We start from the raw sequence: 56900 nt of genomic DNA on the forward strand, positions 1-56900 counted from the left end.
ACCGATTCACTGATGGATCCGATGTCCCGAGCCATTATAGAGCCCGCCCTGCACTGGTCCGGCGTCCTGCGGCGCCACCTGGCCGCCCACCCTGACGGACAGGCCCGGCTGCTGAATGATAGCGCCGAACCTCTGGCACGCAGAACGATTCAGACCTGGTACGACCAGGAATTGAACCTGCCTGCCGGGCAGACGCCCGAGCGCCCCGCTCTGCAGCAAGCCTTGCGCCGACTGCGTCGGCGCGTTTTCCACACCCTGATGGTGCGCGATATCGCCGGGCTGGCGCCGCTGCACGAAGTCGTAGCCGCCATGTCGACCCTGGCAGACCTGGCGATCGGCCAGGCCTATGCCTGCGCCATGCACACGCTGATGGACATCCACGGTGTGCCGCGCCACCCCGCCACCGGCGAACCCCAGGACATGCTGATCCTGGGCATGGGCAAGCTGGGCGGCAAGGAATTGAACGTCTCGTCCGACATCGACCTGATCATGCTGTACGACGAGGAAGGCGAAACCGATGGCCGCCGACGCATCAGCCACCACGAATTCTACGGCAAGGTCTGCCGCCTGATGATGCCCATTCTGTCGGAACTGGATGCCGACGGCTATGTCTTTCGCACTGACCTGCGGCTGCGCCCCGACGGCGACAGCGGCCCGCTGGCCTGGAGCCTGCCCGCCCTGGAAAACTACCTGGTGTCCCAGGGCAGGGAATGGGAACGCTATGCCTGGCTGAAGGCCCGCCTGATCCCCTGTCCGCTGTTTGACGAAAGCGCCTTCACCACCCAGGCGCAGACGCTGGAATCCCTGCGCCGGCCATTTGTTTATCGCAAATATTTCGATTTCGACACGCTATCGTCCCTGCGCGGTCTGCGGGAACGTATCCGCACCGACTGGCAGCGGCGCGCCCAGGCGCGCCACGGCGTCGACACACGGCACAATATCAAGCTGGGCGAAGGCGGCATCCGGGAAATCGAATTCGTGATCCAGCTAAACCAGCTGATCCGGGCCGGTCGCCAGCCTTCGCTGCAACAGCGCAATCTGCTGGCCGCCTTGCACAAGCAGCAACGCGCCGGCATCCTGGACAGCGACCAGGCCCGTGGCCTGGAAGCCGCCTACGTCTATCTGAGACGCGTCGAGCACCTGCTGCAATACCGCGAAGACGAACAGACCCACCTGTTGCCCCATGACACCAGCGGGCTGGCTGCGCTGGCCCAGGCGCTGGGGCACCCGGACACGACCGCGTTCCAGACGACCCTGGAAGAGCATCGGGCGTATGTATCCCGCTGCTTCCAGGACGCTTTCCGCATCGCCGGCATGGGGGGCGATGCGACAGCCGAGGACACGCCCGCCGCCCCCGACGCCGGCTCCGCTGCGCTGTCGGACACACAGGCGCAAGACATGCAAGTTCGCATCGACGCCCTGCTGGACAGCCATCGCATCCAGAGCCTGCCGCGCACCAGCCGGCAACGGCTGCAGGCGCTGCTGCCCGGCCTGATGCAGGCCGCTACCCGGACGGACGATCCCCCCGCCACCCTGCAGCGCCTGCTGAATCTGGTCGAACACATCGCCCAGCGCAGCGCCTACCTGGCGCTGCTGGCCGAATACCCGGAAACCCTGGCTCGCGTGGCCCGCATCGTCAGCGCCAGCCCCTGGGCGTCCCAGTACTTAAGCCGCTATCCCCTGCTGCTCGACAGCCTGATCGAATGGCGCAGCCTGATGCAGGCCCCTGATTTTCCGGCCATCGCCGAACAATTGCGCAGCGACCTGGACGCCTGTGTGCTGCCCGACGGCCAGCCTGACGTCGAGCAGCAGATGAACCTGATGCGCGACGTGCAGCATCAGGTGACCTTCCAGCTGCTGGCCCAGGATCTCGAAAGCGTCATCAGCGTCGAGGGCCTGGCCGACCACCTGTCCGCGCTGGCCGACCTGATGCTGGCCGAGGCCATCTACCGGGTCTGGCCCCAGGTGCTGCCGCGAGAGCGCCGTGCCGACCCCGGTACGCCCCGCTTCGCCATCATTGCCTACGGCAAGCTGGGCGGCAAGGAAATCGGCTACGCATCCGACCTGGACCTGGTCTTTCTGTACGATGACCCGGATCAGGAAGCGGGCGAACGCTATGCCAAACTGGGGCGCCGGGTGGCATCATGGCTGTCCACCTTGACCTCGTCGGGCCGCCTGTACGAAATCGACCTGCGCCTGCGCCCGGACGGCGACGCCGGCCTGCTGGCGCTGCCCATCGATGCGTTCGAACATTACCAGCTGAACCAGGCCTGGCCCTGGGAACACCAGGCGTTGACGCGCGCCCGCTTCGTGGCGGGAGACGCGGCCATCGGCGCCCGTTTCGAGGACATCCGCCAGCGCATCCTGCTGCTGCCCCGCGATCCCGACGCGCTGCGGGGCGACGTGCTGTCGATGCGCGAGAAAATTTCCCAAGGGCATCCTAATCGCAGCGGGGATTTCGATCTGAAGCACGACCGGGGCGGGATGGTAGACATCGAGTTCATCACGCAGTTCCTGGTGCTCAGTCAATCGGGGGCGCATCCGGAGCTGCTGGGGAATCTGGGGAACATCGCCTTGCTGGGGCTGGCGGCGCAGGCGGGGCTGATTCCGGGGCTGCTGGCGGCGGAAGTGGCCGATGCCTATCGGGTGTTCCGGCGGCGGCAGCATGCGCTGCGGCTGCAGGGGGCGGAGAAGGCGCGGGTGCCGGCTGGTGAACTCGTGCGGGAACGCGAGGCGGTGCGGGAACTGTGGAGGGTGGTGCTGGCGACCGCCTGACGCAATACGCTGGCCGCGAGCGCAACGGCGCCCCCCCTCGTCATGGAGATGCACTCGTCACTCGGCCAGCCCCAGACGCGCCGTCTTGCATCACTTGGGCAATGCAATCCAGCAGGACCTCGAATTGCTGAATGATCTGGTGTTCTGGAACGCATGCATAGCCCAGCAACAAGCCCTGCCGCGCGGCACCCGCTTGGTGGTAGTAGCGCGACAAGGACCGCGTCAGGATCCCGCGGGAGCGGGCAAGCTCGACGAGCCGCGTATCCGGCAAGGTCTCCGGGAGGCTGACCACGAGATGCAAACCGGCATTGTCCGCCTCAGGCGTCAACCATCCGGGCCCCAGGCGCCGTTCGATGAGCGATACCAGCATCCGACGGCGCCCGGCGTATGCCTTGCGCATGCGCAGGATGTGGGACGTGTAATGACCCTCGGATATGAACGCAGCCACCGCTGCCTGGGTCAACAGACGACCTTCCCGATAGAGCGTCGTGTGCGCGGCCTTCAAGGCCGATGCCAGAACCTTGGGCAGGACCACGTAGCTCAGTCGCAGCCCCGGATACATGGTCTTGCTGAAGGTTCCCATGTAAATGACCGGCGCATTGGGCTCCAGCCCCTGTAGCGCGGGAACAGGCAAGCCGCCGAAGCGGAACTCACTGTCATAGTCGTCTTCGATGATCCAGCTACCCTGATGCCGAGCCAAACGAATCAATCGCCGGCGACGATCCAGCGACATAACCATGCCCAACGGGTATTGATGCGACGGAGTGACAAAAATGAATTTGGGCGTGGGCTCGCTTGCCGCAGGCGGGATGCACATGCCGTGCGCATCAACCGGGATTGGCACCGTCGAGATGCCATTTGCGGCCAGAATCGTCCTGGCGCCCCAGTAACCAGGATCCTCGACCCAGGCGACATCCTGGGGGCTGCCCAGCATCCGCGTCACCAGATCGATGGCTTGATGAACGCCCTCCGTGATGATGATCTGATCGGGATCGCACTGCACGGAGCGCGCGATCCCAAGATATGCAGCCAGCTCCTCTCGCAACCACTTCAGTCCGCCGCCCTGGGAATAGGACAGCATTTCCGGCATCGGGGCCCTCCACGCCTGACGCAGCAACCGGGAAAATGTCGCGTGCGGAAATTGCTCTACGTCCGGCACGCCCGGCATGAACGCTCCCCACTCGGAAGGCGACGCGGGCGCTTCCTCAACAATCCGATTGCCTCGCTCGGACAGCTGGGCGCTGAGCCAGCCCGGCCGATAATCAGTCTGTTCGAGCACGCTGGCCGGATAGACGTCTTGCTGCTGCTCGCTGACAAATGTGCCGTTTCCAACTCGGCTCTCGGTAAAGCCCTCGCACAGGAGCTGATGGTACACGGAGACGACCGTGTTACGCGCAATCCCCAATTCCTCGGCCAGCTCCCTGGACGACGGCAAGCGCTGGCCAGGCGCAATGCGCGCCGAGCGAATGGACGCAGTCAAATGGCGGTACAAGCGTTTGTACATCGCCTCCGACGAGGGTTCCGCCAATTGCTGCAAGAGAAGATCACTGATAAAGGACCTCAAAACTCCCTCTCCTGAAAAGCCGGCACGACGGCGCACGGCACAATCCTCGTCCGGACAGCCGAACCACGGCGCCGGCGGATGGATCGCGATGGCGCGGTGCCGCCGAAGCCACCGTCAATGCCCCGGAGAAAGAGCGAACGTCTTGCGCTCAGTCTCATTGAGCTGAGACACCAAACCAATTTCCCACGACAAGTAGCGCTGGGCAGCGTCCTTGCATTCCTGCAGTTGATGCTCGAAGAACAGGTAATCAATCCGCTGCTCGTAGGGCGGATCCTCTGGCGTGGATTCAGTTGGCAGGGCCTGTTCGATCCAAGCCTCAAAGCCTCCGGACAAGATTCTCACATCAGCCACCCCTTTGCGCTCCAGGTCACAAGCGGCAAGGGCGGCAACCTCTGGCTCGTCCGCGATCAGGACCACACATCGATCCGTCTGCGGCATCTCCAGCAGCAAGGGCCGTATCGACCAACGGCTACCCGCCGCATGCAAAGCCCTATAGGCCGTGCTTGACCTCAGGTCGTACGCGACAGCATCGCCACACGTCAATCCGCGCGCGAGCTCGCGCGCCTGCAGCACAGGGAAGGCGGGCAACACAGCCTTGGCAGTCGCGGCACAATCGAGATCCGCATCGATCCCTTCTCGCAGGACGCTGACGTCCCAGCCCATCTGCTTCATCCACGAGGCAGTTGTCGGAGCCCGAACACCATCGGAGTCCAGCAGTACAACCCGCGCATGCCGTACCCCGATGAATTCATCCGCTGCCTGTACCAGTTGACCGCCTGGGGCATGCCGCGCGCCCTGCAACGAGCCCGCCCTGAACTCAGCCTCGGTCCGGACATCGAACAGGAACAGCGTACGATCCGGTTCCGCCAACCATCGGTCGACCTCTTTGGCATCGACCGTCGGCACCGAGTATTTAGCCGCCAAGGCCTGGGCAGCGGCCCGCGAAGCGGCAATATCGAAATCGCCAGGCAACTCTGGATAGCCCTGGTTGCCGTTGTAGTTCAGCGGAAGGTCTTCCAGGAACCACCCCTGCGTGCCATTCTCCAAGGCATAGACCGGGTTCGGGACGCCAATATTGATCAAGGTTTGCGCCCCGATGAGGCTGCGCGTGCGCCCTGCGCAGTTCACGACGATCTTGGTTGCGGGGTCCGGGACGATCTTCCGAATGCGATAAGCAAGTTCTCCGTTGGGGCAGCAGGATGCCCCCGGAATATTCATTTGCTGATATTCGTCGAACGGCCGACCATCGAGAATCACCAGATTGTCACCCGCCAACTGCAGCTCAAAGAGTTGCCTGGCGGAGATCTGCGGCGTATGGTGGCGCTGCTCGACGATCTCGCCAAACGTCTTGGACGGCACGTTGACTCCTCCAAAGAGCTTGTAACCAGCGGCCACCCAGCCCGACACCCCATCCGTCAATATCCAGACGTCCGTATAACCGAGTTCCCGCAGGCTCACGGCCGCCGCGACATCCACCTTGGACTGAACATCCGCGCACAGCACCACTCGCGTACTCATTCGAGGGATTAGGCGAAAGACATCGATTTCCAATCGACTATAAGGCAGATTGCACGCGAAAAACAGATGCCCATTGCTGAATTGCCCCAACTCACGCACATCCACTAGCGCGATTTCCCGCCCATCCGCCAGCCAGGCGCTCAAGGTCTCGGCATTTACATTTGAAATCATGTTCTGTTTTCCAGCTCGTGCCGCTCATCCACCTGGATGAGCGGCATGGTTTGATAGGTATGCCGTTCAAGATCGAACATCAGGCGATGGGTCAGCTCTTTGACATCCTGCCCATAAAGGTGCAAATGACGGACGACATCAGTCCCTATATTGCCAACAGCATGAATGTCATCAGGCAGGATGCCGATGCCATTTCCAGGCCCGACTTCCACGACACCGCTCAGTTCCAGGCGTGCTTTTCCCGCCTCATCCCCGGAATCCATGCGGCGATACAAATAATTGGTCTCAATTCCTTCGACCGACGCGATGCATGCCCAGGTCGTGTGGTTATGCACGGGGGTTTGCTCTCCCGGACGCATGATGTTCAGATACAAGGAGCAACCGGTCATGCTGTCCTGATGCAACAGGTAAAACGCCGTGAGTTCAGGTAGTTCAGGCGCTGGAAACTCGGCAGTCATCCACAACTCCTTGCGCCGGGCCAAGTCCTCAAGCAGCGGCTTGACCATATCGAGAGAAGCGCGGCTCACGCCCCCGGTTTCCAGAATCTTGCGGACCTCGCCCACGCTTTGAGCAATGAGCTCCGCTCTCTGAGCGGCCAAGTTCATATTCATCTCCTTTCACAAGGTCAGTTGGACGGATTCAAATCAGATCGCACGAGACACCCGCCATCGGCGCCAAGATGTCGGCGAGAAACTTACGGGCGCGCGGGTGATCCGGGTGGCAAAAAAAGTCATCGGGAGCCGCCACGTCCAGGATCATGCCCTTATCCATGAAGACGACCCGATCACACACCTCGCGCGCAAAACCCATCTCATGGGTCACACAAACCATGGTCATGCCATCCTGGGCCAGGTCCTTGATGACTTGCAGCACTTCGCCAACCATTTCGGGATCCAGCGCACTCGTCGGTTCATCGAACAGCATCACGGGCGGACTCATCGCCAGCGCCCTCGCGATGGCGACACGTTGCTGCTGTCCACCCGACAGTTGCGCGGGAAATGAATGTGCCTTATCCGCCAAGCCGACCCGCTCTAGCAGGCCCATGCATCGTTCCCGCGCATCGTTCTTGGCGACATGCTTCAAACGAGTCAGGGCCAGCGTGCAATTCTGCAGCGCAGTCAGATGCGGAAATAGATTGAACTGCTGGAACACGAAGCCAATCCTGCTCCGAAACAGATTGACGTCCAGTCCCTTCTCGTGAATATCCTGGCCATCGACGACGATACTGCCGCTCTGGATCTCCTCAAGCCGGTTCAAGGTCCGGATGAGCGTTGACTTCCCGGACCCGGACGGGCCGCAAATGACGATGACCTCGCCCTTGGCAATATCAAACGTGACATCGCTCAAGGCATGGAAATCGCCATACCATTTATCGACGTTCTTGAGATGAATCATGCATCGCCTACCATTCGGTTCGTTGACATGCGGCGTTCAAGCCAATATGAAAAGCGGGTCATGCCAAAGCACATGACGAAATAGGACAGACCCAGCACGGCATAGACTTCGGCCGGCATGGTGATCGTCTGCGCGTTGACCTGCTCGGCCACGAAGGTACTTTCGGACAGCCCCACCACATAGCCCAGCGAGGTCAACTTGATGATCGATACGAATTCCCCCACGAGCGACGGCAGCATGTTCTTCAGGGCCTGGGGCAACACCACCAGCGCCATCGCCTGCCAGTACGGGAATCCAAGCGCCCGGGCGGTTTCCATCTGGCCCCTGGGCAAGCCCTTGATGCCGCACTGCATGATCACGGAAATATATGCAGCCTCGAAAACCGCCAGCGAGATCAGAACCGTGGAGAACTGATCCGGCGTGCCGCCAAGCCAGAGCGGCAACAGGAAGTAAATCCAGAAGATGATCATCAGGAGCGGCGTTGCGCGCAGGAGATAGACCAGCGTCGAAACCGGCACGCGGACCCATCGGCATGGACTGACCTGGCAGACCCCCATCAACACGCCCAGGGGAAACGCCAAGGCCAGCGCACAGGCCGATATCAGGATCGTCATGGCGATCCCGCCCAGTGGCCCGTTCGGATACTGGCCCATGAGAAAAAACAGGCCATAGTCGCGAAGGAGATCCAGCATGATCAGGCACCTCGCAAGGGATATCGGCGTTCATAGGCATGCGAACACAAGGTGATCAGCATGGACAGCGCGATATACCCCGCCGTCGCGAACGCATAGGGTTCGAACCCCCGGAACGTCAGGCTTTCCACCTGCGAAGCCTGGAACATCATTTCCGCCACACCAATCACCATGGCGATACTCGTGTTCTTCCAGAGGTTCAGGGTCTGGCTGATCAGCGGCGGCACCACCAGTCGCAGGGACTGCGGCAGAATGACCAGATGCATCGTTCGCAGGAACGAAAAGCCCAGCGATCGTCCGGCTTCCATTTGCTGGCTGGGAATGCTGCGGATGCCACTGCGGATGTCCTCGGCCATGTAGGCACTGGTATAAAGCACCAAGGCGATCAGAGCGCTCATCATCTCGATGTTCTGGGAATAGAGCCATTTCCGGACGACCGCGGGCAGGACCTCCGGGGCCCCGAAATACCAGAACAACATGTGCGCCAGCAGCGGGATATTGCGAATCGACTCGACATACGCGGCCCCGGCAACCCGCAGGGGCATCCAGTCTGAAAGCCGCATGACCGCAATCACGACCGCCACCAGAAGCGACAGGACGAGTGCTGCGAGCAGAAGCCGGATGGACAACAGAAAGCCGCTGATCAGCCAATCGTGATATTTCCCGCCGAGCAGCATGGCAAAGTCAAACGAATGTTGCATAATTTTCAACCCGTGGATACGACCATCTCCGAAAGGATGAGGGGCACGAATGCCCCCGCGCATCAAGACTGCGCGCCATCCAACCGGAATGTCCGCTGGTCGAAATTGATGCTGGTCCCGGGTCCGAACCATTTCATGAACATTTTTTCCGCCTCACCGGACTGCTCCAGGCGCTTGAACGCCTGATTGACGTAGTCCAGCATCTCGGGAGAAGTCTTGCGAATTCCCGCGCCCAGCCTTTCCGTCGACAGCGCTTGCGGCAGAATGGTGTAGTCTCCGGCGCCTTCCTTCAGCGCCGCCCGGCTCGTCAGCAAAGAGATCTCATCTGTGCAGTAGCCATCACCCTTGCCCTGGACAAAGGCCAGAAACGCCTGGGTCGTGGTGTCGAAGGAAATGATGTCGGCGCTCGGCAACCGTTCCCTGAGCATCTGCTCCATCGTGCTGCCCTTGGTCGTCGTCACCTTGCGCCCGGCCAGATCTCCGACATTCTTGATGTCCGATGCGGTTTTCACCATCACCTTGGCGCCTGTGACGAAATAGGGGTTCGAGAAATTCACGACCTTCGCCCGTTCCGGGGTTTCAGTCAGCTCGGCCAGCAGCACGTCCACTCGCCCCTGCTCCAGTTCCGGAATTCGGGCAGCCACCGCAAGGGTCTTCATTTTGGGCTTGACTCCCAGCCCGTCCGCAAGCTTCTGGCAAAGATCAACCTCATAGCCAATCAGTTGGCGGGTCGATTGGTCGACGAAGCTGAATCCCCGGGACACCCCGAGGGTTCCGCAAACCAATTCGCCGCTTTCCTTGATCCTGTCGAGATCGTTTGCCGATGCGAAGGAAGACGCCGTCGCCGCCAATGCGACGAATACCGACATGCACAACTTTTTGGAATACTTCATTGATGTCTCCTGGTTGGTGATGTGACTCTTGATATTCACAAGGCTTGTTCTTGTCGAAACGATGGATGGGGGTCGGCCCCAAAGGCATTTCCCATCCGTTCCAGGGCCTGGGCCAGAACGGAACGGGGACATCCGAGATTCATCCGCACGAAACCGCGCCCCTCCTCCCCAAACTTGATGCCACTATCCAGATGCACACGGGCGCGACGCCGCAAGCGCTCGTCGAGCGCGTCATCGAGCATGGCCTGGGCCCGGCAGTCAAGCCATGCGAGATACAGCGCGTCCGACTGGAATACCCGGAACCCCGGAATTCGCTCGAGTGCCTGGGACACACGGCGGTGATTCTCACGGAGATAAATGAGCAATGCGTCCAGCCACGGCGCGCCCTGCCGGTAGGCCGCCTCGCAGGCCACCATGCCCAGGCTGTTGATACCGTGGTTGCCGTTGCGATCCAACTCGCGAGCCAGTTGCTCACGCAGTCCAGGATCAGGGACGAACAGATTGGAAACCTGCAACCCGGCAAGATTGAATGTCTTGCTCGGCGCGGTGCAGGTGATGGAATTCCGGGCGAAGTCGGCGCCAAGACTGGCAAACGGGATGTGACGCTTACCCTGGCCAAACACGAAATCCTGGTGGATCTCATCGGACACCACCAGCACCTCATGTCGACGGCAGATCTCACCCATCTGCCGTAGGTCGGCTTCCGACCAGACCTTCCCTACCGGGTTATGCGGATGACACAGAATGAACAGCCGGGGCCGATGCCGCTTGATGATGTGCTCGAAAGCCACCGCGTCGAACCCGTAGCACCCGTCCTCCTCTCGGAGCGGCGCACAGACCACTCTGCGTCCATTGGCCTGGGGAACTTTGAAAAAACGCCCATACACCGGCGGCTGGATCAAGACTGCATCGCTGGCGGACGTAAAAGCCCGCACGATCTGAGACAAGCCTGCAACCACGCCAGCCGTATGCAAAAGCCACACCGGATCCACATCCCAGCCATGCCGTTCCCCCTGCCACCCGACAACGGAGTCAACGAACCCAGTACTCGGGAAAACGTAGCCGAATACCCCATGCCTGACGGCATCCTGCAGGGCATCCAGAACCGGGGCGGGCGCCCTGAAGTCCATATCGGCAACCCACATCTGGATCACCTCATCGCCTCCATCGCCCCATTCCCGCTGCAGGTCGGGCGAAGCCCATTTCTCGGAGTTCGTCCGCTGACGGTCAATGACTTCGTCGAATTCAGATTCCATGTCTCCATCCAGATGTCGTTGATCAGGATCGTGTTGTTTCAAGCATTAAATAGGAGATGCCCAGAGGCGAGGAGTACCACTCGCCGAAAATCCAAGGGGACCATTGACGATGCCCCATGCTTTCGGAAACAGGCACCCAGCCGAAAATCCGTAGGGCAGCCTCAATCCAGAGCGCTATTTCTTCCTGCCCCGATACGGAGACATCCGTCGCGCCGGGACACACGGCCTCGAGTTCATCGACGCGGACGATCACGTGGAGAAAAGGTTTGAAGGGATCAAAGGTCTTGAGCACGAGCCCGCAGCGGGACGCTACATCTTGTTGCCCAGGTAACGTAAAGGCCCCCTGGACGCCTCCTGCGTCCGCCCGCTATGCTGCCCTCAGTCGTCAACCGCACAGGAGCACAGCATGGGCATCATCAGCATGATCGTCGTGGGTTTCATCGTCGGCCTGATCGCCCGGGCCATCATGCCCGGCGACCAGAAACTGGGCATCATCATGACCACGATCCTGGGGATCGTGGGGTCGATCGTGGCCGGCTACCTGGGGGCAGCGCTGGGTCTGTACCAGGCCGGCCAGGGCGCCGGCTGGATCGGATCCATCGTCGGCGCCCTGATCGTGCTGCTGATCTACGGCTGGGTCGCCAAGCGGGCCTGAACAGCGTCGACAAAAAACCGGGCCGCCTCCCGCCCATCGAACCCTGAAACGGGTTCACGAACGGGAGACGGCCCGGCGCATGCGAGCGCGGCCGCCCGAATGCCTACTGCAGCGTGCGTTCGAAGACGAACTTCTCGCCGTCCCAGTCCACCGGCACCACGTCGCGCGGGCCGAAGGTGCCGTCCAGGATCAGACGGGCGACCGGGTTTTCCAGGTACTGCTGGATGGCGCGCTTCAGCGGCCGGGCTCCGAACACCGGGTCGTAACCTACCTGGGCCAGTTCCTTGACGGCGGCATCGGTGACTTCCAGGCGCATTTCTTGCTGGGCCATGCGCTCGGCCAGGCGCTTGAGCTGGATGCGGGCGATCGGCTCGATATGCGTGGCATCCAGGCCATGGAAGACCACGATCTCGTCGATCCGGTTCAGGAATTCCGGCCGGAAGGCGGTCTTCAGTTCGTCGCGAATGACTTCCTTGACCACGTCGTAGGGCTGGTCCGCCAGGTTCTGGATGTGCTGCGAACCGATGTTCGAGGTCATGATGATCACCGTGTTGCGGAAATCCACGGTGCGTCCCTGGCCATCGGTCAGGCGGCCGTCATCCAGGACCTGCAGCAGCACGTTGAACACGTCCGGGTGGGCCTTTTCGACTTCGTCCAGCAGGATCACGCTGTAGGGCTTGCGGCGCACGGCCTCGGTCAGATAGCCGCCTTCCTCGTAGCCCACATAGCCCGGAGGCGCGCCGATCAGGCGGGCCACCGAATGTTTTTCCATGAACTCGCTCATGTCGATGCGCACCAGATGGCTGTCCGAATCGAACAGGAAGCGCGCCAGTGCCTTGGTCAGTTCGGTCTTGCCCACGCCGGTCGGCCCCAGGAACAGGAAAGAACCATAGGGCCGGTTCGGATCGGACAGCCCTGCGCGCGAGCGGCGAATGGCCTCGGACACCAGGCGCACGGCCTCGTCCTGGCCCACGACGCGTTCGTGCAGCACGGCTTCCATGCCCAGCAGTTTCGCGCGTTCGCCCTGCATCATGCGCGACACGGGGATGCCGGTGGCCCGGGAGACGACCTCGGCGATTTCCTCGGCGCCAACCTGGGTGCGCAACAAGCGCGGCTTGCCGGCTTCCGTGTCTTTGGGAGCAGCTTCGGCGGCTTTCAGCCGGGACTCCAGTTCGGGCAGGCGGCCGTACTGCAGTTCGGCCAGTTTGTCGTACTGGCCCTTGCGCTGCCATTCGGCCATTTCCGCGCGGACCTGGTCGATTTCCTCTTTCACGGCCTGCGAACCCTGGACGGCCGCCTTTTCGGCCTTCCAGATTTCCTCGTAGTCGTTGTATTCGCGTTGCAGGGTCTCGAGTTCTTCCTCGATCGCCTTCAGGCGGCGTCCGGAGGCCTCGTCGGTGTCCTTGCGCACGGCCTCACGCTCGATCTTCAGCTGGATGATGCGCCGGTCCAGGCGATCCATGACTTCCGGCTTGGAATCGATTTCCATGCGGATACGGGCGGCAGCCTCGTCGATCAGGTCGATGGCCTTGTCGGGCAGAAAGCGGTCGGTGATGTAGCGGTGCGACAGTTCCGCTGCCGCCACGATGGCCGGGTCGGTGATCTGCACGCCGTGGTGCAATTCATAGCGTTCCTGCAAGCCGCGCAAAATGGCGATGGTGGATTCCACGTCGGGTTCGTCCACCAGCACCTTCTGGAAGCGCCGTTCCAGCGCGGCGTCCTTTTCAATGTACTGGCGGTATTCATCCAGCGTCGTGGCGCCCACGCAGTGCAGTTCGCCGCGCGACAGGGCGGGCTTGAGCATGTTGCCGGCGTCCATCGCGCCTTCGGCCTTGCCCGCGCCCACCATGGTGTGCAGCTCGTCGATGAAGACGATGGTCTGCCCGGAGTCCTGGGACAGTTCCTTCAGCACGGCCTTCAGGCGTTCCTCGAATTCGCCGCGATACTTGGCACCCGCCAGCAGGCCCGCCAGATCCAGCGTCAGGACGCGCTTGCCCTTCAGGGTTTCAGGCACTTCGCCGTTGACGATGCGCTGTGCCAGGCCCTCGACGATGGCGGTCTTGCCCACGCCGGGTTCGCCGATCAGCACCGGGTTGTTTTTGGTGCGGCGCTGCAGGATCTGGATGGTGCGACGGATTTCATCGTCGCGCCCGATCACGGGGTCGAGCTTGCCTTCGCGTGCGCGGGCTGTCAGGTCCAGGGTGTATTTCTTCAAGGCCTGGCGATTGTCTTCGTCGTCCGCGCCCTCGACAGCCGCACCGCCACGCACGGCGTCGATGGCGGCCTCCAGGGCCTTGCGCTGCAGGCCGGCCTCGCGCAAGGCGCGGCCGACCTCGCCCTTGTCGTCGGCCAGGGCCAGCAGATAGAGTTCGCTGGCAATATAGGTGTCGCCGCGCTGCCCGGCTTCTTTGTCCGTGCGCGCCAGGGCAGCCTGCAGGTCGCGGCCAGCCTGTACATTGCCTTCGGTGCCCTGCACGGTGGGCAGGGCCCTGATCTGGCGGTCCAGTTCGGCCTGCAGGCGAGGCACGGCCACGCCGGCACGCGCCAGCAGACTGCCGGCGCCGCTGTCCGCATCGGCCAGCAGGGCCGACAGCAAATGGACGTTTTCGATATAGGGATGATCGTGACGCACGGCCAGACTTTGAGCGTCGGCCAGCGCTTGCTGGAACTTCGTCGTCAGTTTGTCGAATCGCATGGGTGGAGCCCTTCATAGGGAGGGGGCGCTGCGCCCCGATATGCGATATATGCGGTTGGCGGGGGGGATTTTCAAGACGCAATCAGCGTCAGATGCCCGACAGGTTCGGATGTGCATCGCACCTTGAGGAAAATCAAACGACTGCCAGATAAACCCACCCTTCGGCGGCCAATGGCCACCCCCAGGGTTTACCCGATGCTACAGTCGGACGGACCTGATCCAAGGCCGTCTTCCCGTCATCCAAAGAACTGCCATGACCTCACACCAGGACTGGGACCCCCGCGCCCCGGAAGTGCTCGCCGATCCCATCGCCGCCTACGACCGCATGCGCCAGCGCTGTCCGGTAGCCCACAGCGACTACCTGCATCATTCCGTGTTCCGCCACGCCGACGTGATGCGCATCCTGACGGATCACGACACGTTCAGCAGCCGGGCCTCGCGTCACGTTTCGGTGCCCAACAGCATGGATCCGCCGGAACACACGGCCTGGCGCGCGCTGATCGAACCCTATTTCGGCCCGGACCGCATGGCGGACTTCGAGCCCGAGTGCCGCCGGATCTGCGCCGAACTGGTGGCGGCCCTGCCGCGCAACACCAGCGTGGAGATCATGTTCGGCCTGGCGCACCCGTTTGCGCTGCGCATGCAATGCGCCTTTCTGGGCTGGCCCGACAGCCTGCACGAACCGCTGCGGCAATGGATCCACAAAAAGAACGTTGCCACCCTGTCGGGCGACACGCATGCCATCGCCGCCGTCGCCACCGAGTTCGACCAGACCATCCGCGACCTGCTGCAGGAACGCCGCCTGGCTGGCGACCAGGCGCCTGATGACGCCACGACCCGCCTGATGCGCGCAACCATCCACGGACGCACGCCGACCGAAGACGAGATCGTCAGCATCCTGCGCAACTGGACGGTCGGCGAACTGGGCACCATGGCCTCAAGCGTCGGCATCATCGCCCATTACCTGGCCACCCATCCCGGCCTGCAGGACCAGTTGCGCCGCGACCCCGCGCTGGTCCACGCCGCCAACGACGAGATCCTGCGCATCCACGCCCCGCTGATCGCCAACCGGCGCAGCCCGACCTGTCCTGTACGCGTCGGCGACACCGATGTGCAGCCTGGCGAACGCCTGACCCTGATCTGGGCGTCGGCCAACCGCGACGAGGCCGTGTTCGGCGACCCCGACGAATTCCGCCTGGACCGGGATCCTGCCCTGAACCTGTTGTACGGGGCGGGCATCCACGCCTGCCCAGGCGCACCGCTGGCCCGCATGGAACTGGTGGCCATCATCCAGGCCCTGCTGGCAGATACCTGGACGCTGGCGCCCAGCAAAGAACACCCGCCCATGCCCGCCATCTACCCGGCCAGCGGCTATCGGCAGGCGATTCTGATGCTCCGGCACGACACGGCATAAGCTCATCACGGATTCCCATACCAAGCCCCGGTTATATCCTGCCCCGCAAGACTACAATTCAGGCATGAACCATTCGGGGTGAAAGAGCCCCGTTTTCCTGGGGGCTTGCCAGCCATGTGTCAGCTATTGGGCATGAATTGCGCCACGCCGACGGACATCACCTTTTCCTTCACGGGATTTGCAGCGCGCGGCGGCGGCACCGACCACCATGCCGACGGTTTTGGCATCGCCTTCTACGAAAATCGCGGCTCGCGCTGCTTTCTGGACAACGCCCCCTGCTGCCAGTCGCCCGTGGCCGATCTGATCAAACACTACCCGATCAAATCGCGCAACGTCATCGCCCACATCCGCAAAGCCACCCAGGGAGCCCTGGAACTGGAAAACTGCCACCCCTTCGTGCGCGAACTGTGGGGGCGCCACTGGCTGTTCGCCCATAACGGCGACCTGAAATCCTTTGCGCCCACCTTGCGCGGCGACTGCCTGCCCATCGGCCAGACCGACAGCGAACGCGCCTTCTGCTACATGATGGAAGGCCTGCGCGCGCAATTCGGCACTCGCGAACCCGACGACCAGGAACTGTTCGCCGCCGTGGCCGAAATGACGGCCGAACTGACCCGCCACGGCGTCTTCAACTTCCTGCTGTCCAACGGGCGCTGCATGCTGGCGCATTGCTCGACCTTGCTGACCTATATCGTGCGCGCCTGGCCATTCCAGGTGGCCCACCTGGTCGATACCGACGTGGCCGTGGATTTCGCCAACGTCGCCGGTCGCGGGGACTGCGTGGCGGTCATCACGACCAAACCATTGACCGACAACGAGACCTGGACCGCCTTTCGCACGGGCGAACTGATGATGTTCGTGGACGGCCGGCCACAATCCAGCATACAGATCGACATCCCCGAGCACATCCAGCGCAGCAACCGGGAAAACCTCGCCTGCGCGTGACCCTGGCCGGATGCCCTATGATGACGTCATGAGTGATACTTCGGCACACGACGACCCGCGCCCGGTCGAACCCATCGAGCCCGACCTGAACGAATGCTGCGGCAACGGCTGCTGCCCCTGCGTCTTCGACACCTACGCCGAGGAAAAGCGCGCCTGGGAACAGGCCGTGAAAGCCTGGGAACAACGCCATCCGGACCGGGCGGAAACCACCTCCTCATGAACCGGGAGACGTCCGGGAACCCTTGCTGCGCATAGGGTTCCTGCCGGTTTCTGGGGGCCGCATTTCTATAATCGGACTTTTCGACTCATCTTTTCAGGAATGACGCACCGTGGCTTCCGACGCTATCCCCATGTTTGCTGAAAACACCTACCCTCTCGACGCGCGGGGCATCGCCAAACGCTTTCGGCATGCCGCCATCTTTGGCGCCTTGTCGGCCCTGCAGCCGGGGGAAACCATGCGTTTCTGCAACGACCACGACCCCTTGCCGCTCTTGCAGCAACTGAAGAACCATTTCGGCGAGAACATCCAGTTCGAATACCTGGCCCGCAACCCGGGCGAAATCGTCATCGATTTCCACATCGTGCCCTGAACACACGGCAGTTCCCGCCGTCCGCCCGCTGCGCAAGCTAAGGGTTCGTTTCCAATAGAAAATCCAGCGAAGGCGCGGCGCGCGAAGCGACGACCTCGATCACCTCATAATTCGCGATTCCGTGCAGGCTGAATGGATCTGCCGCCAGGATCTCTATCAGAGCCTGGCGGCCCGATGCAGCGGCGAGAATGAAGCCTCCGGTCCGGGGCTCTTTCCGGCCGGACAACAGAAACAAGCCGCTGGCGTAATGACGATCCAGGAACTTCCGGTGTTCTTCCAGAAGTTCATTGACTTGTACCAACGGCTTTCGATAATTGAGCAGTACGATAAACATGGTCGGGTCGGCTTAAAAACAAGTTTCAAAACAGGAGTCGGCTCGTGACCTCAGACCTCGAGCCATTCTTTCTGCAGGTCGGGGTTCCGGCTCAGTTGGGCGGCGGTTCCCTCAAACACGATTTCCCCATGCCCCATCAGATACAGCCGATTGCAGAGATCCAGGGCAATGTCCAGCTTTTGCTCGATCAGCAGCACCGATACCTGGCGACGCTTGACCTCCAGCAACAGGTCCCGGATCTGGGCGACGATCTTGGGGGCCACGCCCTCCGTCGGCTCATCGATCATGATGAAGTCCGGATTCCCCATCAAGGTGCGGCATAGGGTCAGCATCTGCTGTTCGCCACCCGACAAGAAGCCGGCGGGTGTGTTTTCCCGCTCTTTCAGGCGCGGGAAGAAATCGAACATCTCGTCCAGTTGCCACCGTCCTGGCGGCCGGCCAGGCTTCTCGCCCAGCACCAGATTCTGCCTGACCGTCAGGGTGGGAAACACATCCCGGTTCTCGGGGACATAACCGATTCCCAGCCGGGCAATCCTGAAGGCAGCCATCCGGATGGTTTCGGCCTCATTGAATCGCACCGATCCCGTCCTGCTGACCAGGCCGATCAGCGCCTTGACCAGCGTCGAGCGGCCGGTGCCGTTACGCCCCAGCAGACTGACGATCTCCCCCCGTTCGATGGACAGGTCGATGCCATGCAAGATATGGCTCTTTCCATAGAAGGCATGCAGCCCTTTAACCACCAGCATATTTGTCTCCCAGATAAGCCTCCCTGACTGCGGGATCCTCGCGGATGCGCTGCGGGGTATCACAGGCGATCAATGCGCCGCCGGACAACACGGCAATGCGGTCGGCCAGGCCAAACACGACGCTCATGTCGTGCTCGACCATGATCAGGGTGCGGGCCTGCGAAATACGTCGAATCAGACAGGTGGCCGCCTCGGACTCGGAGCGGCTCATGCCTGCGGTCGGCTCGTCCAGCAGCACAACCTGAGGGTCGCCGGAAATCGCCATGGCAATCTCCAGCGAGCGGAGTTCCGCGTATGACAGCTCGCGGGCAGGTACGTTCCGGCGTCGCTGCAGGCCGACCTCCTCCATCACGGCATCCGCCCGCTCGCGCACGTCGCGCAGGCGCTCCATGAAGCGGATCAGGCTATAGCGGTAGCCCAGAGACCACAGCACCGACGTCCGGATGTTCTCGGACACGCTCATGGTGGGAAAGATATTGCTGACCTGGAACGACCGGGAAAGCCCCTTGCGATAGATCTCGAACGGCGCGACGCCCACCAGGCTTTCGCCGTTCAATTCGATGCTTCCGCCCGAAGGGAGGATGCGGCCGCTGATCATGTTGAACAGCGTGGACTTGCCAGCGCCATTGGGTCCGATCAGGGCAATGGACTCGCCCGCCCGCACATCCAGGGTCACGTCGTGAATGATGCAAGTCGCACCGAAGGACTTGCGGACCTGGTGCAGACGCAAACCTTGCAGACTCATACCGGGCCTCCCTGAAACTTTGAAACGATTCTCTTTCGATACAGAAGACAGCACACGGCGGCGATCAGCACGGCCATCAGGCCCGACAGCATCCCGGGTGACAAGCCCGGAAAGAGCGGCAGGAGAGACAGGCCGCTCTGCCCGTCTTCTACCAGATAGATCGTCTCGATCAACTGGACCGCCGCCGCGCCGACCAGGGCGACGGCCAGCAGGCGCAGCCATTGGCGCGGACCATACTGCGGCAAAGCCAGCAACAGGGGCATCAGGCCCTTCGGGGAATACAGCACGACCAGGATGAACAGCACCCCGAAATACAAAAGCCAGGCCTGGGTCAGGGTTGCGACGAACGACATGAACAGCACGTAGACGATTGCCCCCAGCACCGGCCCCAGGAACAGTCCCGATCCGCCCAGGTAGGCCGCGATCAGCAGCATGCCAGACTGCCCCAGCCCCAGCGTCTCGGACGTGACTATCTCGTAATTGACGACCATGAGCGAGCCGCCGATGCCGGCAAACGCGCCCGACAGCACCATGGTGAGCAGGCGGATCTTCTGGGGGTTGAACCCGATGAACATCACGCGCTCGGCGTTGTCGCGGACCGCATTGGACAAGCGGCCGATCGGAGTCCTGGTGATCAGGAACTGCAAGAAGATGACCAGGACCGTCCACCCCAGCACGTAATAATAGGCCTGCAACCCCGAACCCAGATCGAAGCCCAGGATCGGCGAACTCAGCATGCGGTCGACCGTGATGCCGGATTCGCCGCCAGACCAGCCCGGCATCATCAGCGCCAGGTGCGCGATCAGCTCGGAAATCCCCAAGGTGATCATGGCAAAGGCAATGCCCGAGCGGCGGGTGGAGACGAATCCCAGCGTCAGGCCGAAGAACGCCCCCGACACCGCCCCGACCAGAGGCAGCAGGAAAATCCCCGACCCCAGGCCATCGGCCCCGAAATGGTTGAGAAAGTGCGCCGTGCAGTACGCCCCCAGGCCTGAATACACGGCGTGCCCGAACGACAGCATGCCAGTCTGCCCCATCAGCATGTTGTAGGACATCGCCAGCAGGGAGATCACGGTGAACTGAGTGAACAGCGACGTCAAGGAAGAGCGATCCACGGCCGCCGGAACGAACAGCATGACTGCCAGCAAGGCCGCGACAGCCGACCATCGCATGAACGACGTTTTCATAGGCCGCCTCCCCGATTCCCGCACAGCCCCTGAGGGCGGACCAGCAAGACGAGCACCATCAAGGCGAATGGCAGCAAGGGCGCCGACTGGGCGATTGTGATGCGCATGAACTCCTGGTCGAACACCGCAGCGACCCGCGAACCGAAGGCGTCCAGGATCATCTGGTAAGGCGAAACATCGAAGAGAATAGCGAAGTTCTGGGTGAAGCCCAGCAGCAGCGCGGCGATGAACGCCCCTTTCAATGAGCCGATGCCGCCCAGCACAACCACCACGAATACGATCGGCCCGATGGCCTGCGCCATGGCCGGCTCGGTCACCGCCATCGGCGCGCCCGCCGCCCCGGCCAGGGCGGCCAGCGCGATGCCGACGCCAAAGACGAGCATGAACACCTTGGGCACGTCATGCCCCAGGGCTTGGACCATATCGGGATGCGTGAGCGCCGCCTGCACGACCAGGCCGACGCGGGTCTTCTTGATGATGCCGTACAGCACCAGCAAGGCGGCGACCGACACCAGCATCAGGAACAGCCGGTACGAGGGAAAGGGCGCCCCCAGGATCGTGAAGGCATCGCCCGACAAAAGGGCGGGCACGGGGTAGCTAACCGGCGCCTTGCCCCAGATCAGCTGGACGATCTCTTCGATGATGTAGGACAGCCCGAATGTGAACAGCAGTTCGGCCACGTGGCCGTAGGCGTGCACGCTGCGCAGGCCGAAGCGTTCGACCGCCATTCCCAGCCCTCCGACCAGCAGCGGCGCGAGAAAGAGCGCGGGGAAAAAGCCGACATGCAGGCCGAGCGTGTACGCCAGGTAGGCGCCCAGCATGTAGAAGCCGGCATGCGCGAAGTTCAGGACTCCCATCATGGAAAAAATGAGGGTCAGTCCCGCAGACAGCAGGAACAGCAGCAAGCCGAAGCTCAGTGCGTTCAGCGATGTGATGATCAATGTGCTCAAGCGAGTCTCCTGCGGAGTGCGCCCGCACCCCGTGGTTCACAGGAATGTCCAGATCAGGAAGGTCGCTGCATCTTGCAGGTGGTCGCCTGAACCGTCCGCGCAGCCGGGATCACGCTGTCCACCTGAAAGCCGACGACCTTCGTGTTCTCGGCGTCATACTGCACGTCCGAGGGGCCGCCATTGGCCGCGACCTTCTTCAGGGTCCCCAGGAACATGGGCAGGGCGAGCTGGTGGTCCGCCTTGCCCATCAGCGCAGGGCCGGTGGCCGAATCGAAGTGCATGCCCTCCAGCTTTTGAGCGACCTTCAGCGGCTCGTTGGAACTCGCCTCTTTCGCGGCCTGCGCGAACATACGCATCATGGTGCGAATCTGGTAGAAGTACAGTTGCTGACCATAGCGCTTGTTATAGGCGTCGGCGAACGGCTGGACCTTGTCGTCCTTGATGTTGGGCAGCCAGACACTGACGACCTTCAGCAGGTCGACGCCGTCCTCCTTGATGGCGGTGGGCGCGCCGAATCCCGAGCCGTAGATCGTGTAGATGTCGATCTTGAGGCCCGCCTCGTTGACCGCCTTGATCAGCAGGGACAGGTCATTGCCCCAGTTGGCCGTCAGCAGCGCGTTCGCGCCCGACTCGCGGATCTTGGCCACATAGCTGGAAAAATCCTTGACCTGCCCCATCGGATGAAGATCGTCCCCGACGACCTTGATGCTGTTGCCGTGTTCCGCCAGAATCCGCTTCGCGGAGGCGGAGAACTGCTGCCCCAGCGCATAGTTCTGGTCCAGCAGATAAACCGACTTGATCTTCTTGTCCTTCAACAACTCGCCCACGATGGCGGCGGCCTTCATGTCGACGCTGGGATCGAAGCGGAAATGCCAGAAATTGCATTTGCTGTTCGTCAGGTCATTGTCAATGGCGGAATGGTTGAAATACAGGACGGGCGCATCGGGGTGACGCCGGTTGTATTTCCCGACCGCGTCTTCCAGCGCGGCGGCGACCGCCGAGCTATTGCCCTGGGTCACGTAGCGGATGCCCTGATCGGTGGCCTGGCGGAAGGCATTCAGGGTTTCCTGCGGGCTGCCCTTGCCGTCGATCGTGACGAGCTGCAGCTTTTCACCGTTGATGCCGCCAGCCGCATTGATCTCTTCGATCGCGCTCTCCAGTGTCCGCTGCTGCTGTTCGCCGACGTTGGCGAACGGACCGGACATGCCGTCCAACTGGGCGATCTTGACGTCGGCAGCTGCGGATCCGGCCACCAGCAACATAATTGCACCGGCCACGAGGGAAAATTTACGATTCATGGTCTGTCTCCTGGATATCATTGAAGTGAAAAATTTCCAGCATCAAGCCTTCTGCTGCCGTGCCCGGACCACGTGGCTGGCGGCAATACGGCCAAAGACCAGGCCGCGCAGCACCGAGGTCGAGCCGTTGTAGACCTGGTGGTAAATACCAACGGTCTCGCCAGCCGCATACAGCCCGCGGATCGGATAACCGTCCTTGGTCAACACCTCGGCATCGGGGCTGACCTTCAAGGCGCCGAACGTGAAACATGCCGTCGAAATGATCGGATAGGCGCGAAACGGCCCTTTCTTCAGGGGCCTGGACCAATGCGACTTCCGGGGCTCGATCCCCGAGGTGGCCTGGTGGTCCAGGTCGAAAGGCTTGAACTCCGCCTCGCCTGCGGGACATGCGGCGTTGAAGGCCTGGACGGTGTCGGCTAGCGCATCGGCCGGGACGTCAATCAGCACCGCCAGTGCCTCGATCGTGTCGGCTTCCAGTGGCGGCACGTCGCTGCGGATGCTGGTCTTCCAGCGGGGAATGTCTTCAACCTGGCTGTCGAACACCACGTACACCAGCCCTTCGGGCTGTTCCGCGAAGCTGCGGGCAATATTGTCGTAATGGGCGTCGACGGTGCCGGGCGCCTCGTCGATGAAGCGCTCGCCCCGGCGATTGACGAGGATCCCGTAGGGATAGATGAAGATGACGGCTTCCGCCTGCAAGGAACGGGGATCGACGGGTTCCGCATGGTAGGACCCGTATTCCCCCGCAGGCGCGGCCCCGGCCCGCAAGGCCATCTCGATGCCCTCGCCCCGGTTGTAATACCCGCCCGGCGCCACCGGCCTGATGTTGGCCGCCTTGCCGCCCAGGTAGCGCGTCATCATCTCCTGGTTGCCCTGGAACCCGCCGCTGGCGAGAATCACGGCATGAGCATGAAGGGCGTGCCGCTCGCCCCGGGCATTCAGAGCGAAGACCCCCTGCACCGCACCCAGGTCGTCATGGATCAAGTCCACGGCCGTGGTCTGGTAAGCGATCTCTCCCCCCAGTTCGAGCACCCGTTCCCGCAGGCGTTCGATCAAGGCGAGCCCGCCGCCTTGGGCGGCGATGCGGGACGTATTCTGGGTCAGCAGGTAAATCGGCTGCGGCTCGAACTTCAAGCCGAAGCCTTTCAGCCAGCGGATGGTCTCGGGGACCGAGTCCGCGAATCTCGACACCAGTTCCGGATCGGGGAACGGATGCGCCTTGACGTTGGGCGGCCATGAGTCGTAGGACCCGGAACTGATCGCCTTCAGCACATTGGGATCGACGTTGCAGCCGGGATGGTTGGCGAAATGCTCTTCGAAGTCATCGGCAATCTCCGAATCGTTCTTCATGCGCATATAGGCTTCCGTCCAACGGGATCCTCCCCCGAAATTCTCGGGGGTCGCACGCTCCAGATTCAGGGTCTTCAGCCCCGCCTCCAGGGCCGTGGCGGCGGCCGAAAGGCCGGCCACCCCGCAGCCCACGATCAGCAGATCCGGTCGGTCGTCTTGCTTTTGCATCATTGTCGTCTCCTGGTTTCGCAATCAGTCCGTGGGTCCGCGAGGCTCAGCCCAGCACCCAGGGATTGGCCTTGTTGGGCCGGGTCGTGATCCATACGCTCTTGGGCTGCAGGTATTCCTTGACCGCCTCGGTCCCGCCCTCGCGCCCGATTCCGCTGTTCTTGTAGCCACCAAACGGCGTCGTGAAGCTGGTGGAGCGGTAGTTGTTCACCCAGACCGTGCCCGCCTCCAGGCGGTCCACGCAATAAAGCGCCCGATGCAGATCTTGAGTCCAGACGGCCGCGGCCAGGCCGAAGTCGCTGTCATTGGCGATCGCCAGGGCTTCGTCCATCTCACCGAAGGGGATCACCGCCAAGATCGGACCGAACACCTCTTCACGGGCGATGCGCATGGTGTTGGTGACGCCGGTGAATATCGTCGGGCTGATGAACTGGCCCTGCCCATAGCCGGGACCGGACAGCGGCTGGCCGCCCAGGATGCAGGTCGCCCCCTCTTCCTTTGCGATGTCGATGTAGCGCAGGATCTTTTCGTACTGCGCCTGGGTAGCGATGGGCCCGACCTGCGTCTCCGGCAGCGCCGGGTCTCCGATCCTAGCCTGCGAGGCGATCTCCACCAGGCGCGCCACGAAACGGTCGTGAATGCCGCGCTGCACCAGCAAGCGGGAACCCGCCATGCAGGTCTGGCCCGCCGCACCGAAGATGCCGGCGATGGCGCCGTTGACCGCCTGATCGAAATCCGCATCGTCAAACACGATATTGGCGGATTTCCCGCCGAGCTCCAGGGTCACCTTCTTGAAATGCCTGGCCGCCGCGACGGCGACTTCCCGCCCCCCGAAATCTCCGCCAGTGAACGCGACCTTGGCGACCTTCCGGTTCTCGATCAATGCGGCGCCGATCTCGCCGCCGTACCCGGTGACGACGTTCACCACCCCGGGGGGGATCCCGGCTTCGAGAGCGAGCGCGCCGAGCTCCAGCAGAGGCGGCGACGTGTATTCGGAAGGCTTGATGACGATGGTGTTCCCACACGCCAGGGCAGGCGCCATTTTCCAGGCGGTCAAGGCGAGGGGCGAATTCCAGGGCGTGATGGCGGCCACGACGCCGAGCGGCTCATAGCGGACATAGTTGAATACGCCCGGCTTGTTGATCGGGACGACCGCGCCCTCGATCTTGTCGGCCAGGCCCGCATAGTAATAGAACCACTGGGCGACGTTCCGCGCCTGGCCGGCGACCTCGGTGATGTTCTTGCCATTGCAGGAACGCTCGATATCCGCCAGGTGGGCGGCATCCCGTTCGATCAATCCCGCCAGCTTGCGCAGCAGCGCGCCACGGGCCGTCGCGGTCAGTTCCGACCAAGCCGGATTATGGAACGCCGCATGGGCGGCATCGACCGCTGCACCGGCATCCGCGGCCGAGCCCCGGGGAATCCGGGCGATCACTTCTCCCGAGAAAGGCTCGACCGAGTCGATCCATTCACCTGCCACGGGGTCGGTCCAATGCCCGCCGATCAGCATCTGGTACTGCTTCATGACGTCTCCTGTCAGTGCGATATCGGTTCAGTGCTGCAGTTGACCAAAATATTAGCACAGTTCTAAAATAAGAACATCAATTCTGTCTGACAGAATTTTATCCACTCAACGGTGGTCGAGTAACGACAATGGCCAAGGGCACGGAACAATGAGACGACTACTCGAAGGCATCAAGATCCTGGACCTCACCAATGTGCTGGCGGGTCCCTTTGCCGGATACCAGCTGGCATTGCTGGGGGCCGACGTCATCAAGATCGAAGTCCCCGGGTCCGGGGACCTGGCGCGCAATCTGGGGGCGGCCAAGGCGCGCAACGCCCGGGGGATGGGCACGTCCTTCCTGGCCCAGAACGCCGGCAAGAAATCGATGACGCTCAACCTGAAGCACCCCCGGGGCAAAGAGATCTTCAAGCTCCTGTGCGCCCGCAGCGACGTGGTGCTGGAAAACTTCCGTCCCGGCGTCATGCAGCGCCTGGACCTGGGATACGAGACCCTCAAGGACGTCCATCCCGGCCTGGTCTACTGCGCGATTTCCGGCTACGGCCAATCGGGGCCGCTTGCCGCCTCTCCCGCCTATGACCAGATCATCCAGGGCAGATCGGGAGTCATGAGCATCACGGGCGATTCGGACAGCGCCCCGCTGCGGGTCGGATATCCCGTCTGCGACACCATCGGCGGGCTCACCGCCGCGTTCGCCATCAGCGCGGCGCTGGTCCGCAGTCTGCGCAGCCAGGAAGGTTGCTTCATCGACGTCTCCATGCTGGATTCTTCCTTGACGACGATGGGCTGGATCGTCTCCAACCAGTTGATCGCCAAATGCGCCCCCCAGCCTATGGGCAATCACAATTTCACCGCCAGCCCCTCGGGCACCTTCCAGACGCGGGACGGCGTCATCAACATCGCGGCCAACAAGCAAGAGCAGTTCGAGACGCTGTGCGCGCTCATTGGCCGCCCCGAATTGGCGGCGGACCCGAAATTCCGGGACCGGGAGGACCGCAAGCGCCACCGGCCGGAACTCACCGTCCAGATCGAGCAGGGCCTGAACACGCAGACGGCCGCCTACTGGGATGAGGTCCTCAACCGGCACGGTGTCCCGGCGGGACAGGTACTGAGCGTCGAGCAGGCGCTGGACCAGGAACAGATCGCGCACCGGGGGCTGCTGATGTCCCTGTCCCAGGACGACGAAGAGATCACCGTGACGCGCAGCGGATTCCTCGTCGACGGCCAACAGACGGCCGTCGACGCCCCGCCTCCCCGCCTGGGTCAGCACACGGACGAGATCCTGCGCGGACTGGGACTCACCGATACCGCGATCGCCAGACTGCAGGAGGAAGGCACGATATGAATGGCACGAACGACAACATCCGGCCGGACGGCCGCGAGACCGACCCGGCTGGAGCCGCGCGCCAATGGTGGCGCACCGGCATCATCGACATTCAACCCGGCAGCATCCGGATCAAGGGCGCGCCGATCGAGACGCTGATCGGCACGATCGGTTTCCCCGAGATGATCTGGCGCATGCTGCGCGACGACCGTCCCACTCTGGCGCAGCTGCGGCTGTTCGAGGCGGCCCTGGTATCGTCGGTGGATCACGGCCCCCAGGCGCCCTCCATCGCCATCGCCCGCATGGCGGTCACCTGCGGCGTCAGCCTGAATGGCGCCATGGCTTCGGGCGTCAACGTGCTGGACGACATCCACGGCGGTGCAGGCGAGCAGTGCCTCGCGCTCTATCGCGACGCCGTCGAACGCCTGTCGGACGGGGCGGACTTCCGCCAGGCGGCCGGCGAGGCGCTGGACGCGTTCCGGAATCATCAAGGTTCCATCATTCCCGGCTTCGGCCACCGATTCCATCCCGTCGACCCCCGCGCCGTGCGCCTGACCGCACTGGCCGCCGAGGCAGCCGCCCAGCACCAGATCGAAGGCCGCTTCCTCAACGTCGCGCGGGCGATGCAGTCCCTGCTGGTCACGCGCGACGGTCGACCGATTCCCATGAACATCGACGGCGCCACCGCCTTGATCTACGGCGAACTGGGCTTTCCCGATGCGCTGGCGCGCGGCCTGTTCGTCCTGTCCAGATCGGTTGGTATACTGGCCCACGCCTGGGAACAGAAGCAACAGGGCGGGCGCATCAAAGGCCCGTTACCGCCCAGCTTAGGATACACCTACACCGGGCCGGGACCCGATCCTGCAGCATGACCTGGAAACGGCGAATCCGCACGACACCATGACCGAACCCAAGACGAAAGATCCCGCCGCAAACCAGCCGGACAGCAGCGGCGTCGCGGCCGTCAACCGCGCGCTAAGCCTCATCTGCTGCTTCGGCAACGATGACAAGTCCCTGACCCTGGCGGAACTCGCCCGGCGCACGGGCCTGTACAAAAGCACGATTCTCAGACTGGCGGAATCGCTGGAGCAATTCGGCGTCCTGGTCCGCGACACGGACGGGGGATTCCGCCTCGGCCCCGAGTTGGTCCGCCTGGGTTCCCTGGCGCATCGCGTCTCGGGCGACAAGATGGACATCGAAGCCATATTGACGCAACTCGTCGAGGCCACCGGTGAAAGCGCCACCTACTATATCCGCCGGAACGATCTTCGGCTGGCGCTGTTCCGGGTGGATTCCCGGAAATCCCTGCGGGACCATATCCGCCCCGGAGACCTGCTCACCCTGCAGCACGGCGCAGCAGGCAGGGTGCTCAGCGACACCCGTCCCTACGCCGAACGGCGGGACGACCCGTTCCAGACCATCGTGTCCCTGGGGGAACGCGACCCCGAAATTGCCGCGATCGCGGGGCCGGTATTCCAGGACGGCGCGATCGTGGGATCGCTGTCCATCTCCGGCGCCAAGACCCGATTCTCGGACAAGGTCGTCCAGCACGGACGACACTGTGTCGGGCAGGCCTGCCGCACGCTCAGCCTCATGCTCGATCCGGCCCTGGAAATACCCGGTGCCTCACCAAAAGGCGCGCGCCTGTCTCGCTAAACCGGGCCAGCCGCCGTTCTGCGTCCCCAGCAGCGCCGCATGTCAGACCACCCTCCGGGGTGGTTTTTTCATGCCCTCGCCATCACGCGCCACTGCCGGCAGCGCCCCGGCAAGGCACAGAATTAACCCTGATCAAGCCTGTTCAAAATAATTGGAAAATCTCTTTATTACACTATATGTTGTGTTTAACATTAATATCAACACAATATATAGAGATTAAAAATGAACCTTGCCGCCGTACAGATTGCCGAGCGCCCCGTGCCGCAGATCGACGTGATCCGCTCCATCGACGAATACCTGCGCCAGCAGGACTGGCGCGTCAATGCCAATGCCAACCAGGGCTATTCGCTGGGCGGGCTGATCCTGAACACTTCCGGCAAGATGATCGCCAACTACTGGCTCAGCCACGTCTATCCGGAATCCATCGGCCAGGCCCACCGCCAGGGTGACCTGCACATCCACGACCTGGACATGCTGTCGGGCTACTGCGCCGGCTGGTCATTGCGCACACTGCTGAACGAAGGCCTGAACGGCGTGCCGGGCAAGGTCGAATCCGCGCCGCCGCGTCATATGTCCAGCGCCGTCGGCCAGATCGTCAATTTCCTGGGCACGTTGCAGAACGAATGGGCCGGCGCACAGGCCTTCAGTTCCTTTGACACCTACATGGCGCCCTTCATCCGCCAGGATGCCATGGACTACGACCAGGTGCGCCAGTGCATGCAGGAACTGATCTACAACCTGAACGTGCCCTCGCGCTGGGGCACGCAGACGCCGTTCACCAACCTGACCTTCGACTGGGTCTGCCCGGAAGACCTGCGCGACCAGGTGCCGGTGATCGGCGGCCAGGAAACGCCCTTCACCTACGGCGAACTGCAGGCCGAGATGGACATGATCAACCGGGCCTACATCGAGGTCATGATGGCCGGCGACGCCAAAGGCCGGGCCTTTACCTTTCCCATCCCCACCTACAACATCACGCCGGACTTCGAATGGCACAGCCCCAATGCGGAACTGCTGTTCGAAATGACGGCGAAGTACGGCCTGCCCTACTTCCAGAACTTCATCAATTCGGAACTCAAGCCCAACATGATCCGGTCCATGTGCTGCCGGCTGCAGCTGGACCTGCGCGAACTGCTCAAGCGCGGCAACGGGTTGTTCGGCTCGGCGGAACAGACCGGGTCGCTGGGCGTGGTGACGATCAACTGCGCCCGCCTGGGCTACCTGCATCGTGGCAACGAGGCCGCCCTGCTGGCGCGGCTGGATGAACTGCTGGCCCTGGGCCGCCAAAGCCTGGAAATCAAGCGCCGCGTCATCCAGGACCACATGGACAACGGCCTGTTTCCCTACACCCGCCGCTACCTGGGCACGCTGCGCAATCATTTTTCCACTCTGGGGGTCAACGGCATCAACGAGATGATCCGCAACTTCACTGCCGACGAGCACGACCTGACCACGGCATGGGGGCACGACTTCGCCGTGCGCCTGCTGGATCACGTGCGCGCCCGCATGATCGAGTTCCAGGAATCCACCGGCCACCTGTACAACCTGGAAGCCACGCCGGCCGAAGGCACCACCTACCGTTTCGCCAAGGAAGACCGCAGCCGCTGGCCCGACATCCTGCAGGCCGGCACCGACGACATGCCCTACTACACGAACTCGTCACAGCTGCCGGTGGGCTTCACCGACGACCCCTTCGAGGCGCTGGAGCGCCAGGACGAACTGCAGCGCAAATACACGGGCGGCACTGTGCTGCACCTGTACATGACCGAACCGCTGTCCTCGGCCGATGCCTGCCGCACCCTGGTGCGTCGCACCCTCGGCCGCTTTTCCCTGCCCTACATCACGATCACACCGACGTTTTCCATCTGCCCGAAACACGGCTACCTGCCGGGCCGGCACGAGTTCTGCCCGCAATGCGACGACGAACTGATCGCCCGCCAGCAGCGCCAGGCCGGCGACGATGACCCCGCCCGGCACACTGCCGCGTGCGCGTCGCCTGCCGAACCGGCGGCCCACCCCGCCTAACCATTTTCAACCCCGCCGGGGTCCCTCCCCGGCTTTCCAAACCTCTCAGGAGCACACCATGTCCAACACCGCCATCACCTTGAACGACGCCGACCGCCAACCGTGCGAGATCTGGACCCGCGTCATGGGCTATCACCGCCCGGTCTCGTCCTTCAACATCGGCAAGAAAGGCGAATTCCACGAACGCCGCTTCTTCGTCGAGCGCCACGCCGGACAGGCGCCGTCCGCCCGCACCGCCTGATCCCGGACCGATAAATGCACGCCGCTACCCTGGAACGCGCACACGCCGCCTCCACCGCCCGCGTCGCGCCAGGCAGCGGCGCCCACCGCCTGAAGGCGGGCGGCCTGGTGCCCTTCACGGCGACGGACTTTCCTGGCCTGCTGGCCGCCGTAGTCTTCGTGCAAGGCTGCCCCTGGCGCTGCGGCTACTGCCACAACCCGCACCTGCAGCCCCGCACGACAGCCAGCCCACTGGACTGGTCCGACATCCTGGCCTTTCTGAAGCGCCGCGTCGGCCTGATCGACGGCGTGGTCTTCAGCGGTGGCGAACCCACCATGGACCCCAGCCTGGGCCCCGCCATCGCGCAGGCGCGCGAACTGGGCTACAGGATCGGCTTGCACACCGGCGGCACGCATCCGCGCCGCCTGGCGCAGGTGCTGCCGCAGGTGGACTGGGTCGGCCTGGACATCAAGACCGGCTTTGAGCAGTACGAACGTGTCACCCAGGTGGCCAACAGCGGCACCCCGGCCCGTGCCAGCCTGCAGGCCGTGCTGGACAGCGGCGTGGATTTCGAATGCCGCACCACGGCGCATCCGGACCTGATCAGCGCCGACGAACTGCTGGCGCTTGGCCGGGAACTGGCCGCGCTGGGGGTGCGGAACTATGCCGTGCAGATCTTTCGCCCCCAGGGCTGCGCCGATGATGCCCTGAATGCGCGCGGCCGATCGCTGCGGGACTGGCCGGGCGAGGCCATCTGCGCGGCGTTGGACCGCCTTTTCACCCGCTTCACCCTGAGACAGCCCTAGCAGTCGGTTCAGCCCCGTATCCCGGTGGCAGCGGGCTGGACGCTGCGCGGGACTCGATGCGTCAACCCCGCCAGCAAGTCGTTGGCAATAGTGCTGGAGGACCAGGCGACCGCATCCACAGACGGCCCGCCTTCGCCCCACAACACCACGGGGGAACCGACCCGCGCCTGGGGCACGGGGTCCAGATCGACGGACAGCATGTCCATCGACACCCGCCCGACCAGGCGGGTCTGGACACCCGCCACGACCACGGGAGTGCCGGTGATCGCATGGCGAGGATAGCCGTCCGCATAGCCGCAGGCCACGATCCCGACCCGCATGTCGTGGTCCGTGCGGAATGCATGCCCATAACCAATGGCCTCGCCGGCCGGCAGCACGTGCGTGCTGATGAGTTCCGAACTGAGCGTCATGGCAGGCAGCAGGCCCAGGGATTCGGCATCCCGGCCCACATAGGGGGATGCCCCGTACAGGCAGATGCCCGGGCGGACCCATTGGTCCTCGCCCGGCACGGCGAGCGCCAGCCCGGGAGACAGGACCGCCGCCGAATTGCACACGCTGACCTGGCCGGGCAAGCCAGAAGTGACGCGAAGGAAGCAGGCCAGCTGCGCGCGCGTTACGGCCAGATCATCGTCCGCGCGGGCGAAATGCGTCATCTTGCCGACCTCCGACAGGATGCCGGCCGCCTGCAGCGCGCGCGCCCGATCAAACGCCACGCGGTATTCATCGGGCTGGAACCCCAGCCGATGCATGCCCGAATTGAGCATGACGTGCGCCGCGATGGCATCCCCGCCATGGGCCGCCAGCATATCCATCTGCGCAGAACTATGCACCACCGTGCTGATCCCGTAGCGGACCAGGACATCCAGGTCGGCAGGCCTGAAGAAGCCTTCCAGCAGCAGGATGGGACGCCGCCAGCCCAATTCGCGGCACCGCACGGCTTCCTGGATGTCCAGCAGGGCCAGGCCATCCGCAGCGGCGAAGCCGCGCACGGCGGCCTCCAGCCCATGCCCGTAGGCGTTGGCCTTCACAACCGCCCAGATGCGGGCTGCCGCCCCGTCGGTCGCCAGGCGATCGGTCACGCGGGCCAGGTTGTGCGCCAGGGCCTGCAGGTGAACCGTGGCAAGAATCGGACGCGACATGGTGGCTCCTCGGTCAGGAGCGGGGCCGCCCCCGCTCGCGAAAACCCTGACGGATGTCTTCCGGCACCAGGGACCCGCCAGTGCTCCAGATGACATGCGTGGCATGATCCATGACGCGGGCCAGGCTATGGCGCTGCACGTAGCCTCGGCCCTGCTCCGTGTCCAGCACCTGCAGCGGCCCCCTCAGGCCGGTGGCCGCCGAGGGTTCCACATAAATGCCTTCCGTGTCCTCCAGACGCCAGGCGTCCGCATAGAACGTGTCTTCGTCCACTGTGAACACCCCTGACAACAGGGACGCCATCAGCGGCGCCACCAGCGGCGAGGCCAGGCCCACGGCCAGGCCGTCGGCATCAGTGCGATTGTCCAGCCCGACGTCGTAGACCGACACCGGCTGCTGCGTGCCGCAGGCCAGCTGCACCAGCATGCAGGGCGAGGCGGTCGGCTCGACGAAGAACCCATGCACATAAGCGCCGAACAGTCGTTTCAGCCCATACAGGATGCCGCCCGGTGCGCCGCCGACCCCGCAGGGCAGATAGACGAACAGGGGATGATCGGCATCCACGGGGCGGCCTTGCGCCTGCAGTTGCGCCTGCAGTTCCCGTGCGGCGGCCGCATAGCCCAGGAACAGCGCCTCGGAATGTTCATCGTCGACGAAGTGCGTGAGCGGATCCGTGTCCGCCAGGGCGCGGCCGGCCGCCACGGCCGACGCATAATCCCCCGGGTGTTCGACGACTTCGATGCCCCGGGCCCGCAGGCGCTGCTTTTTCCATTCCTTGGCATCCGCCGACATGTGCACCACGGCACGCAAGCCCAGGCCGGCACCGATCATGCCGATGCTCAGGCCCAGATTGCCGGTGCTGCCCACCGCCACAGCATGCCGCCCGAGCACGGCCCGGGCCTCGGGGCTGGCCAGCACGCGCCGGTCGGTGCCGTCACGCAGCAGGCCGGCGTCGGTCGCGATCTGCTCGGCCAAGGTCAGGATTTCATGAAAGCCGCCGCGCGCCTTGACGGACCCGGCCACCGGCAGCGCATCGTCGCGCTTGAGCATCCAGAGGCCCGACGCCGGCTGGCCCAGGGCAGCCTGCAGGCGCGGAATCGGCGCCAGGGGCGAAGACAGGCGGCCCGCTGTGGATCGGAGCTCCGGGAAGACCTGCTCCAGCAGTCCCGCGCAACGACTGAAGCGGGCTTCGGCGACAGCAGGATCCAGGCCGGGGATGCGGCCAACGGCCTGCGGGTCGTACCCGGGATTCAGCCACAGCAGGGGCTGACGTTGCGCCAGCCCAGCCGGCAACCCCGGATACCGGGTCGTGATGTCTGCATTCATGAAGGGTTCCTGTCCGGCGGAGCCCCAGTGCCCCGCCCATGGCCTCGGAGACCGGCCTGAGCGCCGGCAAGGCGCGCCATGATACATGGCTTCGCGGCCATCACCCCCTATGATGCCTCATTTTGAGTCGGCGCAATCATCGTCCGACAGGGACACAAGGTCTTCCCTTTGCCACCTGCGCATCAGGCGGCAGGCCCCTGAGACCGAGGCATGAACGGCCCACCCAGGCGCTGGCGTGCAGCCTGCGCCACGTCCCGCAGCACCGCCTTGGGATGGAAGACGGCCAGATCGATGGAATCCAGCGTGTTCTTCACCATCAGACCCAGCTCGGTATCGCCTTCGATCACCAGGCGGCGGCTGAAGAACAGGGTATCGGGGTCTTCCGTGCGCTGCAGCAGATTATAGAAATCCACGGCATCGGCGCGCAGAGTCAGATCCGGCTCGGCATCGCCGTGCCGGGCGGCGCGAAAGGCCCGGTCGCGCCAGGTGTAATCGAAGCAGACCTGCGCGTCGGCGACGTGAATGCGCAGCGACCGGCCTTCCAGCATGTGCAGGGTATCCGGGTGCAGATGGCGCGCCAGCACCAGATTCAGGCCAGTGACGAACAGCAGGGATCCGGGATAACGAGGCAGATGCCCCAGGGCCTGGGCCAGGGGCTGGGGAACGCGGTAGGCGGGATGGCCGGGATTTTGCATGATCGGACTCGTGAGTTATCGGGAAGAAGGCCGGTCGTCAGGCGACGGCGCGCGCCCTCACCCCAGGGGTTCGGCTATCGGGCGCCGGCGACGCAACCACGTCCCCGGGGCGCACCATGTCCAGCCCGGGACGGTCGTGCCAATAGCCGTTGCACGGCCCGGCCGGCATCAGCGGGACCAGTCGTTGATGCGCATCGACAGCGGACTCGCGCCCATCCAGCACCGACCGGAACGCCGCGACGACCTGCTCCATGTGCTGCGACTGGGGGCTCAGGCGCAACACGTCCACGCCCAGATCGCGCAGTTCATCGATCTCATGGATCAGTGTGTGCACCAGCGCCGACTGGGTCTGGATGCCATTGATGGTCAGGAACGCCTGGGATTCCTTGGTCTCCAGCAGCAGGCCATCGGGGTGGTCCATGCAGACGTACTGACAGTTGTCCTTGGGGAAATTTCGGTTGCGGGCAGTGAAGCAGCGGGCGGAAAAAGCCAGCGGCATGCGGCCGTAGGCGAAGACTTCGGTCTGCAGGCCGGCGGGCCGATCCTGCTGCAGCTGCGTCAGCCCCGAACGCCCCATTTCCAGCGGCATCACCCAACGGGTCGCGCCCTGGGCGGCGATCACCTCGAGCGTGGGCTTGCTGTAGATATTCAAGAAGGGACCGGCAATGAAATCGCGCCCCAACGCTGCGCGGCCTGCGGCTGCTTGCTCGCCTTGGGGCGGCCCGGCGGCGAAAAGATGCTCCTGCACCAGGCGCACGGCCCCCATGTCGTTGGCCTCGATGCCGTAGCGTTCGTTTTCCGCGATCTTGCGCAGGATGTTCAGGTCGTTGCCGGATTCCAGCAACACCTGGGTCGACAGGATCGGCGTCTTGCCGGCCTGGGCCAGCATGTCGGCGACCTCGATCCAGTCCGGCAAGCGCAGCTCGTGGCGCCGCGAACAGACGGTTTCCCCCAGGTAGACGATATCGACCGGCCAGTCGCACACGGCCGCGTAGAACTCCAGGGTGGTGACGCGAGGCCAATAGTATTGCAGGGGCCCCAGGGCGATTTTCATGACAGTTTCCTCGTGCGCAATGGGCGGGGCAGCCCGTGCCTCCCGTCCGGAGGCCGGGTGCATGCCCCGCGCGGAATCATTTCCACGGCCGGTGATAGGCCCCCAGCGTGTGCTGCTGGCCTTCGGCGACTTTGTTCAGTTCGGCCATCCAGGACGGATGCACGGAATAGCGGGCCGGGTTGGCGCGGGCCTGGTCGATGGCCTGGCGCCAGACCCGCGTGACCTGCGCCACGTAGGCGGGGCTGCGCTGGCGGCCTTCGATCTTGATGGCCCGCACCCCCATGGCCATCAGCCGGGGCAGCAGTTCCAGGGTGTTCAGGCTGGTGGGCTCTTCCAGGGCATAGTAGTTTTCGCCCGCCACATCGAAGCGGCCTTTGCACAAGGTGGGATAGCCAGCGTTCTCGCCCTGGTCGTAGCGGTCGATCAGCACCGAGTTCAGGCGGGATTCCAGCCCCCGGTCGGTCTGCTGCCAGCGCACGTGCTTGGCGGGCGAGCAGACCCCATGCGTATTGGGCGATTCGCCGGTCGCATAGGACGACAGGGCGCAACGGCCCTCTACCATGACGCACAGGCTGCCGAAACCGAAGACCTCGATTTCCACCGGCGTGTTGTCGCACACCTGCTGCACCTGGGCCACCGACAGCACGCGCGGCAGCACCGCCCGGGCCACGCCGAAGCGTTCGTGATAGAAGCGGATGGCCTCGTGGTTGGTGGCCGAGCCCTGCACGGACAGGTGCAGGCGCAGGCCCGGATAGCGGGCGTGGGTGTAGGCCATCAGGCCGGGATCGGCCATGATGATGGCGTCCACGCCGGCATCGGCCGCGCGGTCCACGGCCTGCTGCCACAGGCGCCAGGCATCGGGCTGCGGGTAGGTGTTCAGCGCCAGCAGGACCTTGCGCTGCCGGTCGTGGGCATAGCGGATGCCCTGGGCGATGGCGGCGGCATCGAAATTCAGGCCGGCGAAGTTGCGCGCATTGGTCGCATCGCGGAAACCCAGGTAGACGCAATCGGCGCCCTCGTCCACGGCGGACTTCAGAGCCGGCAGGCTACCCGCCGGGCAGACAAGCTCAAAACCGGATGGATCGTGGCGAGGCACGACGCCGGGACGGGCGGAGGAAGGCAATGCAGACATGAAACATCCTGACGGTTCGGGCCGTGCAGGCGGGTATGCCGTCAGGCCCTGCATCGGCAATAGCGGGCACTATGCATCATCCGGCAAGCGCAGACCTTAATCCGCATCAAGGGAATCGGCATTCGGCACGCGGTTTTCGGCAGTAGCCGGCTGCCCGTCGTGTAAGGTAACGGCTTGAACCGAGAGGACCCTGTATGGCTATGCCCGACATCACCCTGGACGTGCGCGGACTGCCTCCGCCCGAACCCCTGGAACACTGCCTGGAAGCGCTGGCCGACCTGGTCCCGGGCCAGCGGCTGAACATGCTGATCGACCGCGAACCCTATCCCCTGTACGCGATGCTGGACCGAGACGGATTCCAGCATGCCTGCACGTTCGAGGACACCCATTTCCAGGTCTCGATCTGGATCGACTGACAATGCAGCGCGCTCTGGATTTCGACAAGACCCCGGCACTGGGGGTTCCACTGCCCTTCTTTCTGAACGTGCCGCTGTTCGGCCTGCTGGCCGGGCTGCTGGCAACCTGGACGGGCCCGCAGGCGTTCTCGTCGCGCTGGGCGGCGCAGGCCCTGGCGTTGACCCACCTATGGACGCTCGGCATCCTGGGCAGCGCCATGCTGGGCGCGCTGATCCAGATCCTGGCCGTGGCCTGCAACGTGCCCGTCACCCCCGCCCGCGCCGTCGCCAGAAGCGTCCATGCCCTGCTGACGCTGGGCACGCTGGCCCTGGCAGCCGGATTCCTGTGGTGGGCCCCCTGGGCCTGGACATCGGCCGTGATCCTGCTGGGCCTGGCGTTCGGCATTTATCTGACGGCCCTGGGCCGCGCGCTATGGCTGCATCGCGCCCAGGTCTACAAGGGCGCCCGGGAAATCCTGGTGCCGGTGCGGGGCGCCTTGCTGGCCCTGGCGCTGACCGTGGCCCTGGGCCTGATCATGGCTGCCGCGCTGGGGCTGGGAACGGGATTGCCCACCTGGGTGGACAGCCATGTCCTGTGGGGGCTGCTGGGCTGGGGCGGGCTGCTGCTGATGGGCATGTCGTTCCAGCTGCTGCCGATCTTCCAGCTGACCGAACTCTACCCCAAGCCGCTGACCCGCTGGCTGCCGCTGCTGATCCCCGGCCTGCTGCTGGCCTGGACGGCGCTGAACGCGTCGACAGGCCTGCCACGCCTGATGCTCGAAACCGTCGAGCTGCTGCTGACCGGCGCCTACGTCACCTGGATCGCCGCGTCCCTGCACCGCCTGGCCACCCGCAAGCGCCCCACGGCCGAACCCACGACGCTGTTCTGGTTCACCGGCCTGGCCTGCCTGCTGGCCTGCGCGCCCGCCTGGGTCTGGATGCGCCACGGCCAGGCACCGCAGGCAGCCATGGTGCTGGGCGTCCTGCTGATCGTCGGCGGCCTGGGGGCGATCATCCACGGCATGCTGTACAAGATCGTGCCCTTCCTGCTGTGGAAACACGCCCAGGACGCCATGGTCATCCCGGCCCGCGATCCGGGCCAGGCGCGCGTCTACCTGAAGGTCCTGCCCAAGATGGCGGCCTACATCCCCGAACGGCCCGCCCAGTGGCACTGGGCGCTGTACGTGCTGGTCGTCCTGTCCTGGACGCTGGCGGCGGCCGGCTGGACCCCGGCGGGCCAGGCGGCGGGGCCCCTGCTGCTGGCATCAGCCCTGCTGCTGGCCTGGAACCTGGGCCGGGCGCTGCGGCTGTACCGCCAGACACTGCAGGCCATGGCGGCGCTGCCACATCATGCGGCTTACGCCCAGGCTCAGCCGCGATAGGATCTCAACCCCTCAACATTCAGCACCGTAAATTCCCGCCCCCGCACGCGGATCAGGCCACGTTCGCTCAGTTCGCGCAGGATGCGGGAAAAGTGTTCCGGCGTCAGGTTCAGGCGTGAAGCGATGACGGACTTGCTGATCTCGATGCGAAACGGCTGCCCGGCCTGGCCGGGCCATTCGCGCATCAGGAAGGCGATCAGGCGCTGGGCGCCGGTATGCAGGGTATAGGCCTCGACGTCGCCCATCAGGCTGTAGAGTCGCCGGCTCAGGCCCGCCAGCATCTTGCGGGCCACGCCTGGGTGACGGTCGATCTGCTCGAACAGCACATCGCGCCCCACGTGCAGCAGCAGCGTGTCGCGCAGGGCCTCGGCCGTGACGATGTAGTTCTGGCCCATGAACATCAGGGCCTCGCCGAACCCGTCGCCCGGCCCGATCAGGCGCACGACGCGCTCGACCCCGGAAGCCGAGACGAACACCAGCTTGATCTGCCCGTAGACCACCACGTGGAAGCCCAGGCAGGGATCGCCCCGATGAAAGATGATCTCGCCACGGCGCGCCGAGATTTCGCTGGTTCCCAGCACGATCGGATCGAGGTCGGCCGTCGGCAGCTCGTTGAACAAGGGCACCTGGGCCAGCAGGTCCCGGATGCGCCCATGGCGCGGCGGATCATCGCCGGCTCGGGCCTGGCCACGCGGCGCCTGCGGATTGCTAGAATCCGAATCATGATCCGCGCCTTGTACACCATCCTGGGCACGCTCGCCCTGGTGCTGGGCGTGCTGGGGATTTTCCTGCCCCTGCTGCCCACCACGCCCTTTCTGCTGCTGGCGGCCTTCTGCTATATGCGCGGCTCGCGGCGCTTGCATGTCTGGCTGATGTCCCATCGTATCCTGGGTCCGTATATCCGCGACTTCCAATCGGGGCGCGGCATCCCCTTGCGCAGCAAATGCGTGGCGCTGGCCCTGATGTGGCCGTCCCTGGCCATTTCAGCCTGGGTCATGCCCGTGCCCTGGGCCCGCTGGCTGCTGCTGATTCCAGGCATCGGCGTCACGATCTACCTGTGGCGCCTGCCGACGCGTCCCCGCGACGACCGGCCCGAATCCGACGATCAGATCAATTTCGAATAGGTCGCCACCCGGGGCCGGCGCACGTACTGGTCGAACAGCATGGCAAAGGCGCGCACGAAGACCCGGCCGCGAGGCAGGACGCGCACGCCCTGCTCGTCGATGGCCAGCAGGCCGGCCTGCGCGTAGGGCTGCAAACCGGCCAGTTCGTCGGCGAAACAGGCCTGGAAGGACTGCCCATGACGGGCCTGGAACGCGGCGAAGTCCAGCGGCATGCTGCACATCAGCGTCATGATCACTTCTCGCCGGATGGCGTCGTCGGCGCTGAGATCGAACCCCTTGGCGACCGGCAGCTCTCCCCGGTCCAGCACGTCGCGATAGGCGTTCAGGGAATGATGATTCTGCACGTAGGCATCGCCGATCTTTCCAATGGCGGAAATGCCGAACCCCACCAGGTCGCACTCGGCCCGCGTGGTGTAGCCCTGGAAGTTGCGATGCAGGCTGTGGTCCAGCCGCGCCCGGTTCAATTCGTCGTCGGGCTTGGCGAAGTGGTCCAGGCCGATATAGACGTAGCCCGCCGCCAGCAGCCGGCGCACCGACATCAGGAAAATCTGCAGCCGGGTGTCGGCCGAAGGCAGGTCTTCGGCGCGGATCAGGCGCTGGGACTTGAATCGATCGGGCAAGTGCGCGTAGTTGTACAGCGCAATGCGATCGGGCGACAGTTCGATCAACTGATCCAGCGTGCGGCTGAAGCTGTCCAACGTCTGCTTGGGCAGGCCGTAGATCAGATCGGCATTGATGGACTGGAAACCATTGTCGCGGCTGGCCTGCAGGGCGGTGCGCACCATGTCGTAGGGCTGGACGCGGTTGACGGCCTCTTGTACCTGCGGATCGAAATCCTGCACGCCGAAACTGGTGCGGTTGAAGCCCAGGCCCGCCAGCATGGCCAGCGAATCCGGCGTCACGGTGCGCGGATCGATCTCTACTCCCAGTTCGGCATCTGGCGTGAAATCGAAGTGGCGGCGGATCTGATCCATCAGGGCGGTCAATTCCGCTGCGCTCAGGAAGGTCGGGGTGCCGCCCCCCAGGTGCAGCTGGATCGTCTGACGCGCCGCCCCCAGGTGCGGGCTGACCAGGTCCATTTCCCTGAACAGGATGTCCAGATATTCGGCCGAACGGCTATGGTCCTGGGTGATGATCTTGTTGCAGCCGCAAAAATAGCACAGCGATTCACAGAAGGGCAGATGCACGTACACCGACAGCGGAGCCGGTCGATCGGCCACTGCCCGCCGCGCCAGGTGCGCCTCGTAGGACGAGGCCGGATAATCACGCTGAAAGCGGTCCGCCGTCGGATAGGACGTGTACCGGGGGCCCGACTGATCGAAGCGGCGAATCAGCGCCTCGGAAATTTCCAGGTCCGGAAAGGCGATGGTCTGCTCGTCGCGGGAAGGTTGCGCCTGCTCGGGCATGCCGGGACGGCGGGCGGTGTCGGGGTGGATCATGCGGTACGCTCCTGAAGCCGCGTCCAGAGCCTCCTGGCCCTGAACCGATAGGCTCCATTGTCCTGTATCGACGCATATTGTCGTGCGAAATGCGCGCATTCGGCTTGATTCAAGTCAAGCCCCCGAGTTCGCGTATCATAAACGGTTGGCTGACACCCCGAATCCACGACGTCCCCATGCTTCTGACCCTGATCCTTGCGATCCCGTTTGCCGGTAGCCTGTGCGCCGCACTGCTTCCCGCAAATGCGCGCCGCGCGGGGGCCTGGATCGCGGGTGGCTGCGCGCTGGCCTGTCTGGCGCTGACCCTGGCGGCCACGCCCCAGGTCGCCGCCCTGGGCGTGATCAAGCTCAGCATCCCCTGGATTCCCACCCAGGGCGTGGACCTGACCCTGCGCATGGACGGTTACGCCTGGCTCTTTGCCGTGATCGTGTCGGCCATGGGGGCGCTGATCGCCCTGTACGCGCACTACTACCTGTCGGACCAGGATCCGGTCCCGCGCTTTTTCACCTTTCTGCTCAGCTTCATGGGCGCCATGCTGGGTGTGGTGCTGGCGGGCAACCTGATCCAGCTGCTGGTGTTCTGGGAACTGACCAGCCTGTCGTCGTTCATGCTGATCGGCTACTGGCAGCACCGCCCCGAGGCCCGGCGCGGCGCCCGCATGGCGCTGCTGGTGACGGGCGGCGGCGGGTTCTGCCTGCTGGCCAGCATGCTGATCATCGGCCACATCGTCGGCAGCTACGACCTGGACGCCGTCCTGGCCGCTGCCGAAGAAATCCGCAATCACCGCTGGTATCCCATCCTGCTGGTGCTGCTGGCCCTGGGCGCCCTCACCAAAAGCGCCCAGTTCCCCTTTCATTTCTGGCTGCCCAACGCCATGGCGGCGCCCACCCCGGTGTCGGCCTATCTGCATTCGGCCACCATGGTCAAGGCCGGTGTCTTCCTGCTGGCGCGTTTCTGGCCGATCTTCTCGGGCACCGACTGGTGGACCTGGACCATCGGCGGCGCGGGCCTGTGCTCGCTGCTGCTGGGGGCCTATGCAGCCACCTTCCAGCGCGACATCAAGAGCGTGCTGGCCTACTCGACCATCAGCCACCTGGGCCTGATCACACTGCTGCTGGGGATGAACAGCCGGCTGGCGCTGGTGGCCGCCGTCTTCCACATGGTCAACCATGCCACCTTCAAGGCCTCGCTGTTCATGGCGGCCGGCATCGTCGATCACGAAACCGGCACCCGCGACCTGACCCGCCTGTCGGGCCTGCGCACCCTGATGCCGCTGACCGCCACCCTGGCCATGGTGTCGGCGGCCGCCATGGCGGGGGTGCCGCTGCTCAACGGCTTCATTTCAAAGGAAATGTTCTTCGCCGAAACGGTCTTCATCACAGGCCACTGGGCCAGCCGCTGGGGGCTGCCGCTGGCGGCCGTCATCGCGGGGGCCTTCAGCGTGACCTATTCTCTGCGGCTGGTCCTGCAGGTCTTCTTCGGCCCCCCCGCCACCGACCTGCCGCGCGCGCCGCATGACCCGGCCCGAATGATGCTGATCCCCTGCACGGTGCTGGTGGTGATCTGCCTGGCCGTGGGCATCCTGCCCAACCTGACGCTGGGCGCCGTGCTGGACATGGTCATGCGCGGCCTGCTCGGCGAGCGCGTGCCGGCGTTCGACCTGCAGGTCTGGCACGGCATCAACCTGCCCCTGATCATGAGCCTCATCGCCCTGGTAGCCGGCATCGGCCTGTACCTGGCGCTGCGCGAGCGCGACCGCCGCGTACCTGGGCAGGTGCCCCTGATCTACCGCCTGGACGGGCGCCAGAGCTTCGAGACCGCGCTGGAGGCACTCGACAGCGGCTCGGCGCGGCTGCTGGGCTGGCTGCACAGCCAGCGGCTGCAGCCCCAGGTCCTGCTGCTGGTGCTCAGCACCCTGGGCGTGGCCGCGCTGCCTCTGCTGCGCGGCGGCTGGTGGCCGCAGGCCAGCATCAGCGACACCCCGCTGCAATGGTCCTTCGGCCTGATGTGGCTGATGGGCGGGGCCTGCGCCGTCGCGGCCGCGTACCAGGCCAAATACCACCGCACGGCCTCGCTGATGCTGGCCGGCGCCACCGGCCTGATCACCTGCGTGACCTTCGCCTGGCTCTCCGCCCCCGACCTGGCCCTCACGCAGCTCGCAGTCGAAGTCGTCACCACCGTGCTGATCCTGCTGGGCCTGCGCTGGCTGCCGCCGCGCATCGAGGAATTCCCGGGCGCCACCTGGCGCGGTACGCAATGGCGCCGCTGGCGGGACTTCGCCGTGGCGGTCACAGGCGGCGCAGGGCTGGCTGCCCTGGCCTACGTGATGATGGTCCGCCCCTCGGCCCACCCCAGCATCTCGGGCTTCTTCGTCCAGCAGGCCTGGCCACTGGGCGGCGGGGCCAACGTCGTCAACGTCATTCTGGTGGACTTCCGAGCCTTCGACACCTTTGGTGAAATCACGGTGCTGGCCATCGTCGCCCTGTGCGTGTACGCGCTGCTGCGGCGCTTTCGCCCCCCCGCCGAAGCCCTGGTCGCACAGCCCCGCATGCGCCGCAGCCTGCAGCAGGTCCCGGCCCCCGAGCCCGACATCAAGGCGCCGCTGCCCGACGGCCTGATGCGCATCCCGGCCGTGCTGGTGCGCCTGCTGCTGCCGGTGTCCACCCTGATTTCCCTGTATTTCCTGCTGCGCGGCCACAACCTGCCCGGCGGCGGCTTCGTGGGCGGGCTGGTCATGGCCACCGGCATCATCCTGCAATACATGGTCGGCGGCATCCTGTGGGTCGAGGCCCGCCCGCTGATCCGCCCGCAGGTCTGGATCGCGCTGGGCCTGCTGGTGGCGGGCGGCGCCGCCATGGCGGTCTGGTGGGCCGGCCAGCCGCTGCTGTCGGCCTATGTCCTGGACCTGACCTTGCCGCTGATCGGCGCCATCCACCTGTCCAGCGTGCTGGTGTTCGATCTGGGGGTCTACATGCTGGTGGTCGGTGCCACCATCCTGTTCCTGATCGCCCTGGCGCACCAATCACTGCGTTTCCACCGCAACATCACCGAGCCGGCCGACGCGCCGCTCACGGAGGCCTGATCATGGAATGGATACTGGCCTCGGCCATCGGCGTACTGGCAGGATCGGGCATCTGGCTGCTGCTGCGCCCGCGCACCTTCCAGGTGATCATGGGGCTGGCCCTGATGGCTTACGCCGTCAACCTGTTCATCTTCGCCATGGGGCGCCTGCGCCTGGATGCCCCGCCCGTCATCGACCCCCACTGGGCCGACCCGGCCCGCTATGCCGATCCCCTGCCACAGGCGCTGGTGCTGACGGCCATCGTCATCGGCTTCGCCACCACGGCCCTGTTCCTGGTCGTGCTGCTGGCCTCGCGCGGCATGAGCGACACCGACCACGTCGACGGCGAGGAACACCGCTCATGAACCTGTGGATGGACCACCTGCCGGTTCTGCCAGTCCTGACGCCGCTGCTGGCGGGCGCCCTGATGCTGCTGACGCGCGACAGCCAGCGGCCCTTGCGCGTGGGCCTGGGCGCCATATCGCTGACGCTGCAGATCCTGGCCGCCCTGATGCTGATCCGGGCCACCCAGGGCATCGGCGGCTCGCTGTGGCCCGACGACATCGGCGTCTACCGCCTGGGGAACTGGCCGGCGCCCTTTGGCATCGTCCTGGTGGCTGATCGCCTGTCGGCCCTGATGCTGGGCCTGACAGCCATCCTGGGTCTGTGCGCATGGATCTATTCCACCGCGCGCTGGGACCGCGCGGGCAGCCACTTTCACCCGCTGTTCCAGCTGCAGCTGATGGGCCTGAACGGCGCCTTCCTGGCGGGCGACCTGTTCAACCTGTTCGTCTTCTTCGAAATCCTGCTGACCGCATCCTACGGCCTGATGCTGCACGGCTCGGGCAAGCGCCGCGTAGGCGCGGGCCTGCACTACATCGGCGTCAATCTGATCGCCTCGTTCCTGCTGCTGATTGCCATCGCCCTGATCTACGGACTGACCGGCACCCTGAACCTGGCCGACCTGTCCGTGCGGGCGCTGGCCCTGACCGGGTCCGACCGGCAGCTGTTCGACAGCGCGGCCGCCATCCTGGGGGTCGCCTTCCTGATCAAGGCGGCAGCCTGGCCCCTGAACTTCTGGCTGCCCAGCGCCTATGCCGAGGCCTGCGCCCCGGTGGCCGCCCTGTTCGCCATCATGACCAAGGTCGGCATCTACGCCTTGCTGCGCATCGGTTCGCTGCTGCTGCCCGCCGGCGCCCCGGCGGCCTTCGGCGGCGCCTGGATGTTCCCGGCCGGCATCGCCACCCTGGCCTTCGGCACCCTGGGGATGCTGGCCAGCACGCAGCCTCGGCGCATCGCGGCCTACGCCATCATCACCTCGTCGGGCACGCTGTTCGCGGCCTTGGGCATGCCGGGCGTCACCCTGACCGGCCCGGCCCTGTACTACCTGCTCAGTTCCGTGCTGGCCCTGGGCGCCCTGCTCCTGCTGCTGGAACTGACCGAACGCAGCCAGTCCTTCGGCGCCGACATCCTGGCCGTCACTCAAGAAACCTTCGACGCCGACGAGCCCGACACTGCCAGCCTGTCCGAACAGGCTGTGGGCACCCCCCTGCCGGCCACCATGGCCTTTCTGGGCCTGAGCTTCTTTGCCTGCGCTCTGCTCATCATCGGCCTGCCCCCTCTGTCGGGCTTCGTGGCGAAATTCTCGCTGCTGTCGGCCGCCCTGCGCACTGCGGAATTCGGCGCCCCCACCGTCAACGTCTGGCTGCTGGTGACCGCCATGCTCGGGTCCGGCCTGGCCTGCCTGATGGCACTGGGCCGCTGCGGGGTGCGCCTGTTCTGGATCCCGGAACAACTGCACGTTCCGACCCTGAAACTGAACGAGATCATCCCCATCATGGTGCTGCTGGGGGCCTGCGCCGCACTGACCGTCCAGGCAGGACCCGCCATGATCTACCTGGAAGACACAGCCCACTACCTGGACCGGCCGGCCCGCTACGTCCAGGCCGTGCTGGGGCCCGCCACAGGAGCCCTGCGACCATGAGGCGCCTGCTGAGCTTCCTGCCCCTGCCCTGCCTGCTGCTGGCCCTGTGGCTGCTCCTGAACGACAGCCTGTCGGCCGGGCAGATCGCGTTGGGCGGGGCGATCGCCATCACGCTCAGCCTGCTGGCACCCATCCTGCGCCCCGTGCGCGCGCGCCTGCGCCGCCCCCTGACAGCCCTGCGGCTGATCATCCACGTCGCCCGCGACATCGTGCAGTCCAACTACCTGGTCAGCCTGCGCATCCTGCAAGGGGATGCCTCTGCCGCGCGATCCGGCTTCCTGGACATCCCCTTGCAGATCAACGACCCCCACGGGCTGGCCGCCCTGGCCTGCATCGTCACCTTCACCCCCGGCACCGTCTGGGCGGGCCACGATACCGAACGCAACGTCCTGACCCTGCATGTGCTGGACCTGTCCGATCCGGCAGGCCTGACACGCATCATCCAGGACCGCTACCAACGCCCGCTGATGGAGATCTTCGAATGAGCATGACACTCTTGAACTGGGCGGGCGGATTCGCCCTGCTGTGTTTCGTCCTGGGCCTGGCCTGCGCCGCCATCCGCCTGATACGGGGGCCACGCGCCGAAGACCGCATCCTGGCCCTGGACACGCTCTACATTAACGGCATGCTGATCCTGCTGGTGCTGGGCTTGCGCTTCGAGGCGGGCCTGTATTTCGACGTGGCCTTGCTGATCGCCCTGTTCGGCTTCGTCGGCTCGGCCGCCCTGGCCAAGTTCCTGCTGCATGGCGAGGTCATCGAGCCATGAACGAACTGCCTCTGTGGGCGGCCATCCTGGTGGCCCTGCTGCTGATCCTGGCCGGTCTCGTGACCCTGATCGGCTCGCTGGGCCTGCTGCGCCTGCGCAATTTCTACGAGCGCATGCATGCCCCCACCTTGGGCATGACGCTGGGCACGTTCTGCGTCATCCTGGCGGCCACCCTGGTCGCCAGTCTGTTGCAGGGCCGGCCCATCTTCCACGAATGGCTGATCAGCCTGTTCCTGTTCATGAGCGCCCCCGTCACGGCGATCCTGTTGATGCAAAGCGCCATCCGCCGCCGCATCGCGCCCATCCAGCGATCCGAGCAGGTCAATTCCGATTCTCCCGGCTGAGCGCTTTGGTAACATTTGCCTCAGGGAGAACCCTTACACTGGACGAGTCCCCGAGTCGGGCCGGGATAGCGCCCGGAACTCAAGAAGGAGTGCTCGATCATGCGTCATGCATTACAGAAATCTCTACGGATCAGTCTGCTGGCCGCCAGCCTGGGGGGTATCGCGCTATTTGCGCCTGGCGCCCAGGCGGCCAGCCCCCAGACCCAATATCAGCAGGATGTAGCCCGCTGCAATTCCACGCCCGGCATCGACAAGCAGGCCTGCCTGCGTGAAGCCGGCGCTGCCGAGCAGGCTGCCCGCCAGGACAAGCTGACCAGCCCGTCCATGCAGGCCGAAACCCAGAACCGCACCCAGCGCTGCGACAGCCTGCCCGCCGACCAGCGGCAGGGCTGCATGCAACTGATGGACAACGGCAACACCCGCACCCAAGGCTCGGTCCAGTCTGGCGGCGTCCTGCGCGAAACCACCATCACCGTTCCGGCATCGACCGGCTCGTGACCGATCACAATTCCATCTGCATGCCCATTTCCACCACCCGATTGGGCGGAATCTTGTAGAACCGGGTAGTGCGGCTGGCATTGCGGGCCATGAAGGCGAACAAGTGACGGCGCCAGCTCTGATGCCAGGGCAGGCGCCGCACCACGATCACCGTCTGGCGCGACAGGAAATATGAAGTCTGCATCGGTTCCAGGTTCAGTTCGGCGACTTCCTGAGCGATCTGCTCCACCACCTGGGGCACGTTGGGTTCCTGCTTGAACCCCCAGCGGGCTACTGCCTGCCAGCTGCTGCGGCTGACTCGTTCCACTCGTACCCGCTCGTTGAACGGTACATAGGGTTCGTCCGCCACTTCGATGGTCAGAAACAACGCCTGTTCGTGCAGCACCTTATTATGTTTCAAATTGTGCAGCAACGCCGGAGGCACCGTGCCGACGATCATGCTCATGAAAACGGCCGTGCCCGGTACCCGGGTCGGCGGATAGGCCTCCAGGGATTCCATGAAGTTGACCAGGGGCTGATGATCCCCGGCCAGCGTGTCGTGGATGCGCTGGCGCCCCTGCTTCCAGGTCACCATCAAGGTCAGCAGTGCGATCCCCACCACCAGCGGCAGCCAGCCGCCCTCGTGCAGCTTCAGGGTGTTGGATGTGAACAGCAGGATGTCGATCAGCAGGAACAGAGTGATGAGCGCCAGCCAGGCGACCCGCCGCACGCCGCGCGAAGCGCGCGGCAGCACTGCGAAGGCCAGCAGCGAGGTCATCAGCATAGTGCCCGTGACGGCAAAACCATAGGCATGCGCCAGGCTGTCCGATGACTGGAAAACCAGCGTCAGCGCCAGGACGGCCAACAGCAGCAGCCAGTTGACGCGCGGCAGGTAGATCTGCCCTTCTTCCCGGGCCGAGGTGTGCTGAATCACCATGCGTGGCCAGTAGCCCAGTTGCACGGCCTGCCGAGTCACGGAAAACGCTCCCGAGATCACCGATTGTGACGCGATGACGGTGGCCACGGTCGCCAGCCCGACCAGCGGGATCAGGCCCCAATCCGGCGCCAGCAGGAAGAAAGGATTGCGAATCGCCGACGGGTCGCTCAGCAACAGGGCCCCCTGGCCGAAATAGCACAGCACCAGGGCCGGCAGCACCAGGGAGAACCAGGCTCGGCGAATGACGGGCCCGCCGAAATGGCCCATGTCGGCATACAGGGCCTCGGCCCCGGTCAGGGCCAGCACCAGGGCCCCCAGCGCCAGGAAGGTTTCCCAGGGAGCATCACCGATGAAGCGCAACGCCCAGATCGGATTGATCGCCTGCAGCACCTGTGGTTGTTCCAGCACGCGCCAGCCCCCCAGCGCGCCCAGCACCAGAAACCAGACCAGCATCACGGGGCCGAACAGACGGCCCACCGTGCCGGTGCCGCGCGACTGCACCATGAACAGCGCCAGCAGGACCACCACGGCGATCGGCACCACCCAGGAATCCAGCCCGTGCGAGACGACCCCGATTCCCTCGACGGCCGACAGCACCGAAATGGCCGGGGTGATCATGCTGTCGCCATAGAACAGCGCTGCCCCCATCAAACCCAGGATGGCCAGGCGCCAGCGCACCGGCCCCGGACGCCCGCGCATGGCCAGTTCCATCAGCGCCAGCGTGCCGCCCTCGCCCCGGTTGTCGGCCCGCAGGATGCAGGTCACGTATTTCAGCGACACCACCAGGATCAGCATCCAGAACAGGATCGAGAGCATGCCCAGGATATGTTCGACGTCCGGCGTCCCCGACCCTGACAGCGCGACCTTTATGGTGTACAGAGGGCTGGTGCCGATGTCGCCGTACACCACCCCCAGGGCGCCGATCAGCAGCGCCGCTTGCGGGCTGCTCGAGTCCGATGATTTTTGAGTGCTCATGATCTATTCCGCCCGCGTCAGGCAGGCCCCTCGCCAAGGTCCGGGGAAAATCAGGGTAACCCGGGTGCCCTCAAAGGCGGGGCGACTGATGACTTTCCACCAGGCGCCATGGGCACGGGCGATTTCACGCACGATGGCCAGGCCCAGGCCTGAACCGCCTGGCCCCGCATCCGCCGCTCGGTAGAAGGCCTCGAAGACCCGCTCGAGATCGTCGGCGCGGATCCCCGAGCCGTCGTCCTCGACCGAAAACGACGGTGGATTGCTGAGGACCCGCAGTTCGATGCGCCGGGCCCCCTGGCCGTAGCGCAAGGCGTTGTCGATCAGATTGCCCAGCAATTCGCCCAGCAGGACGGGGTCGCCATCCACCCAGACGGCGCTGTCGGGCGCCGTCAACTGCAATTCCACCGACTGCGCGCGCGCCCGATCCAGCCAATCGGAACCGGCTCGGCGCATCCACTCGCAGAGATCCAGGCGCACGAAGCTGTCCTGCGGGCGGGAGGCATGATCCGCCCGAGCCAGCACCAGCAACTGCTGCCCCATGCGAATCATGTGGTCCGTCACCGATTTGATGCGATCGGCCCGCGTGCGAATGTCGTCGGGCAGGTCCTGCCCCAGCATCAGTTCGGATTCCAGCTTCAGGCCCGCCAGCGGGGTGCGCAACTGATGAGCGGCATGACCGATGAAGCGGCGCTGCGCCTGCACGGAATCATCCAGGCGCACCAGCAGGTCATTGAAATGCAGGACCAGAGGAGCGATTTCGCTGGGCAGGCCGGCCAGGTCCAGGGGCTGCAGGTCTTCGATGGATCGCTGGCGAATCTGATCAGCCAGCTGGTTGATGGACAGGAGCTCGAGCCGGATGCCGGAAATCAGCACCCAGACGAACAGCACCACCAGCAAACCCTGGGTCAGCAGCATCACCCAGAACAGGTCGCGCAGCAGCCAGGGCTGGGGGCGGATGACGCCTGTCATGAACCAGGTGGCCAGCAGATCGATCGCCACCAGAATGAAGAAGGCCGGCAGCAGCCGGCGCACCAATTTGCGAGCCAGGGAGTCCTGGGGCATCAGGCGTTCGAACAGGCTCAGCGCCTGGCGATCCCGGCGGGGATCGGAACCTGCGGATGGATTAGGCACTTTCGACGTCGAGCAGGTAGCCGAAGCCGCGCACCGTCTGGATGCTGGCCCCGGTCCCGTCCAGGCGCTTGCGCAGGCGGTAGACATAGACTTCGACCGCGTTTTCGCTGAAATCGGCATCCCAGGCCGACAGGGAATTGACGATCTGCTGTTTGGTGACGACCCGGCCGGGGCGGGCCATCAGCATTTCCAGCACCGACAATTCGCGCACGGACAAGGCCAGGCGTTTGCCGCTGACGCGGATCTGGCGCCCCACGGTGTCGAAGGCCAGCGGACCGCATTCCAGGATGGTCTGGGCCTGACCGGCGTGACGGCGGGCCATCGCGCGAACCCGGGCTGCGAGTTCGGGCAGTTCGAAGGGTTTGGTCACGTAGTCGTCGGCGCCGGCATCCAGCCCCGCCACCCGGTCGTCCAGGCCGTCGCGGGCCGTCAGGATCAGCACGGGGATCTGCGACCCGCCCGCCCGCAGGCGCTGCAGGACTTCCAGGCCGCTGAGCCCAGGCAGATTCAGGTCCAGCAGCAGCAGGTCGTAGGCCTGGCCTGCGACGGCGCCCTCGACCCGGTCGCCGGACTGCAGCCAATCGACGGCATAGCCTTGGCCGCTGAGGAATTCCTGGAGCGCATGGCCCAGGGTGGTGTCGTCTTCAATGACTAGAACTCGCATGAGGTGATTCTAGCCTGAACACGTCACGGTACGTCACCTGTGCGGGGAAGCCGTTACATAGCTGACAAGTGCATGAACACGGCGTCTCCACAACCATCGGGGCGCGCACGTTCAGCGTCAGCGGGCGGCGGCAGGCGCTGCCTGCGCAGCCGGGGGCGCGACCGGCTGCGTCACGAAGCCCAGGCGTTTCATGCCGGCCCGCCGCGCGGCGCCCATGATCTGCGCCAGTTCGCCGTAGCGGGTCTCCACGTCGGCACGGATGCGCACCTCGGGCTGCGGCTCGGCGCGGGACTCGGCCGCGAACAGGGACTCCAGATCGTCCAGGGCCACGGGCTGCTCGTTCCAGAACACCGCGCCACCGGGATCGATGGCCAGGTCGATGACCTTGGGCTGCTGTTCCACCGGCTGCGCCGTGACCTGCGGCACATTGATGCGGATCGAATGGCTGAGCAGGGGCGCGGTGATGATGAAGATCACCAGCAGCACCAGCATCACGTCGATCAGCGGCACCATGTTGATCTCGGACATGGTCGTGCCCGGGCCTTTTGAATCGAAGCTGCCAAACGCCATGATCAGGCCTCCCGGCTGCTGGCCAGGCTGATGTGGCGGCCGTGGCGCTCGTGCCGTTCATGCGAGCCGTCGGCGACCTGCTGGCCCGTGCTCAGGAAGGTGAACAGATCGTGAGCGAAGGCATCCAGCTGCGCCAGGTAGACGCGATTCAGGCGCACGAAGGCGTTGTAGGCCAGCACCGCCGGAATGGCGACCGCCAAGCCCAGGCCGGTCATGATCAGGGCCTCGCCCACCGGACCGGCGATGCGGTTGATGGTCACGCCATCGGCCATGCTGATGCTGAGCAGCGCGTGGTACACCCCCCAGACCGTGCCGAACAAGCCCACGAAGGGGGCGGTCGAGCCCACCGATGCCAGCACCGTCAGGCCATTTTCCAGTCGGGCGGTTTCCTCGTCGATGACCTTGCGGATGGTGCGCGTGACGAAGGCTGCCGTCGAGCCGCTTTCTTCCAGCTTCAAGGCCCCGTATTTGGCGTGGTGCTTCTGCGCATGGATGGCGTGGCTGGCCAAATGGGCGAACGGCTCTTCCGCGCCGTGCGTGGCAATTTCGTTTTCCACCTGTTCCAGCGAACTGGCCGCCCAGAATTCCGCCAGGAACTTCTTCGAGCGCTGACGGATACGCAGATGGGTGAAGCCCTTGGCCAGGATCAGGTACCAGCTGGCCAGCGACATCAGCAGCAGGAAACCGAACAGGGATTTGCCCACGGCGTCGCTTTGTCCGATGAAGTGCATCACGCCCTGGCTACTGCCCGCCAATTCGGCTGCCGGCAATGCAACCGCAGCCTGCACGGCCGCACCGACGGCGGGCGCGGTTTCCTGCGCCACGGCAGCAACGGCCTGGGCGGAATCCGGCCCCACCGCCTGGGCCAGCGCCAGGGCGGCGCTGCCGATCAGATCGATCATCATGTTCTGGAACTCCTGTCGGTCCAAGACCTATAAAACGAAATCAAAGGGAATGTCCACCAGCGCCTTGTAGGCGATGCCGTTCTCTGTATAGGGGCGAAACCGCGCCTGCTGCATGGCCTGCACGGCGGCCTCGTCCAGCCGCGCGTAGCCGGAGGAATGCTGCACCTTGACGTGGGCGACCTGTCCCTGGGGTGAAATCAGCACCCTCAAGACCACCCGCCCCTGTTCGCCACGCCGCTGCGACAGGCGCGGATAGGCCGGACTGGGGCGCCGCCCCAGGTAATCCACGCGACCAACGGTGCGTGGGCGGTCCGGGTCCACGGCCTGGGCCTCGCCCCGCATCTGTGCGGCCTGGGGGGCGCCGCCAGTCGAAGCCTGCACGGCCGGCACGGCCTTGGCCGGCTGCGTCTCGCGCGCAGGCTGCGACCTGGGCTGCGGTTTCGGCTTGGGTGCGGGCTTGGGCCTGGGTTCCGGTTTGGGCTGCGGCTTGGGTTCGGGCGGCGGCTCGGTGATGGCTTCGGGCTCGGGCTCCTGCACCACGGGCTCGGGTTCCGGCTGGGGTTCAGGCTGGAAGACGGGTTCCGGATCCGGTTCGACGATCGGTTCCGGTTCCGGAATGTCCGGCAATTCCGCGGCCGGCTGCGCGGCGGGCGCCGGATCGAGCGCAGGCCCCAATTCCACGAACTGCACGTCCAGCGCATCGGGCTGCCCCAGGGCGACCTGAGTCACCGGCGCCGACAGGATCATGGCCAATACGGCCGCATGCAGGCCAAGCGCCGCGATGGCGGCGACAGTCTTCAGCCAGGGAAAACGCAAGGAAGCACCCGAACCCATGAACCCGGAAACGACAACAGTAAAAGCGGGATATTATCAGGAATGAAAACGATTCTCAATTCTAATTACAGAAATCGCGCGGCGATCGCGACAGCGCCGGCTGCCAGCAATCCCGGCAGAAAAATATCGGCATGACAAGCCCATGATTTTACTGAGATAAGCTTCGTGTCCGCCCAAAAATGAAACAAAGACACACATTTTTCTTGAAACTTGCTGCGGCTGTTTCCGGTCCTTTCAAAGACCCACTCACGAGGCCAGCCCATGATGATGCCCAGAATCCTTGTCCTATGCGCCAGCGCGCTGTGCGCCCTCAGCCTTCAGACCGCAGCCCTGGCAGCCGACGCGCCGCCCGCCGGCATCTACCTGTCCACCGACTACCCTGCCCTGACCCTGAAGGCGGGCGAGACGTCCACCGTGTCCCTGGAGCTGCACAACCAGGCCAGTCCTCCGGAGCGCCTGGCCCTGTCGCTGGAAGGCGTCCCCAAAGGCTGGACAGCCACCTTGCTGGGCGACGGCCGACCAGTGGCATCGGCCATGCCCGGCAGCGACCAGACCCTGATGCTGAAACTGCGCCTGGACATTCCGAAGGGCGATGCCGCGCAAGGCGCCATCACCATCCACGCAGACAGCGGGCAGCGCCACCTGAGCCTGCCTCTGGACATCACCCTGGCCAAGCAGTTGCCCGCGCAGTTGTCGGTGCAGCCGGATCTGCCTCAGCTGACCGGCTCGGCTCGCACTGCCTTCGACTATCAACTGACCATCAAGAACGACAGCGGCCAGGACGTACTGGCCAGTCTGGCGGCCAGCGCGCCCCAGTATTTCGACACCTCGTTCACCGAAGGCTACGGCAGCCAGCAGATCAGCGCCGTACCCATCAAGGCCGGCGAATCCAAGAACGTCAAACTGCACGTGCGCCCGCCCGTCACGGCGACTTCCGGCGAACACGACATCCAGGTCAAGGTTGCCGCCGACGGCGCTCAGGCCAGCACCGTGCTCAAGCTCGACATCACCGGACAGCCGGCGCTGAACCTGGCCGGACGCGACGGCCTGATGAGCGCCAGCGCCCAGATCGGCAGCGCCAGCAACGTTCCGCTGGAACTGCATAATGACGGCACGGCCGCCGCCCAGGACATCACGCTGGCCGGCACCACGCCCTCGGGATGGAAAATCGAATTCAAACCGGAACGAGTCGCACAGCTGGATCCAGGCAAGACCGTCGAGGTCCAGGCTCAGATTACGCCATCGGCACAATCTCTGGCGGGCGACTACATGGTCAAGCTGCATGCGAAATCCGCCGGCCAGTCTGCCGACGGCGACCTGCGCGTCTCGGTCACGACCTCGGGCCTGTGGGGGGTCAGCGGCGCGATCCTGATCGCCGTGGCCTTGCTGGTGCTGATCGGCGCCGTGGCCCGCTACGGCCGCCGCTGAGCAGGTCCGCCATGAACCGGACCTCCAACACCCCCACTGAAGACACGCCCGCCATCGCCGCCCAGGGACTGGGCAAGGACTACGGCAACCGCACCGTTGTCCAGTCCCTGGACTTCCAGGTCCGGCAAGGCGAGGTCTTCGGCCTGCTGGGCCCCAACGGGGCCGGCAAGACCACCACCATCCTGATGCTGCTGGGCCTGACGGAAGCCACACGCGGCCAGGTCCGCGTGCTGGGGGAAGATCCCTGGCGCAACCCCCTGGCCGTCAAGCGCCGGATCGGCTACATGCCGGATTCGGTCGGTTTCTACGACCACCTGAGCGCTCGTGACAATCTGCGCTACACGGCCCGCCTGCTGGGCATTCCGGCAGACACACGGGACGCGCGCATCGCAGCCGCCCTGGGTCGCGTCCAGCTGGCGGATCGCATCGACCAGCGCGTGGGCACCTTTTCCCACGGCATGCGCCGCCGTCTCGGCCTGGCCGAGATCCTGCTGAAACAGGCCGCCATCGCCATCCTGGACGAACCCACGTCCGGCCTGGATCCGCAATCCACGGAATCCTTTCTGCGGTTGATCGAGTCCCTGCGCGAGGAAGGCGTCACCGTACTGCTGTCCTCGCACCTGCTGGACCAGATGCAGCGCATTTGCGATCGCGTCGCCCTGTTCAATGCCGGGCGCATCGCCCTGATGGGGCCGGTCCAGGCGCTGGCTCGGCAAGTGCTGGGCGGCCACAGCCATGAAGTCCGCATCCATGCCGAAGGCCCCGACCTAATCTCGGTGCTGGGCGCCGTACCGGGCGTGGGCCAGGTGCGCGCCGAACCCGGCGGTCATTACATCCTGCAGGCGGAAAGCGACGTCCGCGCCCAGGCCGCCCAGGCGGCGGTGCTGGCGGGCGCGGAATTGCACGACCTGTCCGTGGACACCCCCAGCCTGGACCGCATCTACCGGCAGACCTTCTCCAAGGACATCCCGACATGAAACGCACATCCCGCATGGGTTCCCCCTGGCATGGCCTGAGCGCCGTCCTGTCCAAGGAGTTGGCCGACCACCTGGGCAGCGCCCGCATGCGCCTGCTGGAATGGCTGGTCGTCCTGACAGCGGCGGCCGCCCTGTACGGCGCCATTCAGGGCATCCGACAGTCGACCGCATCCGATCCCTTCGTTTTCCTGCGCCTGTTCACCGACGCCCAGGCGCCGCTGCCTTCCTTCGCCGCCCTGCTGGGATTCCTGATCCCGCTGGTCGCCATCGGCCTGGGGTTCGACGCCATCAACGGCGAGTACAGCCGCCGCACGCTCAGCCGCATCCTGTCGCAGCCCATCTATCGCGATGCCCTGCTGATGGGCAAGTTCCTGGCCGGCATGGCGGCGCTGGCTATCTGTCTGGTCAGCCTGTGGCTGCTGGTGATGGGTGCCGGCCTGATCCTGCTGGGCGTCCCGCCGGGCGGCGAAGAAGTCGCGCGCTCGCTGGCCTTCCTGGTGGCCGCCCTGGCCTATGCCGGCGTCTGGCTGGCCGTGGCCCTGCTGTGCTCCGTGCTGTTCCGGTCCG

General features: G+C 64.7%; 56 protein-coding genes (1 of these 56 only partly in view). 25 read left to right on the top strand and 31 right to left on the bottom strand.

Features of this window, described 5'->3' with window-relative positions; translation table 11 throughout:
• The first annotated feature begins 21 nt into the window (after positions 1-21).
• On the top strand, positions 22-2775 hold the full coding sequence (gene glnE, locus VDP74_RS05655) for a bifunctional [glutamate--ammonia ligase]-adenylyl-L-tyrosine phosphorylase/[glutamate--ammonia-ligase] adenylyltransferase (RefSeq protein ID WP_322998653.1): 2754 nt from the start codon (positions 22-24) through the stop codon (positions 2773-2775).
• Between the two features lie 40 nt (positions 2776-2815).
• Here the strand turns inward: glnE and VDP74_RS05660 are convergent, their stop codons facing one another.
• The 9 genes from VDP74_RS05660 to VDP74_RS05700 all read right to left on the bottom strand — a co-directional run bounded on the left by VDP74_RS05660 (position 2816) and on the right by VDP74_RS05700 (position 11257).
• Positions 2816-4339, bottom strand: coding sequence for a PLP-dependent aminotransferase family protein (locus VDP74_RS05660; RefSeq protein WP_416232942.1), 1524 nt, complete (start codon positions 4337-4339; stop codon positions 2816-2818).
• Positions 4340-4453: 114 nt separating this feature from the next.
• Positions 4454-6028 carry a rhodanese-like domain-containing protein gene (locus VDP74_RS05665; RefSeq protein ID WP_322998654.1) on the bottom strand — a complete coding sequence of 525 codons (1575 nt, stop codon included), beginning with the start codon at positions 6026-6028 and terminating at the stop codon, positions 4454-4456.
• The gene (locus VDP74_RS05670) at positions 6025-6633 is read right to left on the bottom strand and encodes a hypothetical protein (RefSeq protein WP_322998655.1); all 609 of its coding nucleotides are present in this window, start codon (positions 6631-6633) and stop codon (positions 6025-6027) included. Before VDP74_RS05670 ends, VDP74_RS05665 begins: the two co-directional genes overlap by 4 nt.
• A 34-nt stretch (positions 6634-6667) precedes the next feature.
• Positions 6668-7423, bottom strand: a complete 756-nt coding sequence (locus tag VDP74_RS05675) for an amino acid ABC transporter ATP-binding protein (RefSeq protein ID WP_322998656.1) — start codon at positions 7421-7423, stop codon at positions 6668-6670.
• Positions 7420-8115, bottom strand: a complete 696-nt coding sequence (locus tag VDP74_RS05680) for an amino acid ABC transporter permease (RefSeq protein WP_322998657.1) — start codon at positions 8113-8115, stop codon at positions 7420-7422. The genes VDP74_RS05675 and VDP74_RS05680 overlap by 4 nt, the downstream gene beginning before the upstream one ends.
• Positions 8116-8117: 2 nt before the next feature.
• A complete protein-coding gene (locus VDP74_RS05685; RefSeq protein WP_322998711.1) occupies positions 8118-8816 on the bottom strand; it encodes an amino acid ABC transporter permease in 699 nt (232 codons plus the stop codon).
• A 62-nt stretch (positions 8817-8878) separates the two neighbouring features.
• Positions 8879-9709, bottom strand: coding sequence for a transporter substrate-binding domain-containing protein (locus VDP74_RS05690; RefSeq protein ID WP_322998658.1), 831 nt, complete (start codon positions 9707-9709; stop codon positions 8879-8881).
• Positions 9710-9744: 35 nt separating this feature from the next.
• The gene (locus VDP74_RS05695; RefSeq protein ID WP_322998659.1) at positions 9745-10965 is read right to left on the bottom strand and encodes a MalY/PatB family protein; all 1221 of its coding nucleotides are present in this window, start codon (positions 10963-10965) and stop codon (positions 9745-9747) included.
• A 22-nt stretch (positions 10966-10987) separates the two neighbouring features.
• Positions 10988-11257, bottom strand: coding sequence for a hypothetical protein (locus VDP74_RS05700; protein ID WP_322998660.1), 270 nt, complete (start codon positions 11255-11257; stop codon positions 10988-10990).
• A 114-nt stretch (positions 11258-11371) separates the two neighbouring features.
• On the opposite strand from VDP74_RS05700, the gene VDP74_RS05705 reads away from it, so the two are divergent.
• Positions 11372-11620, top strand: coding sequence for a GlsB/YeaQ/YmgE family stress response membrane protein (locus tag VDP74_RS05705; protein ID WP_322998661.1), 249 nt, complete (start codon positions 11372-11374; stop codon positions 11618-11620).
• A gap of 103 nt (positions 11621-11723) precedes the next feature.
• Here VDP74_RS05705 and clpB read toward each other — a convergent pair whose 3' ends face one another.
• Complete coding sequence (clpB, locus tag VDP74_RS05710) at positions 11724-14315, bottom strand: ATP-dependent chaperone ClpB (protein WP_322998662.1); 2592 nt, start codon at positions 14313-14315, stop codon at positions 11724-11726.
• 253 nt (positions 14316-14568) lie between these two features.
• Between clpB and VDP74_RS05715 the strand changes: the two genes are divergently transcribed.
• The 4 genes from VDP74_RS05715 to VDP74_RS05730 all read left to right on the top strand — a co-directional run bounded on the left by VDP74_RS05715 (position 14569) and on the right by VDP74_RS05730 (position 17264).
• Positions 14569-15729: a cytochrome P450 gene (locus tag VDP74_RS05715; protein ID WP_322998663.1), complete on the top strand. Its 1161-nt coding sequence runs from the start codon at positions 14569-14571 to the stop codon at positions 15727-15729.
• 114 nt (positions 15730-15843) lie between these two features.
• A complete protein-coding gene (locus tag VDP74_RS05720; RefSeq protein ID WP_322998664.1) occupies positions 15844-16674 on the top strand; it encodes a class II glutamine amidotransferase in 831 nt (276 codons plus the stop codon).
• A gap of 28 nt (positions 16675-16702) precedes the next feature.
• The gene (locus VDP74_RS05725; protein WP_322998665.1) at positions 16703-16894 is read left to right on the top strand and encodes an oxidoreductase-like domain-containing protein; all 192 of its coding nucleotides are present in this window, start codon (positions 16703-16705) and stop codon (positions 16892-16894) included.
• Between the two features lie 130 nt (positions 16895-17024).
• Positions 17025-17264 carry a DUF2249 domain-containing protein gene (locus VDP74_RS05730; protein WP_043681763.1) on the top strand — a complete coding sequence of 80 codons (240 nt, stop codon included), beginning with the start codon at positions 17025-17027 and terminating at the stop codon, positions 17262-17264.
• A gap of 37 nt (positions 17265-17301) precedes the next feature.
• Here the strand turns inward: VDP74_RS05730 and VDP74_RS05735 are convergent, their stop codons facing one another.
• Genes VDP74_RS05735 through VDP74_RS05770 form a run of 8 tightly spaced genes read right to left on the bottom strand, consistent with a single transcriptional unit; the run spans position 17302 to position 25567 of the window.
• Positions 17302-17598 (bottom strand): YciI family protein, encoded by a 297-nt coding sequence (locus VDP74_RS05735; protein ID WP_322998666.1) that lies wholly within the window; start codon positions 17596-17598, stop codon positions 17302-17304.
• Positions 17599-17648: 50 nt separating this feature from the next.
• Entirely contained in the window at positions 17649-18344 is a 696-nt protein-coding gene (locus VDP74_RS05740) for an ABC transporter ATP-binding protein (protein WP_322998667.1), read from the bottom strand.
• Positions 18331-19089, bottom strand: coding sequence for an ABC transporter ATP-binding protein (locus VDP74_RS05745; RefSeq protein ID WP_322998668.1), 759 nt, complete (start codon positions 19087-19089; stop codon positions 18331-18333). Before VDP74_RS05745 ends, VDP74_RS05740 begins: the two co-directional genes overlap by 14 nt.
• Positions 19086-20276: a branched-chain amino acid ABC transporter permease gene (locus tag VDP74_RS05750; RefSeq protein WP_322998669.1), complete on the bottom strand. Its 1191-nt coding sequence runs from the start codon at positions 20274-20276 to the stop codon at positions 19086-19088. The genes VDP74_RS05745 and VDP74_RS05750 overlap by 4 nt, the downstream gene beginning before the upstream one ends.
• On the bottom strand, positions 20273-21226 hold the full coding sequence (locus VDP74_RS05755) for a branched-chain amino acid ABC transporter permease (RefSeq protein WP_322998670.1): 954 nt from the start codon (positions 21224-21226) through the stop codon (positions 20273-20275). The genes VDP74_RS05750 and VDP74_RS05755 overlap by 4 nt, the downstream gene beginning before the upstream one ends.
• 53 nt (positions 21227-21279) lie before the next feature.
• Positions 21280-22524 (bottom strand): branched-chain amino acid ABC transporter substrate-binding protein, encoded by a 1245-nt coding sequence (locus VDP74_RS05760; protein WP_322998671.1) that lies wholly within the window; start codon positions 22522-22524, stop codon positions 21280-21282.
• 42 nt (positions 22525-22566) lie between these two features.
• Positions 22567-24045 (bottom strand): FAD-binding protein, encoded by a 1479-nt coding sequence (locus tag VDP74_RS05765; RefSeq protein ID WP_416232937.1) that lies wholly within the window; start codon positions 24043-24045, stop codon positions 22567-22569.
• Positions 24046-24088: 43 nt separating this feature from the next.
• Complete coding sequence (locus VDP74_RS05770; RefSeq protein WP_322998672.1) at positions 24089-25567, bottom strand: aldehyde dehydrogenase; 1479 nt, start codon at positions 25565-25567, stop codon at positions 24089-24091.
• A 148-nt stretch (positions 25568-25715) separates the two neighbouring features.
• Here VDP74_RS05770 and VDP74_RS05775 point away from each other — a divergent pair, with 148 nt between their 5' ends.
• The 6 genes from VDP74_RS05775 to VDP74_RS05800 all read left to right on the top strand — a co-directional run bounded on the left by VDP74_RS05775 (position 25716) and on the right by VDP74_RS05800 (position 31595).
• Positions 25716-26909: a CoA transferase gene (locus VDP74_RS05775; RefSeq protein ID WP_322998673.1), complete on the top strand. Its 1194-nt coding sequence runs from the start codon at positions 25716-25718 to the stop codon at positions 26907-26909.
• A complete protein-coding gene (locus tag VDP74_RS05780) occupies positions 26906-27760 on the top strand; it encodes a citryl-CoA lyase (RefSeq protein WP_322998674.1) in 855 nt (284 codons plus the stop codon). The genes VDP74_RS05775 and VDP74_RS05780 overlap by 4 nt, the downstream gene beginning before the upstream one ends.
• A 28-nt stretch (positions 27761-27788) precedes the next feature.
• On the top strand, positions 27789-28544 hold the full coding sequence (locus VDP74_RS05785; RefSeq protein WP_322998675.1) for an IclR family transcriptional regulator: 756 nt from the start codon (positions 27789-27791) through the stop codon (positions 28542-28544).
• A gap of 222 nt (positions 28545-28766) precedes the next feature.
• The gene (locus VDP74_RS05790) at positions 28767-30569 is read left to right on the top strand and encodes a ribonucleoside triphosphate reductase (protein ID WP_322998676.1); all 1803 of its coding nucleotides are present in this window, start codon (positions 28767-28769) and stop codon (positions 30567-30569) included.
• A 58-nt stretch (positions 30570-30627) separates the two neighbouring features.
• The gene (gene nrdD, locus VDP74_RS05795; protein WP_322998677.1) at positions 30628-30810 is read left to right on the top strand and encodes an anaerobic ribonucleoside-triphosphate reductase; all 183 of its coding nucleotides are present in this window, start codon (positions 30628-30630) and stop codon (positions 30808-30810) included.
• A gap of 14 nt (positions 30811-30824) precedes the next feature.
• Positions 30825-31595, top strand: coding sequence for an anaerobic ribonucleoside-triphosphate reductase activating protein (locus VDP74_RS05800; protein WP_322998678.1), 771 nt, complete (start codon positions 30825-30827; stop codon positions 31593-31595).
• An 8-nt stretch (positions 31596-31603) separates the two neighbouring features.
• Here VDP74_RS05800 and alr read toward each other — a convergent pair whose 3' ends face one another.
• The 5 genes from alr to ubiU all read right to left on the bottom strand — a co-directional run bounded on the left by alr (position 31604) and on the right by ubiU (position 36939).
• Entirely contained in the window at positions 31604-32734 is a 1131-nt protein-coding gene (alr, locus tag VDP74_RS05805) for an alanine racemase (protein WP_322998679.1), read from the bottom strand.
• A 13-nt stretch (positions 32735-32747) separates the two neighbouring features.
• Positions 32748-34058 (bottom strand): D-serine ammonia-lyase, encoded by a 1311-nt coding sequence (locus tag VDP74_RS05810; protein WP_322998680.1) that lies wholly within the window; start codon positions 34056-34058, stop codon positions 32748-32750.
• Between the two features lie 182 nt (positions 34059-34240).
• Complete coding sequence (gene ubiT, locus VDP74_RS05815) at positions 34241-34753, bottom strand: ubiquinone anaerobic biosynthesis accessory factor UbiT (protein WP_322998681.1); 513 nt, start codon at positions 34751-34753, stop codon at positions 34241-34243.
• Between the two features lie 37 nt (positions 34754-34790).
• The gene (locus VDP74_RS05820; protein WP_322998682.1) at positions 34791-35807 is read right to left on the bottom strand and encodes a U32 family peptidase; all 1017 of its coding nucleotides are present in this window, start codon (positions 35805-35807) and stop codon (positions 34791-34793) included.
• A gap of 76 nt (positions 35808-35883) precedes the next feature.
• Positions 35884-36939 (bottom strand): ubiquinone anaerobic biosynthesis protein UbiU, encoded by a 1056-nt coding sequence (gene ubiU, locus VDP74_RS05825; RefSeq protein WP_322998683.1) that lies wholly within the window; start codon positions 36937-36939, stop codon positions 35884-35886.
• 194 nt (positions 36940-37133) lie between these two features.
• Between ubiU and VDP74_RS05830 the strand changes: the two genes are divergently transcribed.
• Both VDP74_RS05830 and VDP74_RS05835 read left to right on the top strand, forming a co-directional pair.
• A complete protein-coding gene (locus VDP74_RS05830; protein WP_322998684.1) occupies positions 37134-37355 on the top strand; it encodes a DUF2249 domain-containing protein in 222 nt (73 codons plus the stop codon).
• Between the two features lie 2 nt (positions 37356-37357).
• Positions 37358-38716, top strand: coding sequence for a hypothetical protein (locus tag VDP74_RS05835; RefSeq protein ID WP_322998685.1), 1359 nt, complete (start codon positions 37358-37360; stop codon positions 38714-38716).
• Here the strand turns inward: VDP74_RS05835 and VDP74_RS05840 are convergent.
• Entirely contained in the window at positions 38704-39336 is a 633-nt protein-coding gene (locus tag VDP74_RS05840; protein WP_416232938.1) for a Crp/Fnr family transcriptional regulator, read from the bottom strand. The genes VDP74_RS05835 and VDP74_RS05840 overlap by 13 nt on opposite strands.
• A gap of 33 nt (positions 39337-39369) precedes the next feature.
• On the opposite strand from VDP74_RS05840, the gene VDP74_RS05845 reads away from it, so the two are divergent.
• Positions 39370-39840, top strand: coding sequence for a YbaN family protein (locus VDP74_RS05845; protein ID WP_322998686.1), 471 nt, complete (start codon positions 39370-39372; stop codon positions 39838-39840).
• On the opposite strand, the gene hemN is transcribed toward VDP74_RS05845, so the two are convergent.
• The gene (gene hemN, locus VDP74_RS05850; RefSeq protein WP_416232939.1) at positions 39822-41279 is read right to left on the bottom strand and encodes an oxygen-independent coproporphyrinogen III oxidase; all 1458 of its coding nucleotides are present in this window, start codon (positions 41277-41279) and stop codon (positions 39822-39824) included. The genes VDP74_RS05845 and hemN overlap by 19 nt on opposite strands.
• A gap of 176 nt (positions 41280-41455) precedes the next feature.
• Between hemN and VDP74_RS05855 the strand changes: the two genes are divergently transcribed.
• The 7 genes from VDP74_RS05855 (at position 41456) to VDP74_RS05885 (ending at position 47933) form a co-directional block, all read left to right on the top strand.
• On the top strand, positions 41456-44362 hold the full coding sequence (locus VDP74_RS05855; protein ID WP_322998687.1) for a monovalent cation/H+ antiporter subunit A: 2907 nt from the start codon (positions 41456-41458) through the stop codon (positions 44360-44362).
• Between the two features lie 2 nt (positions 44363-44364).
• Positions 44365-44706 (top strand): Na+/H+ antiporter subunit C, encoded by a 342-nt coding sequence (locus VDP74_RS05860; protein WP_322998688.1) that lies wholly within the window; start codon positions 44365-44367, stop codon positions 44704-44706.
• Positions 44703-46325, top strand: a complete 1623-nt coding sequence (locus VDP74_RS05865) for a monovalent cation/H+ antiporter subunit D (protein WP_322998689.1) — start codon at positions 44703-44705, stop codon at positions 46323-46325. The genes VDP74_RS05860 and VDP74_RS05865 overlap by 4 nt, the downstream gene beginning before the upstream one ends.
• Positions 46322-46810: a Na+/H+ antiporter subunit E gene (locus tag VDP74_RS05870; protein WP_322998690.1), complete on the top strand. Its 489-nt coding sequence runs from the start codon at positions 46322-46324 to the stop codon at positions 46808-46810. Before VDP74_RS05865 ends, VDP74_RS05870 begins: the two co-directional genes overlap by 4 nt.
• A complete protein-coding gene (locus tag VDP74_RS05875; protein ID WP_322998691.1) occupies positions 46807-47091 on the top strand; it encodes a K+/H+ antiporter subunit F in 285 nt (94 codons plus the stop codon). The genes VDP74_RS05870 and VDP74_RS05875 overlap by 4 nt, the downstream gene beginning before the upstream one ends.
• The gene (mnhG, locus tag VDP74_RS05880; RefSeq protein ID WP_322998692.1) at positions 47088-47435 is read left to right on the top strand and encodes a monovalent cation/H(+) antiporter subunit G; all 348 of its coding nucleotides are present in this window, start codon (positions 47088-47090) and stop codon (positions 47433-47435) included. Before VDP74_RS05875 ends, mnhG begins: the two co-directional genes overlap by 4 nt.
• Before the next feature lie 99 nt (positions 47436-47534).
• A complete protein-coding gene (locus VDP74_RS05885) occupies positions 47535-47933 on the top strand; it encodes a hypothetical protein (RefSeq protein ID WP_322998693.1) in 399 nt (132 codons plus the stop codon).
• A gap of 4 nt (positions 47934-47937) precedes the next feature.
• Here the strand turns inward: VDP74_RS05885 and VDP74_RS05890 are convergent, their stop codons facing one another.
• The 6 genes from VDP74_RS05890 to VDP74_RS05915 form a co-directional block, all read right to left on the bottom strand.
• Complete coding sequence (locus VDP74_RS05890) at positions 47938-49824, bottom strand: potassium transporter Kup (protein WP_322998694.1); 1887 nt, start codon at positions 49822-49824, stop codon at positions 47938-47940.
• 3 nt (positions 49825-49827) lie between these two features.
• On the bottom strand, positions 49828-50886 hold the full coding sequence (locus VDP74_RS05895; RefSeq protein ID WP_322998715.1) for a HAMP domain-containing sensor histidine kinase: 1059 nt from the start codon (positions 50884-50886) through the stop codon (positions 49828-49830).
• Between the two features lie 61 nt (positions 50887-50947).
• Positions 50948-51619: a response regulator transcription factor gene (locus VDP74_RS05900; RefSeq protein ID WP_322998695.1), complete on the bottom strand. Its 672-nt coding sequence runs from the start codon at positions 51617-51619 to the stop codon at positions 50948-50950.
• Positions 51620-51736: 117 nt separating this feature from the next.
• Positions 51737-52189, bottom strand: coding sequence for a biopolymer transporter ExbD (locus VDP74_RS05905; RefSeq protein WP_322998696.1), 453 nt, complete (start codon positions 52187-52189; stop codon positions 51737-51739).
• Between the two features lie 2 nt (positions 52190-52191).
• Positions 52192-53091 (bottom strand): MotA/TolQ/ExbB proton channel family protein, encoded by a 900-nt coding sequence (locus VDP74_RS05910; RefSeq protein WP_322998716.1) that lies wholly within the window; start codon positions 53089-53091, stop codon positions 52192-52194.
• Between the two features lie 30 nt (positions 53092-53121).
• Complete coding sequence (locus VDP74_RS05915; protein WP_322998697.1) at positions 53122-53910, bottom strand: TonB family protein; 789 nt, start codon at positions 53908-53910, stop codon at positions 53122-53124.
• A gap of 279 nt (positions 53911-54189) precedes the next feature.
• Here VDP74_RS05915 and VDP74_RS05920 point away from each other — a divergent pair, with 279 nt between their 5' ends.
• The 3 genes in view from VDP74_RS05920 to VDP74_RS05930 are tightly spaced (at most 11 nt apart) and all read left to right on the top strand, a layout consistent with a single transcriptional unit that may run on beyond the window.
• Positions 54190-55356, top strand: a complete 1167-nt coding sequence (locus VDP74_RS05920; protein ID WP_322998698.1) for an NEW3 domain-containing protein — start codon at positions 54190-54192, stop codon at positions 55354-55356.
• Positions 55357-55367: 11 nt separating this feature from the next.
• The gene (locus VDP74_RS05925; RefSeq protein ID WP_322998699.1) at positions 55368-56333 is read left to right on the top strand and encodes an ABC transporter ATP-binding protein; all 966 of its coding nucleotides are present in this window, start codon (positions 55368-55370) and stop codon (positions 56331-56333) included.
• Positions 56330-56900, top strand: partial view of an ABC transporter permease gene (locus VDP74_RS05930; RefSeq protein ID WP_322998700.1) — the 5' portion only. 401 nt of this gene lie beyond the right edge of the window; 571 of the gene's 972 nt are visible here — the first part of the coding sequence; the start codon lies at positions 56330-56332; its stop codon lies off the right edge, out of view. Before VDP74_RS05925 ends, VDP74_RS05930 begins: the two co-directional genes overlap by 4 nt.

The organism is Castellaniella sp. (genome assembly GCF_034674885.1).
GTDB lineage: Bacteria > Pseudomonadota > Gammaproteobacteria > Burkholderiales > Burkholderiaceae_B > Castellaniella.

Coding starts and splice junctions, on each gene's coding strand:
- VDP74_RS05675 (WP_322998656.1), bottom strand. CDS start 7,423: ATGATTCATCTCAAGAACGTCGATAAATGGTATGGCGATTTCCATGCC.
- VDP74_RS05720 (WP_322998664.1), top strand. CDS start 15,844: ATGTGTCAGCTATTGGGCATGAATTGCGCCACGCCGACGGACATCACC.
- VDP74_RS05745 (WP_322998668.1), bottom strand. CDS start 19,089: ATGAGTCTGCAAGGTTTGCGTCTGCACCAGGTCCGCAAGTCCTTCGGT.
- VDP74_RS05790 (WP_322998676.1), top strand. CDS start 28,767: ATGAACCTTGCCGCCGTACAGATTGCCGAGCGCCCCGTGCCGCAGATC.
- VDP74_RS05870 (WP_322998690.1), top strand. CDS start 46,322: ATGAGGCGCCTGCTGAGCTTCCTGCCCCTGCCCTGCCTGCTGCTGGCC.
- VDP74_RS05830 (WP_322998684.1), top strand. CDS start 37,134: ATGGCTATGCCCGACATCACCCTGGACGTGCGCGGACTGCCTCCGCCC.
- VDP74_RS05845 (WP_322998686.1), top strand. CDS start 39,370: ATGGCGCGGCGGATCATCGCCGGCTCGGGCCTGGCCACGCGGCGCCTG.
- VDP74_RS05770 (WP_322998672.1), bottom strand. CDS start 25,567: ATGAAGCAGTACCAGATGCTGATCGGCGGGCATTGGACCGACCCCGTG.
- VDP74_RS05810 (WP_322998680.1), bottom strand. CDS start 34,058: ATGAATGCAGACATCACGACCCGGTATCCGGGGTTGCCGGCTGGGCTG.
- VDP74_RS05905 (WP_322998696.1), bottom strand. CDS start 52,189: ATGGCGTTTGGCAGCTTCGATTCAAAAGGCCCGGGCACGACCATGTCC.
- VDP74_RS05820 (WP_322998682.1), bottom strand. CDS start 35,807: ATGAAAATCGCCCTGGGGCCCCTGCAATACTATTGGCCTCGCGTCACC.
- VDP74_RS05715 (WP_322998663.1), top strand. CDS start 14,569: ATGACCTCACACCAGGACTGGGACCCCCGCGCCCCGGAAGTGCTCGCC.
- VDP74_RS05835 (WP_322998685.1), top strand. CDS start 37,358: ATGCAGCGCGCTCTGGATTTCGACAAGACCCCGGCACTGGGGGTTCCA.
- VDP74_RS05670 (WP_322998655.1), bottom strand. CDS start 6,633: ATGAACTTGGCCGCTCAGAGAGCGGAGCTCATTGCTCAAAGCGTGGGC.
- glnE (WP_322998653.1), top strand. CDS start 22: ATGTCCCGAGCCATTATAGAGCCCGCCCTGCACTGGTCCGGCGTCCTG.
- VDP74_RS05765 (WP_416232937.1), bottom strand. CDS start 24,045: ATGATGCAAAAGCAAGACGACCGACCGGATCTGCTGATCGTGGGCTGC.
- VDP74_RS05920 (WP_322998698.1), top strand. CDS start 54,190: ATGATGATGCCCAGAATCCTTGTCCTATGCGCCAGCGCGCTGTGCGCC.
- ubiU (WP_322998683.1), bottom strand. CDS start 36,939: ATGTCTGCATTGCCTTCCTCCGCCCGTCCCGGCGTCGTGCCTCGCCAC.
- VDP74_RS05680 (WP_322998657.1), bottom strand. CDS start 8,115: ATGCTGGATCTCCTTCGCGACTATGGCCTGTTTTTTCTCATGGGCCAG.
- VDP74_RS05695 (WP_322998659.1), bottom strand. CDS start 10,965: ATGGAATCTGAATTCGACGAAGTCATTGACCGTCAGCGGACGAACTCC.
- VDP74_RS05760 (WP_322998671.1), bottom strand. CDS start 22,524: ATGAATCGTAAATTTTCCCTCGTGGCCGGTGCAATTATGTTGCTGGTG.
- VDP74_RS05900 (WP_322998695.1), bottom strand. CDS start 51,619: ATGCGAGTTCTAGTCATTGAAGACGACACCACCCTGGGCCATGCGCTC.
- VDP74_RS05875 (WP_322998691.1), top strand. CDS start 46,807: ATGAGCATGACACTCTTGAACTGGGCGGGCGGATTCGCCCTGCTGTGT.
- mnhG (WP_322998692.1), top strand. CDS start 47,088: ATGAACGAACTGCCTCTGTGGGCGGCCATCCTGGTGGCCCTGCTGCTG.
- VDP74_RS05885 (WP_322998693.1), top strand. CDS start 47,535: ATGCGTCATGCATTACAGAAATCTCTACGGATCAGTCTGCTGGCCGCC.
- VDP74_RS05730 (WP_043681763.1), top strand. CDS start 17,025: ATGTTTGCTGAAAACACCTACCCTCTCGACGCGCGGGGCATCGCCAAA.
- VDP74_RS05895 (WP_322998715.1), bottom strand. CDS start 50,886: ATGCCCCAGGACTCCCTGGCTCGCAAATTGGTGCGCCGGCTGCTGCCG.
- hemN (WP_416232939.1), bottom strand. CDS start 41,279: ATGATCCACCCCGACACCGCCCGCCGTCCCGGCATGCCCGAGCAGGCG.
- VDP74_RS05800 (WP_322998678.1), top strand. CDS start 30,825: ATGCACGCCGCTACCCTGGAACGCGCACACGCCGCCTCCACCGCCCGC.
- clpB (WP_322998662.1), bottom strand. CDS start 14,315: ATGCGATTCGACAAACTGACGACGAAGTTCCAGCAAGCGCTGGCCGAC.
- VDP74_RS05780 (WP_322998674.1), top strand. CDS start 26,906: ATGAATGGCACGAACGACAACATCCGGCCGGACGGCCGCGAGACCGAC.
- VDP74_RS05750 (WP_322998669.1), bottom strand. CDS start 20,276: ATGAAAACGTCGTTCATGCGATGGTCGGCTGTCGCGGCCTTGCTGGCA.
- VDP74_RS05785 (WP_322998675.1), top strand. CDS start 27,789: ATGACCGAACCCAAGACGAAAGATCCCGCCGCAAACCAGCCGGACAGC.
- VDP74_RS05690 (WP_322998658.1), bottom strand. CDS start 9,709: ATGAAGTATTCCAAAAAGTTGTGCATGTCGGTATTCGTCGCATTGGCG.
- VDP74_RS05705 (WP_322998661.1), top strand. CDS start 11,372: ATGGGCATCATCAGCATGATCGTCGTGGGTTTCATCGTCGGCCTGATC.
- VDP74_RS05665 (WP_322998654.1), bottom strand. CDS start 6,028: ATGATTTCAAATGTAAATGCCGAGACCTTGAGCGCCTGGCTGGCGGAT.
- nrdD (WP_322998677.1), top strand. CDS start 30,628: ATGTCCAACACCGCCATCACCTTGAACGACGCCGACCGCCAACCGTGC.
- VDP74_RS05685 (WP_322998711.1), bottom strand. CDS start 8,816: ATGCAACATTCGTTTGACTTTGCCATGCTGCTCGGCGGGAAATATCAC.
- VDP74_RS05855 (WP_322998687.1), top strand. CDS start 41,456: ATGCTTCTGACCCTGATCCTTGCGATCCCGTTTGCCGGTAGCCTGTGC.
- alr (WP_322998679.1), bottom strand. CDS start 32,734: ATGTCGCGTCCGATTCTTGCCACGGTTCACCTGCAGGCCCTGGCGCAC.
- VDP74_RS05775 (WP_322998673.1), top strand. CDS start 25,716: ATGAGACGACTACTCGAAGGCATCAAGATCCTGGACCTCACCAATGTG.
- VDP74_RS05910 (WP_322998716.1), bottom strand. CDS start 53,091: ATGATCGATCTGATCGGCAGCGCCGCCCTGGCGCTGGCCCAGGCGGTG.
- VDP74_RS05725 (WP_322998665.1), top strand. CDS start 16,703: ATGAGTGATACTTCGGCACACGACGACCCGCGCCCGGTCGAACCCATC.
- VDP74_RS05860 (WP_322998688.1), top strand. CDS start 44,365: ATGGAATGGATACTGGCCTCGGCCATCGGCGTACTGGCAGGATCGGGC.
- VDP74_RS05890 (WP_322998694.1), bottom strand. CDS start 49,824: ATGAGCACTCAAAAATCATCGGACTCGAGCAGCCCGCAAGCGGCGCTG.
- VDP74_RS05925 (WP_322998699.1), top strand. CDS start 55,368: ATGAACCGGACCTCCAACACCCCCACTGAAGACACGCCCGCCATCGCC.
- VDP74_RS05740 (WP_322998667.1), bottom strand. CDS start 18,344: ATGCTGGTGGTTAAAGGGCTGCATGCCTTCTATGGAAAGAGCCATATC.
- ubiT (WP_322998681.1), bottom strand. CDS start 34,753: ATGCAAAATCCCGGCCATCCCGCCTACCGCGTTCCCCAGCCCCTGGCC.
- VDP74_RS05735 (WP_322998666.1), bottom strand. CDS start 17,598: ATGTTTATCGTACTGCTCAATTATCGAAAGCCGTTGGTACAAGTCAAT.
- VDP74_RS05865 (WP_322998689.1), top strand. CDS start 44,703: ATGAACCTGTGGATGGACCACCTGCCGGTTCTGCCAGTCCTGACGCCG.